The 57,671-nt window shown below is 33.6% G+C and carries 45 protein-coding genes and 1 pseudogene (1 of these 46 running past the window's edge); 30 read left to right on the plus strand and 16 right to left on the minus strand.

What is annotated here, in order from left to right; all coding sequences use genetic code 11:
- Positions 1–885: 885 nt before the first annotated feature.
- Both E0F76_RS14630 and E0F76_RS19375 read left to right on the plus strand, forming a co-directional pair.
- Entirely contained in the window at positions 886–1,584 is a 699-nt protein-coding gene (locus tag E0F76_RS14630) for a DUF1826 domain-containing protein (RefSeq protein ID WP_132007685.1), read from the plus strand.
- A gap of 103 nt (positions 1,585–1,687) precedes the next feature.
- Entirely contained in the window at positions 1,688–1,849 is a 162-nt protein-coding gene (locus tag E0F76_RS19375; RefSeq protein WP_165932713.1) for a hypothetical protein, read from the plus strand.
- A gap of 4 nt (positions 1,850–1,853) precedes the next feature.
- On the opposite strand, the gene E0F76_RS14635 is transcribed toward E0F76_RS19375, so the two are convergent.
- The 3 genes from E0F76_RS14635 to dinB form a co-directional block, all read right to left on the minus strand.
- Positions 1,854–2,495 (minus strand): SOS response-associated peptidase, encoded by a 642-nt coding sequence (locus E0F76_RS14635; RefSeq protein ID WP_132007688.1) that lies wholly within the window; start codon positions 2,493–2,495, stop codon positions 1,854–1,856.
- A gap of 53 nt (positions 2,496–2,548) precedes the next feature.
- Entirely contained in the window at positions 2,549–5,602 is a 3,054-nt protein-coding gene (locus tag E0F76_RS14640; RefSeq protein WP_132007691.1) for a DNA polymerase III subunit alpha, read from the minus strand.
- A gap of 341 nt (positions 5,603–5,943) precedes the next feature.
- A complete protein-coding gene (gene dinB, locus E0F76_RS14645; protein WP_132007694.1) occupies positions 5,944–7,125 on the minus strand; it encodes a DNA polymerase IV in 1,182 nt (393 codons plus the stop codon).
- Between the two features lie 84 nt (positions 7,126–7,209).
- Between dinB and E0F76_RS14650 the strand changes: the two genes are divergently transcribed.
- On the plus strand, positions 7,210–7,980 hold the full coding sequence (locus E0F76_RS14650) for an XRE family transcriptional regulator (protein ID WP_132007697.1): 771 nt from the start codon (positions 7,210–7,212) through the stop codon (positions 7,978–7,980).
- 430 nt (positions 7,981–8,410) lie between these two features.
- Here E0F76_RS14650 and E0F76_RS14655 read toward each other — a convergent pair whose 3' ends face one another.
- Complete coding sequence (locus E0F76_RS14655; protein ID WP_246022076.1) at positions 8,411–8,578, minus strand: hypothetical protein; 168 nt, start codon at positions 8,576–8,578, stop codon at positions 8,411–8,413.
- Positions 8,579–8,737: 159 nt separating this feature from the next.
- Positions 8,738–8,953, minus strand: a complete 216-nt coding sequence (locus E0F76_RS20050; protein WP_132007912.1) for an integrase core domain-containing protein — start codon at positions 8,951–8,953, stop codon at positions 8,738–8,740.
- Between the two features lie 98 nt (positions 8,954–9,051).
- Here E0F76_RS20050 and E0F76_RS14665 point away from each other — a divergent pair, with 98 nt between their 5' ends.
- From E0F76_RS14665 to E0F76_RS14685, 5 genes are all read left to right on the plus strand, one after another.
- Positions 9,052–10,032, plus strand: coding sequence for a FecR family protein (locus E0F76_RS14665; protein WP_246022077.1), 981 nt, complete (start codon positions 9,052–9,054; stop codon positions 10,030–10,032).
- On the plus strand, positions 10,022–10,621 hold the full coding sequence (locus E0F76_RS14670; RefSeq protein ID WP_132007703.1) for a sigma-70 family RNA polymerase sigma factor: 600 nt from the start codon (positions 10,022–10,024) through the stop codon (positions 10,619–10,621). Before E0F76_RS14665 ends, E0F76_RS14670 begins: the two co-directional genes overlap by 11 nt.
- A gap of 87 nt (positions 10,622–10,708) precedes the next feature.
- Entirely contained in the window at positions 10,709–14,101 is a 3,393-nt protein-coding gene (locus E0F76_RS14675; protein WP_132007706.1) for a SusC/RagA family TonB-linked outer membrane protein, read from the plus strand.
- A gap of 94 nt (positions 14,102–14,195) precedes the next feature.
- Entirely contained in the window at positions 14,196–15,692 is a 1,497-nt protein-coding gene (locus E0F76_RS14680; protein WP_132007709.1) for a RagB/SusD family nutrient uptake outer membrane protein, read from the plus strand.
- Between the two features lie 20 nt (positions 15,693–15,712).
- Entirely contained in the window at positions 15,713–16,582 is an 870-nt protein-coding gene (locus E0F76_RS14685) for a metallophosphoesterase (RefSeq protein ID WP_220398930.1), read from the plus strand.
- A 53-nt stretch (positions 16,583–16,635) separates the two neighbouring features.
- Here E0F76_RS14685 and E0F76_RS14690 read toward each other — a convergent pair whose 3' ends face one another.
- On the minus strand, positions 16,636–16,815 hold the full coding sequence (locus E0F76_RS14690) for a hypothetical protein (RefSeq protein WP_132007713.1): 180 nt from the start codon (positions 16,813–16,815) through the stop codon (positions 16,636–16,638).
- 721 nt (positions 16,816–17,536) lie between these two features.
- Between E0F76_RS14690 and E0F76_RS14695 the strand changes: the two genes are divergently transcribed.
- From E0F76_RS14695 to E0F76_RS14735, 9 genes are all read left to right on the plus strand, one after another.
- Positions 17,537–20,347, plus strand: a complete 2,811-nt coding sequence (locus E0F76_RS14695; RefSeq protein ID WP_165932715.1) for a bifunctional YncE family protein/alkaline phosphatase family protein — start codon at positions 17,537–17,539, stop codon at positions 20,345–20,347.
- Positions 20,348–20,699: 352 nt separating this feature from the next.
- Positions 20,700–23,783 carry a SusC/RagA family TonB-linked outer membrane protein gene (locus E0F76_RS14700; RefSeq protein ID WP_132007716.1) on the plus strand — a complete coding sequence of 1,028 codons (3,084 nt, stop codon included), beginning with the start codon at positions 20,700–20,702 and terminating at the stop codon, positions 23,781–23,783.
- An 11-nt stretch (positions 23,784–23,794) separates the two neighbouring features.
- Positions 23,795–25,297, plus strand: coding sequence for a SusD/RagB family nutrient-binding outer membrane lipoprotein (locus tag E0F76_RS14705; protein WP_132007719.1), 1,503 nt, complete (start codon positions 23,795–23,797; stop codon positions 25,295–25,297).
- Positions 25,298–25,301: 4 nt separating this feature from the next.
- Positions 25,302–26,945, plus strand: coding sequence for an alkaline phosphatase family protein (locus E0F76_RS14710; RefSeq protein ID WP_132007722.1), 1,644 nt, complete (start codon positions 25,302–25,304; stop codon positions 26,943–26,945).
- Between the two features lie 15 nt (positions 26,946–26,960).
- On the plus strand, positions 26,961–28,325 hold the full coding sequence (gene pbfA / locus E0F76_RS14715; protein WP_132007725.1) for a (R)-1-hydroxy-2-aminoethylphosphonate ammonia-lyase: 1,365 nt from the start codon (positions 26,961–26,963) through the stop codon (positions 28,323–28,325).
- 5 nt (positions 28,326–28,330) lie between these two features.
- The gene (locus E0F76_RS14720; RefSeq protein ID WP_132007728.1) at positions 28,331–29,431 is read left to right on the plus strand and encodes an alkaline phosphatase family protein; all 1,101 of its coding nucleotides are present in this window, start codon (positions 28,331–28,333) and stop codon (positions 29,429–29,431) included.
- The gene (locus tag E0F76_RS14725; RefSeq protein ID WP_132007731.1) at positions 29,431–30,735 is read left to right on the plus strand and encodes a DUF5690 family protein; all 1,305 of its coding nucleotides are present in this window, start codon (positions 29,431–29,433) and stop codon (positions 30,733–30,735) included. The genes E0F76_RS14720 and E0F76_RS14725 overlap by 1 nt, the downstream gene beginning before the upstream one ends.
- Positions 30,719–31,882, plus strand: coding sequence for a TIGR03364 family FAD-dependent oxidoreductase (locus E0F76_RS14730; protein ID WP_132007734.1), 1,164 nt, complete (start codon positions 30,719–30,721; stop codon positions 31,880–31,882). The genes E0F76_RS14725 and E0F76_RS14730 overlap by 17 nt, the downstream gene beginning before the upstream one ends.
- Entirely contained in the window at positions 31,879–32,562 is a 684-nt protein-coding gene (locus E0F76_RS14735; protein ID WP_132007737.1) for a phosphonatase-like hydrolase, read from the plus strand. Before E0F76_RS14730 ends, E0F76_RS14735 begins: the two co-directional genes overlap by 4 nt.
- A gap of 77 nt (positions 32,563–32,639) precedes the next feature.
- Here the strand turns inward: E0F76_RS14735 and E0F76_RS14740 are convergent, their stop codons facing one another.
- Together E0F76_RS14740 and E0F76_RS14750 are read right to left on the minus strand one after the other, a co-directional pair.
- Complete coding sequence (locus E0F76_RS14740; RefSeq protein WP_132007739.1) at positions 32,640–33,206, minus strand: helix-turn-helix domain-containing protein; 567 nt, start codon at positions 33,204–33,206, stop codon at positions 32,640–32,642.
- 512 nt (positions 33,207–33,718) lie between these two features.
- Positions 33,719–33,945, minus strand: a pseudogene (locus tag E0F76_RS14750) (helix-turn-helix domain-containing protein).
- Positions 33,946–34,337: 392 nt separating this feature from the next.
- Here E0F76_RS14750 and E0F76_RS14755 point away from each other — a divergent pair.
- Positions 34,338–34,697, plus strand: a complete 360-nt coding sequence (locus E0F76_RS14755) for a hypothetical protein (RefSeq protein WP_132007741.1) — start codon at positions 34,338–34,340, stop codon at positions 34,695–34,697.
- Between the two features lie 90 nt (positions 34,698–34,787).
- On the plus strand, positions 34,788–34,919 hold the full coding sequence (locus E0F76_RS19900) for a hypothetical protein (RefSeq protein ID WP_281275287.1): 132 nt from the start codon (positions 34,788–34,790) through the stop codon (positions 34,917–34,919).
- A 165-nt stretch (positions 34,920–35,084) separates the two neighbouring features.
- Here E0F76_RS19900 and E0F76_RS19905 read toward each other — a convergent pair whose 3' ends face one another.
- Both E0F76_RS19905 and E0F76_RS14760 read right to left on the minus strand, forming a co-directional pair.
- Positions 35,085–35,210: a hypothetical protein gene (locus tag E0F76_RS19905; RefSeq protein ID WP_281275288.1), complete on the minus strand. Its 126-nt coding sequence runs from the start codon at positions 35,208–35,210 to the stop codon at positions 35,085–35,087.
- Between the two features lie 514 nt (positions 35,211–35,724).
- Positions 35,725–37,977, minus strand: a complete 2,253-nt coding sequence (locus E0F76_RS14760) for an FUSC family protein (RefSeq protein ID WP_132007743.1) — start codon at positions 37,975–37,977, stop codon at positions 35,725–35,727.
- A gap of 388 nt (positions 37,978–38,365) precedes the next feature.
- Between E0F76_RS14760 and E0F76_RS14765 the strand changes: the two genes are divergently transcribed.
- From E0F76_RS14765 to E0F76_RS14780, 4 genes are all read left to right on the plus strand, one after another.
- Entirely contained in the window at positions 38,366–39,040 is a 675-nt protein-coding gene (locus tag E0F76_RS14765; protein WP_132007746.1) for an NAD(P)H-dependent oxidoreductase, read from the plus strand.
- A gap of 339 nt (positions 39,041–39,379) precedes the next feature.
- Positions 39,380–39,820, plus strand: coding sequence for a TlpA family protein disulfide reductase (locus tag E0F76_RS14770; protein ID WP_132007749.1), 441 nt, complete (start codon positions 39,380–39,382; stop codon positions 39,818–39,820).
- 203 nt (positions 39,821–40,023) lie between these two features.
- The gene (locus E0F76_RS14775; RefSeq protein WP_132007752.1) at positions 40,024–41,118 is read left to right on the plus strand and encodes an alkene reductase; all 1,095 of its coding nucleotides are present in this window, start codon (positions 40,024–40,026) and stop codon (positions 41,116–41,118) included.
- A 49-nt stretch (positions 41,119–41,167) separates the two neighbouring features.
- Positions 41,168–42,223 (plus strand): NAD(P)-dependent alcohol dehydrogenase, encoded by a 1,056-nt coding sequence (locus E0F76_RS14780; protein ID WP_132007755.1) that lies wholly within the window; start codon positions 41,168–41,170, stop codon positions 42,221–42,223.
- 832 nt (positions 42,224–43,055) lie between these two features.
- Here E0F76_RS14780 and E0F76_RS14790 read toward each other — a convergent pair.
- A complete protein-coding gene (locus tag E0F76_RS14790) occupies positions 43,056–43,259 on the minus strand; it encodes a hypothetical protein (protein WP_132007758.1) in 204 nt (67 codons plus the stop codon).
- A 308-nt stretch (positions 43,260–43,567) separates the two neighbouring features.
- Between E0F76_RS14790 and E0F76_RS14795 the strand changes: the two genes are divergently transcribed.
- Genes E0F76_RS14795 through E0F76_RS19745 form a run of 3 tightly spaced genes read left to right on the plus strand, consistent with a single transcriptional unit; the run spans position 43,568 to position 45,048 of the window.
- The gene (locus E0F76_RS14795) at positions 43,568–44,323 is read left to right on the plus strand and encodes a hypothetical protein (protein ID WP_132007761.1); all 756 of its coding nucleotides are present in this window, start codon (positions 43,568–43,570) and stop codon (positions 44,321–44,323) included.
- A 1-nt stretch (position 44,324) separates the two neighbouring features.
- A complete protein-coding gene (locus E0F76_RS14800) occupies positions 44,325–44,720 on the plus strand; it encodes a DUF5675 family protein (protein WP_132007764.1) in 396 nt (131 codons plus the stop codon).
- A 10-nt stretch (positions 44,721–44,730) separates the two neighbouring features.
- Positions 44,731–45,048 carry a hypothetical protein gene (locus E0F76_RS19745; protein WP_246022078.1) on the plus strand — a complete coding sequence of 106 codons (318 nt, stop codon included), beginning with the start codon at positions 44,731–44,733 and terminating at the stop codon, positions 45,046–45,048.
- A 246-nt stretch (positions 45,049–45,294) separates the two neighbouring features.
- Here E0F76_RS19745 and E0F76_RS14815 read toward each other — a convergent pair whose 3' ends face one another.
- Positions 45,295–45,714 carry a DUF6943 family protein gene (locus E0F76_RS14815; protein WP_132007770.1) on the minus strand — a complete coding sequence of 140 codons (420 nt, stop codon included), beginning with the start codon at positions 45,712–45,714 and terminating at the stop codon, positions 45,295–45,297.
- 2,047 nt (positions 45,715–47,761) lie between these two features.
- Here E0F76_RS14815 and E0F76_RS14820 point away from each other — a divergent pair.
- The gene (locus tag E0F76_RS14820; protein ID WP_132007773.1) at positions 47,762–51,292 is read left to right on the plus strand and encodes a PAS domain-containing protein; all 3,531 of its coding nucleotides are present in this window, start codon (positions 47,762–47,764) and stop codon (positions 51,290–51,292) included.
- A gap of 7 nt (positions 51,293–51,299) precedes the next feature.
- On the plus strand, positions 51,300–51,677 hold the full coding sequence (locus E0F76_RS14825; RefSeq protein WP_132007776.1) for a response regulator: 378 nt from the start codon (positions 51,300–51,302) through the stop codon (positions 51,675–51,677).
- A gap of 93 nt (positions 51,678–51,770) precedes the next feature.
- Here E0F76_RS14825 and E0F76_RS14830 read toward each other — a convergent pair whose 3' ends face one another.
- Together E0F76_RS14830 and E0F76_RS14835 are read right to left on the minus strand one after the other, a co-directional pair.
- Complete coding sequence (locus E0F76_RS14830; protein ID WP_132007779.1) at positions 51,771–52,208, minus strand: hypothetical protein; 438 nt, start codon at positions 52,206–52,208, stop codon at positions 51,771–51,773.
- Positions 52,209–53,009: 801 nt separating this feature from the next.
- Complete coding sequence (locus tag E0F76_RS14835) at positions 53,010–53,771, minus strand: response regulator (protein ID WP_132007782.1); 762 nt, start codon at positions 53,769–53,771, stop codon at positions 53,010–53,012.
- A gap of 458 nt (positions 53,772–54,229) precedes the next feature.
- Here E0F76_RS14835 and E0F76_RS14840 point away from each other — a divergent pair, with 458 nt between their 5' ends.
- Together E0F76_RS14840 and E0F76_RS14845 are read left to right on the plus strand one after the other, a co-directional pair.
- A complete protein-coding gene (locus E0F76_RS14840; RefSeq protein ID WP_132007785.1) occupies positions 54,230–55,303 on the plus strand; it encodes an ATP-binding response regulator in 1,074 nt (357 codons plus the stop codon).
- A gap of 281 nt (positions 55,304–55,584) precedes the next feature.
- Positions 55,585–55,872, plus strand: coding sequence for a helix-turn-helix domain-containing protein (locus tag E0F76_RS14845; protein WP_132007788.1), 288 nt, complete (start codon positions 55,585–55,587; stop codon positions 55,870–55,872).
- A 214-nt stretch (positions 55,873–56,086) separates the two neighbouring features.
- Here E0F76_RS14845 and E0F76_RS14850 read toward each other — a convergent pair whose 3' ends face one another.
- Together E0F76_RS14850 and E0F76_RS14855 are read right to left on the minus strand one after the other, a co-directional pair.
- The gene (locus E0F76_RS14850; protein WP_132007791.1) at positions 56,087–56,548 is read right to left on the minus strand and encodes a UpxY family transcription antiterminator; all 462 of its coding nucleotides are present in this window, start codon (positions 56,546–56,548) and stop codon (positions 56,087–56,089) included.
- Positions 56,549–56,612: 64 nt separating this feature from the next.
- On the minus strand, positions 56,613–57,671 hold the 3' portion of the coding sequence (locus E0F76_RS14855; protein WP_132007794.1) for a nucleotide sugar dehydrogenase. The gene runs 333 nt beyond the window's last position; only the last 1,059 of its 1,392 coding nucleotides appear in the window; the start codon falls outside the window, past its right edge — the gene reads right to left on this strand; it ends in the stop codon at positions 56,613–56,615.

Below are 57,671 nucleotides of genomic sequence, written 5' to 3' on the forward strand. Positions count from 1 at the left end.
CGATGCCAGCACAATTTTTAATAATTTTTTCTAAACTACTCATCGCTCAATGAATTAATGAAATAGAAATAGGCTCAAAATATACTAAGTGAAAAGATATTACTACCATGGGGGAAATTCATTAGAATAGAACTCACCAATATTGCTTAATATAATATTTTGAAACAAAACTCGAACTCAGGTAATTAACACTAATTGATTTACTGCTACACTGCCTAATTCTAATTCAGATTATACACAAAGATAACGTCATTTTATATTGCTTTTTTTTGAAAAAAAATTACACCTCGAACTGACGATATATTTACTATTTTAGAAGTTCCAGGTCTTGGAGTTTTCTTCCTAGTTCATCGTCTGCTGTTAGTTTTAGGAAATCGTCTTGTAGCCCTAGTACTCTTAATACATTGAAATAAGCTCCCCTTGCCACGCTAGAATTTCCGAACTCGATTTGTAGCGTTGACCTAGAGATATCTGCTCGTTCAGCTACTTTTACCATATTGAACTTTCCCCTTTTATGAGCCATCTTTATGTTTTCTCCCATTTGTTCTAGTACTTTGTCATTCTTTGGAAAAACGGTTTGTTTTTAGTTGTCATTCTCAACAATGTTCGTTATTATGTACAAAAACAGCAATTAGGTTTGGAATAACGGACATTTTTTCTTTTTTAATTATTTTATAATAATACTATTTAAAAAGGTTTATGGTAAAAACCGATGTCGTAAAATCCTTTTTTTTTGTTTCCAATTTGAATAGGTACGGATTATAAATTAGCGAGAACTGGTATCAGGTAAAAGACTAAAGTATATAGCGATAAAAAAATGCTGCAACTATAAATTATTCCATAATTTTGTAGTGTATTAATTAACTAGCTTCTTGAAATCATACTATGAGCAATCCTTTTTCTGACAGCGACCAAATTGGAATAGCACGCACTTTTTCTGAACTTATAAATACGGATTTTAATGGAGAAATGAATGCCTTATGCTGGTGCCGAGATTTGGATGGTGATTTTGCAGCTATTGTCAGTCAACTGCAATTAAAAGAAAATATAACGGAAGTTGATCCTAAAGACCTTTTGGCACTCCAACTATCAGAAAAGGGGAATATAGCAAGGGAAATTATCTTAAATGATTTGCAATTATTAACCGATTTCGGAGCTTCCCCTTCACTTAATTTGCTCAAATGTTACGAACGCGATGATGAATTTGATTTCATCTCCACTGATGTGTATTCGTTTCATGTTGATCGTTCGCCCATTGCAACGGATACTTTTTTATGTACCTATCACGGAGTGGCAAGTGATATTATTGCTAATGATCAAGCGGAACAAAAAATGCTGATTCCTGAAATTCGAAAAAAGCTTAAAGAACTGCACAACGGCCCATCGGAGGAATTTGAAAACTTTTTAGCGGAAAATTATTTTGATTTGCATTATCAGGCGAAACCCAATGCTGCGCCAATTAATTTAGGATTAGGACATCTTTGGCGCCTAGCGGTGGATCATCCAAAACAACAGGTGCTTCCTTGTATTCACAGAGCTCCAATTGAAAAGGAAGGGGAATATCGTTTGTTGTTGATTTGCTAAAAAAGTTAGTTCCAGTTTTGAACAATAGTCAGGAAGGAGAATTTTAATTTATGGAATCGTCTTTTGGCTTTGTAATTTCAAAAAAGTAAAAAATAATGAAAGATTGAAATGGGTTGTTAGTCATGGGATAGAAATAGTTTTTTATGCTACAACTGCTAAGGTTGGGCTGTTTAATGATGAGAAATTATTAAATCGTGCGACTTTAGATAAATCTTGTACTTGTTTTTGCGGAGTTTTTGAAAAGGTGGGAGGTATAGCAAAATAAATCGTCAGAATAGCGATATTGTGCCAGGTTCTATTTTAGTTGCCACTAAATTGACTTCATAAGGATATGCAAATTCATTGACAGAAGCATGATCTAGCCATTTACTTTCATCTTCGGGTTTTAAGATTATTGGCATTCTTTTTTTGATGTTGTGGATTTCTGCCATAAGTGTATTGGCTTTTGTAGTGACAATCGTATAAGTCCCTCGTATTTCTCCTGTAGTTTTATCTGTCCAATGGGAGTACAATCCTGCATAAGTATACAAATCGTGATTGCCAATACCTATTTCATATTTAGTTTTGTTCTTTCCCTTTGTATCATGCCATTGCCATTCGTAAAAACCATTTGCTATTACCAAACATCGTTTGTTTATACTGTCTTTAAAAGATGGTTTTTCGTCTAATGTTTCGATTCGTGCATTTAAAGTCATTTTTTGAATGCTTTCATCTTTGGCCCATGAAGGTATTAAACCCCAATTGTAATGTATAATTTCAGTTGGGTTTTCATCAATAATGATAGGTGTTTCAGGAAACTCGAAGCCATTAAAATGTTTCGAAGGTTTGAATTTATCCAAATCTTTTATTTTTGCTTTAAAACGGGATTCTACTTCTTTAGGGAATTTAGTTTGTTCAGAATGAAAGCACATACTTATTAATTTTAAATTAGTAGTTACTATCAAAGTTAAAGATTATTATTGATTTAATAGCGCATTTTATGCCTTGGCAGGTTAATTTCATGCTCTTGCGGATAGGGTGCTCGATGCGTGCTACTGACATCTTCTTTGATTTGTTGTTGTGTTCGATATTGATCCTTAGCATCCATATACCGAGGGTCAGGGACAAAGGGCATCTTAGCCATTTTGGCTATTGTAACCGTTGGGAAATGATAATCCACTTCTACAAAACCTAATAACAGATAACATCCTCCACCTTGAAAAGGATATTGTAGTAGGTTATCAGGAAAATGGACTGTGTCAAAATAGGTTCCTTCGTTATCAATCCAAGTGCCGAAATACATATTCCCTTTTTTGGTTGGGACTTGCTTTCGCGAAATGAGGTAGGCCAACATCTTCACCTGCTTTTTATGATGAATCACTAAATCTTTGGCCATCACCTCACCACGGTATTTGGTTTGAAGCAAATCAAAAACAGTACATGAAACAGGAAAACTCAGCAGCTCGATTTCATCAAAGGCATCTTCATATATTGAGCGTTCTAAATTAGGCAGAGTATATTCTTTAAGGGGTTCTTGCATTAACATTAAATTCTTATTCTCAGGTTTTAAATTATTCAGCAATAAACTCGCTATGACTAAAAGCTGGTTTTTGGTTTTGGCTGTAAATTGAAATGCTCCTATGAATATCAAAATTTTAATACTTTCGATTCCCATCGGGATGCGATTGATAAAATCTTCTAACGAAAGAAAATCTCCATTTTTCTCTCGATCGGATTCTATAAACAACGCCATTTTGCTATCCAAACTTAGTAAATGCATAAAGCCCAGATAGACATCTGTTCCATAAACATTTGTTTCATAATTGCTTTTGTTTACACAGGGATTGTGAACTGTGGCGCCAGCCATTCTTGCTTCGTGAACGTAGACTTCTGTCCGGTAAAATCCTCCTTGATTGTTGATTACCGCCACCATAAACTCTACTGGATAATAGACTTTTAAATACAAACTTTGGTAGCTTTCTACTGCATAAGATGCCGAATGCGCCTTGCAAAACGAATAGCCTGCAAAAGATTCTATTTGGCGGTAAATTTCCTCACTTAGAGTAGGAGGGTGCCCTTTTTGAGCGCATGAGGCAAAGAAATTGTCTTTCACTTTTTGCAAGGCTTCTAGTGATCGTCCTTTTCCAGACATGGCACGACGCAGAATATCCCCATCGGCAGCAGCTAATCCACCATAATGCAAGGCTATTTTGATAACATCTTCTTGATAGACCATAATGCCATAAGTTTCGCCTAATTGCTCTTTGAATACGTCATGAAAGTATTCAAATTGCGAGGGATTGTTATGACGAAAAATGTATTCTTTCATCATTCCTGATTTGGCCACACCAGGACGAATAATAGACGAAGCAGCTACTAATGTTTTATAGTTATCACATTTGAGTCTTCGTAGTAATCCACGCATAGCAGGGCTTTCGATATAAAAACAACCTATTGTTTTGCCTTGTGCCAAATAACTATTGGCTACAGCCTCATTTTTAGAAATAGAAGTATCTCTTATATTAACCCGAATGCCTCTGTTTTTCTCAATTAATTTCACGCTATCGTCAATGTGTCCAATTCCTCTTTGGCTTAAAATATCGAATTTTTCAAAGCCAATATCTTCGGCAACATGCATATCAAAAAGGACGATAGGGAAACCTTTGGGAGGCATTTCCAGTGGTGTGTAATTGGTAATGGGTTCTTCGGATATTAGGATACCACAGGAATGCATACTTCGTTGATTGGGGTATTTTTCGAGCATCATTCCGTAGTCTTGCACCAATTTTACAATGCTGTTCGTTTCATGCAGTTTCATCGGATTTTTAGCCAATAGGTCTAATTCTTCTTTTGGCAATCCAAATACTTTGCCCACTTCTCTGAAAATAGAACGGTATTTGAATTCGACATTGGTACCACAAAAAGCAACATATTCTTTGCCATAGCGATTGAAGATGTATTCTAAAATAACATCTCGTTCTTTCCAACTCCAATCAATGTCAAAATCAGGGGGGCTTTTTCTGTTTTCGTTCAAAAAGCGTTCAAAATACAAATCCAATTCTAGCGGACATATATCGGTAATTCCAAGGCAATAGGCAATGATACTATTGGCACCACTACCTCGCCCGATGTGCATAAATCCTCTACTGTTGCTATATCGGATAATATCCCAGGTGATTAAAAAATAGCCGCTAAATTCTAATTGATCAATGACTTTAAGTTCTTTTTCAACCTGTGCTTTGGCTTGCTGATTTTTTTTGCCATAGCGCCATAACAATCCTTGTTGTGCTAGTGAGGTCAGTAAAGCGATATCAGTCTGGCGATTGTTAGTGTAAAACTTTTTGTTTTTTGGGGTAGTAAAATCAAAGGTGAAATTGCATTCGTTGATTAACTTTTCTGTGTTTTGAATAATTTCGGGATATTCGGCATAGTGTGAAATAAGAAATTCTAAAGGTTGTAACACTTCCGACGTTTTACAATAATCGGCCTCTGTCAATTTTGACAAAAGAACATTGGAATCAATTGCTCTTAGTATTTTATGCAAATTAAATTCTTTTTTGGTTCTAAAAGTTACTGGTTGCAGCACCACCATTTTGGCTATTTTCCTTTTAAGTTCCAAAGTAAAAAGTTTGGAAACTTCCTCTGGACGAAGACCGATAAATTCATTTTCGCGAAGTATTTCAGGAGCGTTTTCTAAGGTATAGATAATGAATACCGAATCGAATTCGGGAGCATAAATAGGCAAGGCTTCCTTACTGAAATTATAGGAAGTAAGGAATCGATTCATTTCAGCAAGTCCATTGGCATTTTTAGCCAAACCGATGTAATGCATTTGATTTTCCGAACGGAATTCCATTCCCACCAAGGGTTTGATGCCAACAGTTTCACAACCTTTTATAAAATCATAAATTCCTGTTACGGTATTAATATCGGTTAATGCCATCGCTTTTACTCCACAAGTTACAGCTTGGCCAATAAGGTCATTAAGGGGGATGGTGCCGTAACGCAAGGAATGAAAAGAATGACAGTTGAGGTACATGGGAATTGTTTAATTGTTTAGAAAAAGTTTAAAAGTTTAAGGGTTTAGTTGTTTTTTAACCACAAATTACACAAATTGTTTTATTCTAAAATTAATTTCACTAATTACATCAAGTCCTTTATTTGTTTAACTTTAAGAGGAATACCATAATTATTTTATATAGTGACAAAGGGATCATCAAAGGCATTTAACGCCTTTTAAAAAAATTAGTGTAACTATTTACCTCAAATAATTTGTGTCAATTTGTGTAATTTGTGGCAAAATAGCAACTGTCTTCAAATTGCAGATTTTCAATCTGTTTTCCAAAACGATTAACAGTCAATCCATAGTGATTCTTTAAATCACAACTTCCTTTTTAAAATTTCGTCTTTGTTGTTTGGTTTAAAAGAAGCTCCTGCACAGCGCATCACGGCATCAAAGCCATACCTACTTTTTATTTTATCCATAGCAGCATAGAGTGACAACATTTCCTCTGTATCTTCGAAAAGATTGATTTGGTATGTTCCTCTCACCAAGCCACTAAAACGAATTCCGATTAATCTCAAACGCATCCGCCGTTGAAAGAGTTTGTCGAATAACTGAACCACGCTTGTGGTCAGAATGTGATCCGCTGAGGTATACGCAATTTTGCACTGTTTCGTTTCGGTGTCGAAATTCGCATATCGAATTTTAACCACTATTGTTGAGGTCAGCCATTGTTCCGATCGCAGTTGAAAAGCCAGTTTTTCTACCATTCCAATGAGAATTGTTTTTAGTTTCACCAAATCGATTGTGTCTTGAGAAAAAGTATGTTCGGTAGATATTGATTTTCTCTCGGTATAAGGTTCCACAGGATTGTTATCAATGCCATTGGCTTTTTTCCAAATCTCGACCCCATTTTTACCAATCATTTGTTGCAATACCTCAGCGGGCATTTCAGAAAGGGTTTGGATGGTTCGAATCCCTATTCTTGACAAAAGCCGAAACGTGACATCACCAACCATAGGTATTTTCTGTATCGATAAAGGGTTTAAAAATGGCTTTACTAAGTGCTCTGGTATTTCGAGATTTTGTTTTTGCTTGCCTTCTCCAGTACCAATTTTTGAAACGGTTTTGTTAATCGATAAAGCAAAGGTTAGGGGGAGTCCTGTTTCTTTAGTAATTTTTTGTGCTAGTTCATCGGTCCATTTGTAACTGCCATAAAATTTATCCATGCCCGTAATGTCGAGGTAAAATTCATCGATGCTGGCTTTTTCGACTATGGGTGCTTTTTCCTGTATGATTTCGGTAATCGTATGGGAATATTTGGAATACAATTCCATATCGCCTTTCATCACTTTGGCTTGAGGGCAAAGCTTTAACGCCATATTGATAGGCATAGCAGAACGAACACCAAAACGTCGTGCTTCATAGGAACAGGAAGCCACCACGCCACGATCACCACCACCAATAATCAACGGAATGCCTTCCAACTGAGAGTTCGTGATTCTTTCGCAGGAAACGAAAAATGTATTCATGTCGAGATGTACAATTGCCCTTGTCATTTTCATTGTTTTGAAACTACAAAATTAGTGCAGACAGTAACTTTTTTTGTTATATTTGTAGTTACAAATTGTAACAAAATAACTATGTCCTTATTTTCAGACAATATCAGAGCCTTACGGGTTAGGAATAAAATTTCCCAAGAAAAATTAGCGGAGCAGTTGCAAATTACTAGAGGTCGTTATGTGAAGTATGAAGACGGTACTTCTGAAGCTCCTTATGATATTCTAAAAAGGATGGCACTTTATTTCCATATCAGTATTGATTTATTGCTTTCTGTCGATGTTCGGAAAATTAATATTGAGGATTTAATTAAGTTGGAAAACAATAGACTTCTATTGCCTATTCAAATTGATAGCAGTGGCGAAAATATTATTGAAGTAGTCACTCAAAAAGTGAAGGCGGGTTATTTAAGCGGTTATGCTGATCCCGAATACATCGAAAGTTTACAACAGATTTCCTTGCCTTTTTTAGGCTCTGGTAAGCATAGAGGATTTCCTGTAGAAGGCGATTCGATGCCTCCACATGAGGAAGGTTCTATTATTGTGGGACGTTATGTAGAAAATCTTGGCGAAGTGCAAGATGGAAAAACCTATATTTTGATTACCAAAAATCATGGAATGGTGTACAAACGACTGAATAAAAACAAAAAGAATACTTTGGTTTTGGAATCTGACAACTCGTTTTATCCCCATTTTGAAGTCAAATTTTCTGAAATTCTAGAAATCTGGGAATACCAATGTAATATTGGAAGAACGGATACCAAACAACCTCTAACCGAAATGGAAAGCTTGAAAGGAATTTTACTGGAATTGAAAAGAGAGGTTTTGGAAATTAAGGGACAAAGGGTGCAATAGTCTTATTGATAAAAGGGAATTTTAAAAGAGTTTGGGTTTCGTTTTATAAAAATCATTGTATTAAATTCTATTACTACAGCATTGTGGGGATAATGTGGGGATATATTGTAAATAAAAAAAAACATAACGCCTTTTTTTACAAGGGTTAGGGTAGTTTTCCTGCAGAGAAAGAGGGATTGATCTTCTATGAAAGACACCAATACAACCAATACTTTACAAAGGATTTTATTTAAGTGACTCCTCTTTATTTGGATACAATTATCTTAATTTCAAAGTAGTTAAAGATAAGGATAATTTCTTGAATATTAAAGCATCATAACTAAAAAATGAACTGGTTATTGAATGTCATGTTTTACTACAATGGTTTAAAAATGGATTGGGTTTTTGACAACATTTTAACCAAAAATCAAGTGGGTTACTTGTTCATATTTTAATCCTTATATAAACAAAACTCTTCGATCGTTAAGAATTCTTTTTCGAGCTTGTTGAGGTCTTTTTTTACTTTTTGCATCAATCTGGTACTTTGACGATAACTCTTTCCGGTTATTGACTGTATTTCTTTTGGATAGATACAAACTCTTTGTTTCTCTATTTTCATACACTATCTATGCCTTTGACTAGGATTTGATTAGCTTTTGACCCGTTCTAAAATAATACAGGTTATTAAATTAATCCTGCTTTAGCTATACAAATATAATTATTGATCCTAAACTTACTATACACTTGCTATTTCATCGTTAAAGTTTTTATTATAGTTCTACCATCTTTTCTTCAAGTTGTATGATTGTAGATGAGCTTGATTTGGGGTTAGATAATCACAACTGGAATGTGGACTTATTTCATAATAGACTTTAATACTTCTCTTTATCTGGTTATAGGTATGTTCAAAATCTAACTGACTACTATGAAGATTCAACGGTGTTTTAATGATCCCGTTTACACGTTCCGCCAATGCATTTTTTAAGGATTTAATTCCTTAACAATCCGTTAACAATATCGTGCCAATTTGATGGTATTGAAAATTGGGGGTATTCCTCTTATTTTGACTCTTATTAGTAAAGGGAAATATTTATGTTGAATTTGAACAGAAAAGAAAAAAAATGTGTAAAATATCTCGTCAATGAAATGTCAAAAGCAGAGCGTTCTGTATTTGAAATTGAACTGTCTTTAGATGATGAACTTCGTGCTGTTTTTGAAAATTATAAAATGATCTGGGTCAGTTATCCCGAATCAAAATTACCAATCCAAGGTAATTCTTTTAATCAAATTAAAAATCAGTATAGAAAACGGAATCGCTCCACAAAGGCCACTTCATTTCTTTTCAGAAAACAGGCGGTTTTTTCTGTTGTATTCATTTTACTTATTTGTTTCGGTTTTTATTTTACCAAAACTACAAGCCACAGATATTTTAATCATAAAATTGCTAAAGTTGGTGAACGCCTTACCGTTTTATTGCCAGACAGTAGTACTGTTGTTTTAAATTCAGGTAGTAATGTTAAGTATTTTAGTGATTTTGGAAATAAAAGGGAAGTTTGGTTGGTTGGAGAAGCCTTTTTTAAAGTAACTCACAATGAAAAATTTCCTTTTATAGTTCATACAGATGCTTACGATGTTAAAGTATTGGGAACAGAATTTAATGTCAATAATAATTCCATTAATAAAATTGTTTCCCTGGAAAAAGGAAAGGTAAAGGTATTGTTTAAAGAGAGTAATGACGAAATCAATCTATTACCAAGTGAAGAGTTGGTCTGGAATTCAAAGACTAAGGTGGTTACCAAAAGAAATTTTGATATTAGTGAAATTTCAGCCTGGAAAGATAATATTCTGCTTTTAGATGATATAAAGCTTGAAGATGCTTTACTTAAAATAAATCAATTCTACGGGGTGCATTTTGTTATCAATGATAATGATATTGCAAATCAGCATATTAAGGGTGCTTTTAAAGATCAAAAAATTGATGAATTTATAACTTCATTAGAGTTTATATCTAATGTGAGTATAATTAAAACCAAGACAAACACCTTTGAAATAAGAAAGTATCATGAAAATTAACCAAATAAAAATCGGTTTTAGCGACGATGTTTCAGATGACTATTTATTTCAGCAAATACGAAATGGCCAGCAAGAGGCGATGGAACTATTCTTCAATAGATATTACACCCGATTGTGTCGTTTTGGACTAGGTTATGAATCGGATTATTGCCTTGTGGAGGAAAAAGTAGCTGATGTTTTTATTGAATTGTGGAATAACAGAAATACTCTTGATAAAATTAGAAACCCTAAATCATATATATATGTAGTAGTAAAAAACAGTTTGAAAAAAGTGCAGAAATTTGAGTTGTTTCATCAACAAATTGATGAAACAAAAGCCATCGATAGTATAAGTACCCCTAGTATAGAGGAAGAGATTATTGACAATGAGCAAAAGGAATTTAATAAGAATATGATTCGCGAAATATTAGATATTATTCCAAAAAAGTCACGTCAAGTCTTCGAACTCAGCAGGATCGACGGGTTAAAGTACAAAGAGATCTCGGAAATTCTAAACATCACTCCCAAAACGGTTGAAAATCATATTGGACTTGCGCTTAAATACATTAGTAAGGCTTTGTTGATAAGACAACAAAGAAGAGTAATTTAAAAAAAATATTAAATAGTGGCAGAAACCATCTTTCCTAAACTCTGTTTCGGATGTTAAAAATTTGAAAATAAATAATCATAAATAATAATGAGAAAAAAAATTATAGTAACCTTATCCTTGTTGCTTCAGTTAACTATTTCGACTAGTTATTCCAATACTTCCAAAAACCTTGAAGTATCCAGAAATATACTTCAAAGCAGAGAAATTAATTTAAACTTAAAAGATGTTTCCATAAAGAAAATCTTTATTCTGATAGAGCAACAAATAAATACCAAGTTTATTTATATGTCAGATCAAAAATTTCTTGAAAATAAAATAACCATTGCCGTCAATACTCAAGATTTAAATCAAGTTTTGGAGGTTTTGAAAACGAAGACCAATCTCGATTTTAAAATCACTAAAAATGGAATTTTGGTAAAAGAACTTAACAATACACAACAAAAAAATGCTCAAGATACGAGAAAAATTATAGGTACAGTTTTAGATGAGACCAATTCTCCTATTCCCGGAGCTTCTGTTTTTATAAAAGATACTGCTATCGAAACCCAAACAGACTTGGAAGGAGGCTTTACCTTAAAGGCGCCTTCAGCAGAGTCTGTATTAATTGTATCTTTCATTGGATTTGAAACAAAAGAACAAATTGTAGGTGATAAAACGACACTTACAATCCAGCTGAAAGAAATCACCAATAATCTACAAGAAGTAGTTGTAATTGGTTACGGAACGCAGCGTAAAAAGGACCTAACAGGTGCGGTTGGCAGTATTAAGAGCCGTGAATTAATGGAACGACCAGCTATTAATGTGGAGCAATCTCTGGCAGGAAAAATAGCAGGGGTAAACGTTTCAACTAATTCAGGACGTCCGGGTGGTAGAACCTCTATTTCTATCCGTGGTTTCAGTTCTATAAATGCCACGAATGATCCATTATATGTGGTTGATGGTATAATATGGACAGAGGGTATCAGTAATCTAAACCCAAATGATGTGGAGTCTATAGACGTACTAAAAGACGCTTCATCAACGGCTATTTATGGTACAAGAGGTTCTAATGGTGTGATCATAGTTACAACCAAGAGGGGAACTAAACAAAGTAGCGAAATTAGATATGACACTTATTTCTCTATAAATCAACTGCCAGCTTCAAGAAACCTAAACGTACTTAATTCTAAAGAATGGCTTTCCCTTGAAGAAGAAGTATATAAGAATGCAAGTAAGTTTGATCCCATAGGTTTTAAAGCAGGCAAATACATCGATCCTGTTGAAAAAAGAAAAGCCTATCTAGCGGGTAATACTTTAGGAAACCGCGAGCTTTTTACCCTAGACACAAATGGGATTCCTCAACCTATATATGATATCGATTGGAGCAAGCAGGTATTCAGGACTTCTTATAGCCAAAACCATAACTTATCCTTTAGCGGTGGGAATGCTAAAACCAATTATGGATTCTATTTGGGCTATGCCGATGATAATGGAATTATTAAAGAAAGTTTTCAGAAAAAATATAATGTGAGAGCGGTAATTGACCAGCAAATGAAAGACTGGCTAAAAGTAGGCGTTACCTTAAGTTATGTAAGGAAAAATGAGGGTGGAGTAGATGACAGTGATGGTTCTTATAATGTGATCCGTAATGTTGTGGAAATGGTTCCTTTTATTCCTTATAAGTATGCAGATGGAACTTATGGCTATGGTGGTGACTATGCAGGTCTTGAAAAATTGGATAACCCCTTGTCTCAGGTTTACGAAAACAATATTCTTTTCAATTCTAACGCCTTTAATGGAAGCAGCTATGCTAATTTTAAAATTTTTAAAGGACTTGAATTTACGTCTACATTCGGTTCAAACATTTCCAATGACATTAATACGAACTTCTCCAGTTCCAAACTTCAGGGCGGAACACGCAAAAATACAGCGCAGATTTCAAGTAATGAATCAAGATTTTGGCAGTTATCCAACAGGTTTAATTATAGCAGAAAATTTAATAATAATCATACAATAAATGCACTATTAGGTACTGAAAAACAAAGATTTAATGTATTGAGTTGGACTGCTGCTACCTCTTCAATGCCTGATGATTACTATTCCTTTTTTAATTTAGGGGCAGGTGCAACCCCTGTGACACCATCCTCATCCACTAACTCTTACCAGATGGAGTCCTATTTTGGCCGTGTCAATTACAATTTAAAAGATAAATACTTATTTACGCTAACCGGCCGCTTTGATGGTTCTTCGAGGTTTGGAAAAAATAATCAATTCGCCTTTTTTCCATCAGCAGCAGCTGCCTGGCGCTTATCTGAAGAAGACTTCCTTAAAAATAATCCGACTATTTCAAATTTAAAATTAAGGGCTAGTTACGGAATAACCGGAAATTCTGAAATTGGTTCCTACCGTTCTTTGGCTAATTTAAGTACTAATGCTTACATTTTTGGCAATACCATGGCATCGGGATCTGCAATTGGCAGGTTAGCAAACCCAGACCTACAATGGGAAAAAACAGCCCAATATGACGCAGGTCTTGAGTTGGGCTTATTTAATGACCGCATTAACTTAGTTGCAGATGTTTATTATAAAAAAACAAGTGATTTATTACTTGATGCCCCAATTCCGGCATCAAGCGGATATAGCACGGTTACTAAAAACATAGGGAATATGGAAAACAAAGGGCTTGATTTTACGATCAACACCATTAATATCCAAAGTAAGGATTTTTCATGGTCAACCTCCTTTAATATCTCTTTTATGAAAAATAAAATTACAGCGTTAGGTGCAAACAACGAAGATATAACTTATGGATTTAAAGGAGGGCAAATACTTAGAGTAGGTCAATCTGTAGGATCAATATTCGGTTATGTGCGTGATGGTATTTATAGTACAGATGAAGCAGAGCAGGCTAAAGCTTATGGTAAACTTGCTGGTGATGTTAAAATCAGGGATTTCAATCAGGATGGAATAATTAATGCAAAGGACCGTGTAATTATTGGTAAGGGGATTCCTGATTTTTATGGCACTTTTGCCAATACCTTTAGTTATAAGAGATTTGATTTAATTATTGAACTGCAGTATTCACAAGGAAATGACATTTTTAACAATACGAGGAACTCAAGTGAAGGAAGGTTCGGCATTGCAAACAATTATTCAACAGTGCTAGATTCATGGAGTCCAACTAATCAGGATGCCGTACTGGAACAGGTAAGGCCTACAGGCTACAGTTATTATATGGATACCCGTAAACTGTCTGACGGATCATTCATTCGTGGGAAAAATATTTCTTTAGGTTATACATTGACACCTTCATTAACTAAAAAACTAGGATTGAGTAGTTTAAGAGTATATGCTTCAGCTCAGAACTTCTTTTTAATAACGAAATATTTTGGGTATGATCCAGAACTAAATAACTATAACACAGCATTCTCACAAGGGATAACGTACACTAATTATCCAAAACCAAAAACCTATATGTATGGGTTATCAGTAAGTTTTTAATCATAAAAATTAAATCTGAATAAGCTTACCGTTTATAAACACTAATGGATAAGCTTATTCAAGATTCATAACCTTTAAAAATAATTATATAATAATGAAAAAAACAGTAAAAAACTTCCCAGCATTATTACTGCTCTTGATTTTTAGCACAGGCTGCAGTAATAATTTCCTTTCTGAAAACAATAAATCTGCAATTACTCAGGAAAATTATTTCACTACGGCTGCACAAGCTCAGGCTGCTGTAGCAGGGATATACCCTATGCTGCAATCCTTTACCAAGGAAATTGAGTATAGAGGTGATGCGCCCTGGTCCTTATTAGAAATGCCGGTGGGGCATATTGATTTGGGGGGATCGCAATATAAAGATGGATCAATAAAGCACACTAATTCTGCAAATGAGACGGTTTATAATATCATTTGGACAGACTTTTATAATGGGATAGCTAATTCTAACCTAGCTATACAAAGGATCCCGGCGATTAATATGAATGAAGCTACAAAAAAAAGGCTTCTTGGAGAAGTGTATTTTTTACGTGCTCTATATTATTCCTATTTAGTGAAACTATATGGAGATATTCCGCTAATTACGGAGCCAATTAATTTTTCTAGTCCAGACCTTTATCCGGAAAGATCTTCCAAAGAAAAAGTATATGAACTAATTATTAATGATTTAAAAGAAGCTGAAAAGTCTGGTTTACCTAATGTTGATGAAACTGGTAGAGCTTCTTTGGGTGCAGTAAAATCTCTATTGTCAGGTGTTTATTTAACAATGGCCGGATATCCTTTAAATAAAGGTACGGAGTTTTACCAGTTAGCAGCAACTAAAGCAAAAGAGGTGCTAGACGGTAATTATTACAAATTGTTTGATAATTATGCCTATCTTCATGATAGAGCACATAAAAATAAACAAGAACTGATATTTCAGGTCCAGTATCTGGGAAGTGTAAAGACAAATAGGATAACAGAATTTATTTCGCCAAAGGGCATATCTAAATTAACCAGCGATCTTGGAACTGTTGTACCAATTAAAGAATTTGTGTCTTCTTATGAACTTAATGATAAACGTACGCAAGAAAAACAATTTTACTTTACGGAAAGTTTTGCCAAGGGTAGTTCCTCCAAGATTATTAAATTTACACCTTCCTTGTATAAATTCTGGCTCGAAGAGGCTGCCGGCCAAAATGGAGACGGATATTCTGACCAGAACTGGACACTTTTACGTTTACCTGAAGTAATGCTAATTTACGCGGAAGCTTTAAACGAAGTAGAAGGACCTGCTAATGCTTACACTCAAATCAATATGATCAGGCAACGGGCTAATCTAGCTCCGCTTTCTGGCTTAACAAAAGATGAATTTCGGGAAGCAGTTTGGAGAGAGCGTTATCACGAGCTTGCTTTCGAGAATAAAGCTTATTTTGACATTCAGCGAACACACAAGGTCTATAATCTTAAAACAGGCCGTTTTGAAGATGCCTTTTCTTATAGTAATGAAAGTGGAGTTAAATTTAATGAACAGTATTTGTTATGGCCTGTGCCGCAAAGTGAAATTGATACTAACCCAAAGCTTTTACCTCAAAATATCGGTTGGTAAAACAATTTAATTTTAATCAAATGAAGTATTTTAATCAAACAAAACCCTTGATTGTGTTTTTGTTTATACTAATTACCTGTATGGGCTGCGTAACTGGGCATCAGGTTAAGAAGCCGTTTTTTTTCATTCAGATGACTGATCCTCAGTTCGGGTTCTTTAATTCAAACAAGGAATTTGCAAAAGAAACTGAGAATTTTGAGAAAGCAATTGCAGTGGCAAACCGCCTGCATCCTGCATTTGTAATTGTTACGGGTGATTTAATCAACAAGTCCGGTGACACTTTACAACTTGCCGAATATAAGCGGATCGTGGCTAAGCTTGATCCATCCATTTCCATTTATCATGTTGCTGGCAACCACGATATCGGCAATGATCCTCAAGAGAAAGATTTAGTAGCTTATCGCAAACAGCTTGGGCCGGATTATTATACAATTAAGTATAACGGGATGTTAGGTATAGTTCTTAATTCTTTATATTTCAAAAGCCCGTCTGGAGTTCTAAAACAGGCTAATGCGCAGGACAAGTGGTTGCGTCAGGTGCTTCAAAAAGCAAAAAAGGATAAATCAAAGCCTATTTTAGTGTTTCAGCATCATTCTTGGTTTTTAAACGATCCGGAAGAAAAAGACGATTATTTTAATATCGATAAGAAAATCCGGGATAAATACCTCCCTCTATTTAGTGCTGCTGGTGTTAGCCATATATTCGCAGGGCATTACCACCGAAATGCTTTTGGAAAATACGGTCTAATGGAAATGGTTACCACTGGGCCTGTAGGGCGTCCTCTGGGTACAGACCCCTCTGGATTCCGGATAGTAACAGTAGATGGAAATGTGGTTAGCCATAAGTACTATGATTTGGATTCTATTCCAGATTCCATAAGTTTACCTTAATAAACAAATTACAGCCCATTATTTCAGAATTATTTAAGTTTGAGATAATGGGCTTATTTATTAAAATGATCATCTATCATTATTTTTTCGTAAAAGAAAAAAACATAGTATTTGGTACTGAATACTAATTTTTTATCCGAACCCACAATAGTTGTTTCACCTGTATCTAAGGAAAGTATACTACCTGTAATTAAAGAGATAAATGGCGCATCACCATCCATTTTGTTACTCATTAGTACAGAATAATGTATGGTTTGTGTTGCATTAGACCAGTATTTAAGATCATGGATTCTAAGTTATTTTCCCAATTTAACGTGCTGTGAAATATAATGAGAAAATGGTGGCAGAATGTAGGACACCTTCTCTTTTAGTTCCAATAAATAGTCCCAATTGATAGGTAATTCATATTTCATACATCTTAAAAATAGTTTTATAAAATTATAAAAGGCAACCTGTTCCAATTTCAAGCTGGTGTATTGGCAGAACTCTTCTATACTCACCAATTCGCTTTGGAGCTTATTAAGTCTATACGGATTGTTTACATCTGTTACTTTGACGATAACTCATGCCGGTTATGCGTTGTATGTCTTTAGGGTAGATACATAATCTCTTATTATTTGTTCTCCTACTCTATTTATTGCTTTGCTCTGGCTTTGATTCAATAAAGAGTATTTTTATCATAGCTAATTTAGAAAAGATACATTTAAACCTATAAATACATTAAAAAATGTTTATATAACAGTTTAGTAACACTAGGTTGATATTTTAAATGGCTCTGTAATATTTAAATCATATAATTTTGTCGCTATTGATATAAAGTCTAAAAAAAATGATTTTAATCTTTAATAATGAAGTTATATTTTGAACTTTTCCTAATCCAATGTTATTTTTAACCAATTTGAAGACCAAGTACTTTGTGTCAAAAACAATAAAAAATACTATTATACAAAAATCATGAAAACAATTGTTCTATCATTATTTCTACTTCTTTTTTTTGCGGGATGTAGCGGTGTTAAAAAAGAGATGTCAATTAAACCAGTGTGGATTATAGCTGCGCCTAGCGGAAACCAGATAACAAAAATTGATAAAAAAGGTAAAACAGTAATTCCGAATGGTCGCTTTATTACACCTGCTGGAAAAAATATTATAACGGCACCACATCCTTATGGATTAACCTTAAGTCCAAACGGAAATATTGCTGTAACTGCTAATTCAGGAACAAATCCTTTATCGATTACCATTATTCGGGATATTATGTCGGATAATCCAGTAGTACAGCAAGTTCCTCCCGGTCCGGGAACAGATAAAGGCGTATTAGCTTCTGTATTTATGGGATTGGCGATAGCTCCTGATAATAAGACTGTTTATGTTGCAGGTGGGCAAGAGAATAAAGTATATTTATTTGATTTGATTACGGGTGTTAAAAAAGACTCTATTGATTGCTCTTTCAAAGCTGAAAATCTTGATTATTCTCATGGTTATATTGGAGACATGAAGTTGTCAAAAGACGGAAAAAGACTGTATGCTGTGGATCAAATTGGCTTTAGGATGGTCATTATGGATACCGAGACTAAAAAGTTGATACATTCTGTTCCAGTTGGGCGTTATCCGTTTGGGATCTGTTTATCACCTGATGAGAAAAAAGTATATGTCGCTAATGTTGGGATGTTTGAATACGCATATATAAAAGAAAGTAACGAAAAAGACGCCAAGGTAAAATCAATAAACTATCCTGCTTTTGCCTATGGTTCAGAGGAAATGAAAACGGGTATTCAAAATGACACTATAGCCATTAAGGGGTTAGGGGAACTTAATGCAATTGATGCCTTTTCTATATTTGCAATTAATATTGTAGATTCATTACAGCCAAAAGTTGTTGCGAAAATTAAGACGGGGAATTTGGTTGGCGCATTAGTGGAAGATATTCCTGCGGTAGGTGGTTCGAGTCCTAACTCAATTGTAGCGACAGATGACTATGTTTTTGTAAGTAATGGTACCAATGATAATATATCGGTAATCTCTATTGCAAAGGATTCTGTAGTGAATACCATTCCGCTGAAATTGGATAATCGTGTAAAACAATTTAGAGGTGTGATCCCTTTTGGCTTGGCTTTGAGTCCAAATAAAAAACGGTTGTATGTAGCAGAATCTGGAATAAATGCAGTAGCAGTTATTAATGTGGTAGATCAAAAAGTTTTAGGGCATATACCTACAGCTTGGTTTCCATCCAAAATTGAAGTAAGTCAGGATGGAAAAAAACTTATCATTGCCAATGCAAAAGGATTTGGAAGCGGTCCTAATGGAGGTTCAACTTTTCACTTGGGTACTGAAGGAAGTTATATAGGATCTTTGATGAAGGGAACCGTTCAAGTTGTTGCTATTCCTAAAGACGAACAATTAAAATCCATGACAGAACAAGTTGTTTCTAATAACTTTCAATTTACAAATGCATCAAGCCCAATTTTTAAAAATAGAGCCCGTAATCCTATGCCCTTGTATCCTGGAGAAAAAGAAAGTCCAATAAAACACATCGTATTTATATCAAAAGAAAATAGAACTTATGATGAAATTTTTGGTCAGATTAAGAAAGGGGATGGTGATCCAACAATAGCTCGATATGGTGAAAAGGTTTCTTTTTCAAATCGAAAGAAAACAGAATTTATATCAAATACTACCGTTATGCCAAATCATTTGGCTTTAGCCAGACAATTTAGTATTTCAGACAATTTTTACGTAGATGCTGATGTTTCTGCAGATGGTCATCGTTGGTTAACCAATACGTATCCTAACGAATGGTGTGAAACTGCTACTGCTGCTAGTTATGGGGGAAATAGAAATTTTAAAGAAGATTCAAAAGCGCCAGGAGTTTTTGCTATGAATGGCGCTGCAGGTGCTATTTATCCAGAAGATTATAATGAAGCGGGTTCTATGTGGGATCATTTGGCTCGTCATCATATTGATTTTTATAATTTTGGTTTTAGCATCATGTTTGAACCAGCTTTGTATAAGTCTGAATTTAAATATACGGGAATCCAACAATTTGTTAATTTTCCAATGCCAGAACCCTTATTTAAAAGGACATCTAAAATGTATCCAACCTACAATACAGCCATACCCGATCAATTTCGAATTGATCAATTCATCAAAGAATTTGATGAGAAATGGATAAATGGGAAAGAAATTATGCCACCGTTTTCGACAGTTATTATTCCAAATGACCATGGTGCAGCTGATCTTCCTGAAGCCGGATATCCTTTTAGAGAAAGCTACATGGCCGATAATGATTTGGCTGTTGGTCGAATTGTTGAATACTTGTCACATACGCCTTATTGGAAAAATATGTTAATTGTGATTACCGAAGATGATGCACAAAATGGAGTCGATCATATCGATGCACATAGAAGCATTCTGATGCTGATTTCTCCTTGGGTAAAAAGAGATTATGTAGGTCATCAACATTATAGTTTTGGAAGTATATTTAAATCGTTTTGGAATATTCTCGACATGCCTTATTTAAATCAATATGACGCTGGAGCAACTGATTTGAGTGATCTTTTTACAACTACACCAAATTATAAACCGTACTATGCTTTAGAAGTAGATCCTAAAGTCTTTGATCCTCAAAAAGCACTAGATCCATTTGACGAAAAATTTAATTGGAAAGCACTTAAAGATGCTCCTGAAATTGATGATGTTGAGGATATGTTAAGGGATAGTAAAGAACAAGATGCTTATCGATTAGAGAATAGAGAAAAAGAAGAATAAGTTTTTAATTGTAATGTCTAATTATCGATACAAATAGCCATAGCGAATCACCCGAACTGATAAAAATTCTATTCAAATACTAATCACGCCTATAGGAGTTAGTAATAAGTTATAATATGACACTAGCCAAACAAAATTATTCCGCTCAAGGAAAATTTTGTTTGGCTTTTTAATTTTTAAATTGGAGATAACAAAATTCTAAGGAGCCTCTTTAACTGCATTATTTAACGTTAAATTGATAATACAATAATGCTTTGTTAAAGATTTCTTAAAACCATAAAGTTGACTAATAGTAAATATTTAATCAATTTTGCCCTGTAAAATTTACTAATAGTAACTATTTAATTATCTAATGAAAAACTTTAAAACTGTAATGAATTTATTATTGATGTTGACGACATCTTTAATTTTTGCACAAACAACCCTATTCAAGGGGAACGTGGTTGATGAACAAAAGCTATCACTACCAGGAGCAACTGTCCTTGTAAAAGGAAAAACTACTAGTGTAGTAACGGACATTGATGGTAATTTTGAAATACAAATACCAAAGGGTAATGAGATTATAACAATCTCTTACATCGGATTTAATTCAGTTGATTTTAATACTTCAAAATTGAAAACTGCTGTTATAGTGCTTAAATCAAATTCTGAAAATTTAGAAGAAGTTGTTATAACTGCTTTAGGGATTAAAAAAGAGAAAAAAAGATTGGGCTATTCTGTACAAGAAGTAAAAGGAGATTTAACAAAATCTAGAGATCCAAACGTGATGAACTCATTGTCTGGTAAAGTTTCAGGTTTAATAGTGGCTTCTTCAGCAGAATTTTTCACTGCACCAAAATTATATTTACGTGGAAAACAACCTTTAATAGTTGTAGACGGTGTGCCTTTGGGAACAGATACATATAATATTAGCCCAGATGATATTGAGAGTATAAATGTATTAAAAGGAGCCAATGCTGCAGCCTTATATGGATCTGATGGAGGAAATGGAGCCGTTCAAATTACTACTAAAAGAGGGACAAAAGACAGTCGTGGTTTTGTGGTCGAGTTTAATCAAAACACGATATTTCAAGGAGGATTCAATGCGGTTCCAAAAACACAAAATAGTTATGGTCCTGGATCCTATGGGAATTATGCCTTTAAAGATGGTAAAGGTGGCGGAATCAATGATGCCGATTATGATCAATGGGGACCTAAATTTGACGGGCAGTTAATTACACAATATGATAGTCCGCTAGATGCTAATGGAAATTTAATACCAAAACCATGGTTAGCAAGAGGAGCCAACAATTTTAATAATTTTATGGAAACGGGGATTTTAGAAACAAGTAATCTTGCTATAGCCTCTCAATTTGATAAGGGAAATGTTCGTTTCTCTATGTCGCATACTTATCAAAAAGGGATTAATCCTAATACAAAATTGAATATTTATAATTTTAATTTAAGTAGTAAATACAACTTTAGCGAAAAAACATCTATAGATGCAAGTGCTAATTTTAATTTTCAAACATCTCCTAATAATCCTAATGTAGCTTATGGTCCAAATAGTTACATCTACAATATGCTTATTTGGGGAGGAGCAGATTATGATGTTAGAGATCTTAGAAATTATTGGCAAGAAGGTAAAGAAGGTATTCAACAAAAGAATTTTGAATACACACGTTACAACAATCCATATTTTATGGCATATGAATGGTTGAAAGGTGTTCAAACAAATGGCTATACAGGACAAGTAACCTTAAAACATGAAATAACTGATAATTTTGATGCTAGTGTAAGAACTAATGCAGCCTTGGAGAATGAGTTCAGAAACGAAAAATTCCCTTATTCTATGACTACTTATGGTAGGGAAAAAGCGCAAGGAGATTATAAAGAATGGTACAATTATAAATTAAAAAGTTATACTGATTTTATGTTGAATTATGATAATACGTTTGGTGATTTTGAAATAAGATCAACTTTAGGGGCGAATATCAATATTCAGAAAAACAGAAATTTATATGCTACCACAGACTATTTAATAGTACCAGGGCTTTATACCTTAAGTAATACACAAACTCCGGTTCAACCTTCAAGCTATAGAAGTCACTATGAAACGTATGGATATTATGCCTCTACTGATTTCTCTTATAAGTCGTTCTTATTCTTGGGTGCAACTGGTAGAATAGATAAAGATTCCAGGTTGCCAGAAAAAAATAATAGTTTCTTTTACCCTTCAGTTTCTTTAAGTGCCGTTTTAAGTGAGGTACTAAATATACCAAGTGTAGATTTCTTAAAAGTCAGAGGTTCATTTGCAAAAGTAGGAAGTTCATTAGACATCTATAGTAACTTAAATACCTATGCTTTAAATAGCCCTTTTGCTGTAAATGGAGCAACATATAATCCAGCTTATGTAAACTCTGTTTTGTCTAATGAAAATTTAAAACCAGCTTTTAACTCTTCTACTGAGTTTGGTCTAGAAACACAATTATTTCATAATAAATTAGGTTTTGATCTTACGTATTATGAAAACAAAAATGGTCCTCAAATCTTTGATTTAAAATATTCAGTTGCTTCTGGATATGACGGTAAAAAACAAAATGGGATTACTACAAAAACCAAAGGTTGGGAATTAGCAGTAACAGCAACACCCGTAAAGACCAAAGATTTTAGGTGGAACGTTAGATTAAATTGGTCTGCTTATAAAGAGTATTTAGAAGAGGTATATGGCGACATAACAAATAATGGCCAAATTAAAATTGGAGATCGAGTAGATGCTTATTACATCACAGATTTTATGCGAACTCAAGAGGGTCAATTAATTGTTGGGTCTGATGGTAAACCTCTAAAAAATGCTTACCAAACAAGAATTGGATATGCAGCGCCTAAATGGTCTGCTGGTTTAGCAAATAATATTATTTACAAGAATTTCTCATTGGATTTCTCATTAGATGGTAGATATGGAGGGAAAATCGAAGATTATGTTGCTCGAAAAATGTGGCAAAGTGGGAGACAAGTAGGAACTGATACCCCAGAAAGAGCTAATGATGTACAAGGTATAAAATCATATGTAGCAGATGCAGTTGTGGTTACAGGTGGAGTGTTAACTACAGATGGACAAGGGAATGTACTTTCTGATACACGAACTTTTGCGCCAAATGCCACAAAGATATTCTATCAAGATTACTCAAAATCATATAATGGTCAATCAGCAGCAAACATCATAGACAAAACATTTTTTAAATTAAGAGAAGTTAATCTAACCTATACATTTCCTAAGAAAGTATTGACTAAAACATTCATTAACAATGCTTCTATATCTTTAATAGGAAGGAATCTAATTTACTTCGCAAAACATAAAGATATAGATCTAGATCAGTTTAATGATGAGAAAGGATCACCATTGCAAACGCCAACTGTAAAAAGTTACGGCTTAAATATTAACCTTAAGTTCTAAATAAATAAAAGATGAAAACATATAATTTTAAAAAAGGATTAACACTGCTAATGGCTTCAGTACTCCTCTTTTCTTGTACTCCGTTTGATAGTTTAACTGACGATCCTAATAAGGCTACAAGTGTGCCACCGTCAATGTTGTTATCTGAAGTGCTAAACAATGTTGGTGATGGAGGTCCTTGGAGTAGCGCTCAAAGAGATAATCAATTTTGGGTAATTTCATTTGATTATTATGGAAATCAAGATTATAATTGGGGAGCTATAAATAGTTATAAATACAATACCTTGGCAAATGTCGTAGCCATGGAGAAAGAAGCCCAAGGACTAGATAATCAAGATAAATACGAGGCTTTAGGTAAATTTTTCAAAGCTTATTTTTATGATTATATGACTAAAAGAGTGGGTGATATTCCGCTAAGTGAATCATTAAAAGCCGATGCCAGTCCTGCAATAACAAAACCAAAATACGATTCTCAAAAAGAGGTTTATTTGGCTATTTTGGATTTGTTAGAAGCAGCAAACGATCAAATTACAAAAGCAAAAGCAAAAGTGGGTAATTCTGCAATTTTAGGAGATTTTTTCTTTAATGGCGATTTAGATAAATGGCAAAGAACGATTAACTCTTTTCATTTAAGAGTGTTGATTAATTTAAGTAAAAAAAATACTGAATTAGGTATTGCGAGTAAATTTAATACGATTATTTCTAATCCTGCCAAATATCCTTTATTAAGAGGAATAGAGGATAATATGGTTCGCCATTTTGCTGATGAACAAGGGAATAGATATAGTTTGAATCCTAGTAATTATGGATTCAATAGAAATAGAAACATTATGGGAGCGACCTATTTAAATTTGCTTAAAAATAATAATGACCCAAGAATTTATATTGTAGCAGATCCAGCTCCGTTTTATTTTAAAGCAAATGATCCTAAAAATTTGAATGCCTATGTGGCTGCTAATACGGGAGATGACCAAGGACAAATGCAAACAGATTCAGATGCAGGTAAATATAGTTACCCTAATGAATCCAGATATTACAGTAATTTTAAGGGAGAACCCTACATTCAAATTGGTTACTCTGAACAAGAATTTACTATTGCTGAAGCAATAAATAGAGGATGGGTTAATGGTGGCAATGCTGAAATTCATTATTTAAATGCAATTAAAGCTTCAATGGCATTTTATGCCGTAGCGCAGGATGATATAGATAGTTTTCTTTTAAAACCAAATGTTACGTATAAAGGAAATACTACAGCTGGATTGAATCAGATTTTAACGCAAAAATACATTGCATTCTTTAACAACTCGGGTCGTGAATCCTATTTTAATTATAGAAGAACAGGGATTCCGGCATTTAATGTTGGTCCAGCCAATAACAATGGCGGAAAAATTCCCAACCGTTGGAAATATCCTGTAAGCGAATTTGAAAATAACTCTTCACATGTGAAAGCAGCATTGAGCTCTCAATTTGGAGGCTCTGATGATATCAATGCAGCAATGTGGATGATTAAATAACAATATGAAAAGCACAAAATATTTTATCATGGCCATAGGGATGTTCTCCCTATGGTCTTGTGTTTCAGCAAAAGCACAAAATACTCCACAAATTAAGCATGTGGTGGTCATTGGTTTTGATGGATTGAGTCCAAATGGATTAGATAATGCCAATACACCTAATTTTGATAAGTTAATAAGTGAAGGAGCTTCAACGATGCACGCCAGATCTGTTTTACCTACAAGTTCCAGTACTAATTGGGCTTCTATGATTATGGGAGCGGGACCAGAACAACACGGAATAACCTCTAACAGTTGGGAGAAAAACAATTTTGTTTTACCTCCTGTGGTACAAAGCGAAGACTTTCTATTTCCTACTATTTTTAATTTGGTTCATACCAAAATAAAAAATGCTGAAATAGGAGCCATTTATCATTGGGATGGTTTTGGAAGACTCTTTGAAAAGAGTGCTGTAGATTATGATATTAGTCCAAAAACGGAGGATGATACTGCTCTATTAGCGAGTGCGTACTTAAAATCAAAACAGCCTACGTTTACCTTTATTCATTTTGATCATGTAGATCATGCAGGACATGAATATGGGCATGGAACTCCCGAATATTATAAATCGGTAGAAAAAGCAGATGTGTTACTGGGGCAAGTAATGGAAGCAATTGCTTTGTCAGGAATGGGAAATGAAACCTTAGTGATTGTTAGTTCTGATCATGGAGGAATAGGAAAAGGGCATGGCGGTGCATCTTTACAAGAAATTGAAATTCCTTTTATTCTATGGGGAAAATCGATTAAGAAAAACTTTAAAATAATAGACCCCGTTTATCAGTACGACAATGCTGCAACAGTAGCTTTTGCTTTAGGTTTAAAATTGCCTATGGCTTGTATTGGAAAACCTGTTAAAAATGCATTTATAGGTTTGAATGAATCCAATGAATATCCTATCGCAAAAAGGCTTAAAGAACCAGTTATTTTTCCAAAAGCAGTGTTGGCTAAAAAGGCAGGTGGATTATTTAATGATGAAGCCACAGTAGTGATAGAAAATGCAATTGAAGAAGGAGTTATTAAATATACACTAGATGGGTCAATGCCTTCGAATTCGTCAAATAGTTATACAGGACCATTTCGAGTATCTAAAAATGCAGTGGTAAAAAGTGCGGTTTTTACAGATTCAAAAATAAGCAGTATGGTCAGTGATGCTTTTTTTAGAGTAAAAGCGTCTACTTTGAAAATGCCTGTTTCTTATGAAGTGTTTTATTTATCTAATTTACAGAGCATTCCCTTTTTAGAAAGTTTAACTCCAAATGCCAAAGGAAATTGTTTTGAGATAACTTCAGACGAGATTAAAGAATCGATAAAAGACAACACTGTAGTCCGATTTAAAACTAATATCACTATTGATAAAGAAGATACCTATAGTTTTTCTACGCGTTCAGATGATGGTAGTATTCTGAAAATTAATAATGAAATGATTGTAAATAATGATGGAGATCATGGTGTAGAAGAAAAAGCAGGTAAAATTCATTTAAAACCTGGGGTTTATCCTTTAGAAATTGTTTGGTTCAACGGAGGCGGAAGCGGCTGGTTAGACGTTTTTTACCAAAGTAGCACAGTACCAAAACAGATTCTTCCAACGACTATTTTAGTAGCACAATAGCTTTAAAAAATTAAAATGCAGCAAGAAAATTCTATAAATAAGGTCACCGAAGGCGATATCAATCTGACCGAGGCACGTATCGATTGGTTAGCCACAGCGGTTGATGAAAAGACAAAAGCACTTTTAGATAAAGATGCCCGATATTTTTTTCATCAGGCTTTGTCAACGCCTTGTCTGGATGTTTTAAATGATTGCAGTGATGCGAGTATTACCTCCATTTCAGGTAAAAAATACTATGATTTTCATGGAAACAACCTTCATCAAATAGGATATTCGAATCCTACACTGATTGAAAATATTACCGCTCAGTTACAAAGTTTGTCTTTTTCTCCAAGAAGATTCACAAACGAACCCGCCATTAATTTTGCTGAGAAATTAGCCAGTTTATGCCCCGGAAGTTTAAATAGAATCCTCTTAACGCCAAACGGAAGTTCCGCGGTGGGAATCGCCTTGAAATTAGCGCGGGCCATAACTAAAAAGTTTAAAGTTGTTTCCTTTTGGGACTCTTTTCATGGCGCTTCTTTGGATGCAATCAGTGTTGGTGGTGAGTCGGCTTTTAGAGAATATATGGGACCATTATTGCCAGGGGTCGAACGAATTCCTCCTCCGATAACTTATCGTGGTATTTTCGAAAACAATGAAAATAAATGTTTAGAATACCTCGAATATGTTTTTGAAAAAGAGTGTGATATCGGTGCTTTTATAGTGGAAACTATTAGAAATACCGATGTGCAAATTCCATCGAAACATTTTTGGAAAGAGGCGAGAAAACTCTGTAATAAATATGGTGTTTTATTAATCTTAGATGAAATACCAATTGCTTTGGGCAGAACTGGAAAAATGTTCGCTTTTGAACATTATGATATCGAACCTGACATTTTGTGTTTAGGCAAAGGTTTAGGTGGAGGCATATTTCCACAGGCGGCCATAGTTACCCGAGATGAATATAATGTTTTTGGCTCAATTTCTCTGGGACATTATACCCACGAAAAAAGTCCTATAGGTTCAATCGCCGGTCTGAGTACCATTCAATTCATTGAAGAAAATAATTTACTAGCAAAAGTACAAGAGGATGCTATTTATATGCAATCCGAGTTAATGAGGTTACAAGAAAAATGCTTACTTATTGGAAATGTTCGCGGGATCGGGCTTTTGTGGGGCATAGAATTAGTAAAAGACAGAGTCACAAAAGAAAAAGCGATTGATGAGGCCGAAAAAGTAATGTATGCTTGTTTAAAGCGTGGTCTTAGTTTTAAAGTTTCGGCGGGAAATGTATTACAATTGTCTCCAGCATTAACGATTTGTAGGGAAGATTTAGAGGAAGCATTACAGATTTTAGAAGAAAGTCTAACGATAGTACAATTTCAAAATATAAAATAAATAAAATGAAAAAATCAATTTTATTGATTAGCCTATTTACAGTATTCTTTTTAGGAGCTCAGGCACAGCAAAAAACGGAAACTAAAAAACCGAAAATTATATTAATCACCTTAGATGGTTTCCGATGGCAAGAATTATTTACTGGAGCCGATGCTAATCTAATTGCTAATAAGGAATATGTTGAAGATACGTTAGAGTTGAAGAAACATTTTTGGAGAGCAACTCCAGAAGATCGAAGGAAAGTATTGATGCCATTTTTTTGGAATGAAGCGGTTATGATGGGACAAATTCACGGTAACAGAAATTTGGGAAGCAATGTTAATTTAACAAATAGCCTGTGGTTTTCGTATCCTGGATATAACGAAATATTATCAGGAGTGGCGGACGATAAACGAATCAAGAGTAATGATAAAATTAATAATCCTAATACAACAGTTTTAGAAAAAATTAATAATAGACCTCAATATAGTGGCAAAGTAGCTGCTTTTGGTAGCTGGGATGTATTTCCTTATATTATAAATGAAGAACGTTCAGGAATTCCTGTAAATGCAGGTTTTGAAACCGCAAAATCAAATAATCTTTCAGATAGAGAAGTGTTTTTAAATGAGCTGCAGTCTAAAGTTCCATCGCCTTGGCGATCGGTAAGATTAGATGCCTTTACGTCAAATTACGCCTTGGAATACATGAAAAAAGAGCATCCTGAATTGGTCTATATTTCTTATGGAGAAACGGATGATTTTGCACATGATGGGAAGTACGATGCGTATTTAAAATCGGCACATACCGCAGATGCTTTGATAAAAGAGTTGTGGAGCTTTACTCAAGAGGACCCTTTTTATAAAGACAACACGGTTTTTATTCTTTCTACTGATCATGGTCGCGGTACTCAGCCATTAAACACATGGAAAAGTCACGGATCGGATATCGGTGGCGCAGACCAAGTTTGGTTAGCTGTTTTTGGGAATGGTGTAGAAAAATTAGGAGAAATAGCATCAAAGGAGCAATTATATAGTAATCAAATCGCTCCAACTATACTACATATTTTGGATGATTCTGTTCAGGATAGTGAAATGAAAGGAAAAGCGATAAAAGTATTTACAAACTAATGCAAAAGTTAGCGAAAAAATCAAATATTCCTTTTGTACTAAATGCTTCACTAGCTTCGTTTGGGGCTTACTTTTGTATGTATGCCTTCAGAAAACCCTTCAGTGTAGCCACATTTGAAGGTATGGAAGTGTTTCATATTGATTATAAAATTATTTTAATCATCGCCCAAGTAATAGGTTATGCGCTTTCTAAATTTATTGGGATTAAAGTGGTTTCCGAATTAAAAGCAAACCAACGCGTGTATTATTTGTTGGGATTAATTCTCATCGCCGAGCTGGCTTTGGTTTTATTTGCTTTGGTACCAAAACCATATAATGTTATCTTCATGTTCCTGAATGGGGTTCCTTTGGGAATGATTTGGGGGATTGTTTTTTCGTATCTTGAAGGACGTAAATTCACCGAAATATTAGGGGTTTCTTTAAGCACTAGCTTTATAGTTTCTAGTGGTGTAGTGAAATCAGTTGGTCTTTTTGTGATGACTTCTTGGGGTTTTTCGCAGTTTTGGATGCCTGCCATTACAGGGGCTTTATTTGTCGTGCCTTTATTGTTTTTTACTTGGTTATTAGAACGAATTCCAAAACCGACCCAAGAAGATATCGAACTGCGTTCCGAGCGCATTCCCATGACAGGAAAAGATAGGAAAAGATTATTATTGCAGTTTTTATTTCCAATAACTATTTGGGTTTTGTTTTACACTTTGCTGACGTCTTTTAGAGATTTTAGAGACAATTTTTCCCGTGAATTATGGGATACAATTGGGTACAAAGGGGATGTATCAGTATATTCCAGTTCAGAAACATTGGTTGCTTGCATCGTATTATTGGTTTTGGGTTTTGCATTTTATTTTAAGGATAATATGAAAGCGTTATTATTTTACCAATTTTTGCTTTTGGTTGGATCCTTTTCATTAGGTTTTTCAACCTATTTATTTCACACAGGATATCTGAACCCATATACTTGGATGGTCATTTCAGGCTTTGGATTATACATTTGTTATGTGCCTTTTAACTGTTTGCTTTTTGATCGTTTTATTGGTGCTTTCCGGATCAAAGGCAATGCCGGATTTTTGATTTACCTTGCTGATGCCTTTGGTTATCTGGGAAGTGTTATTGTTTTATTGTATAAAAATTTTGGACAATCAAGTTTGTCTTGGCTTGAATTTTTCATGTACAGCGCGTATTCGGTGGCAGGAATTGGGTTCCTTTTAACCATCAGTTCCATTCTTTATTTAAATGGAAAATTTAAAATGCATAAAGAGAGTAGTATAAATTATAAATTAGTATTAGATGAAACCAATGTATGATCTTATAGTTGTTGGCAGCGGTGTTTTAGGTAGTTTTCATGCTTATCATGCCTTAAAAAAAGGCCTTCGGGTGGCTCTTATAGAAAAAGATAAAATGCCAAAAGGAGCAACTATTCAAAATTTTGGACAAGTAGTTCCTTCGGGAATGGACACAAAATGGCAAGCCTATGGAAGAGAAAGTTTAGCGATTTATAAAGAAATTCAAAGTCAATTTGATATTTCAATTCGGCAAAATGGATCTGTATATTTAGCTTCAAATGAGGAAGAAGTACAGCTAATAGAAGAGTTGTCTCACATCAATCAATCCAATAATTACCAATCTCATTTGTTGACTAAGCAGCAATGTTTATATAAATATTCGTGTTTACGTTCTGATTATGTAAAAGCAGGATTGTTTTTTCCGGAAGAAGTTACCGTGGAACCGCGAACGATGATTTACAGGCTGCAAGAGTTTATGATTCAGAATATGGGGCTAAAACTAATTACGAATACCAGTATTATTAATTGTGAATCGACGCCAAACGGAGTCTCTCTTTCGAGTGCTGCTAATGAGGATTTTTTAGCCAGTAAAGTGATTATTTGTAACGGTAGTGAATTTAAAAACTTATATCCAAAACTCTTTAACGAAAGTGATTTAGAAGTTTCTAAGTTGCAAATGATGCAGACGAAGCCACAAAAAAATTATGTTCTTCCGGGATCAATACTTACAGGTTTGTCCATTAGAAGATACGAGGCGTTTTATGAATGTCCGTCCTTTAAATCAATCAAGGCAAAAGAAGATCCCCATTCATTAGAGAAAAAATGGGGTGTCCATATTTTATTCAAACAAGCGGCTGATGGTTCTGTCATTTTGGGTGATTCTCATCATTATGCTGAGGCTAAGAATATAGATGATTTGGGTTTTGATTTGGACATGGATATTGATAATTTCATGATACAAGAAGCCAAAAAAATCATCGATTTACCTAATTATGAGATTCAAAATAGATGGTATGGCACCTATTCGCAATGCAAGACCAAAGATATTTTTGAGCATACAATAGACGATAATATTCATATTATAACAGGAATAGGAGGAAAGGGAATGACGGGTAGTGCTGGATTTTCAAAAGAAAATATTAATAAAATTTTTAATAGAAAAGAATGAAAAAAAGAATAGAATTAGTGGTCTTTGACATGGCTGGAACAACAATAGATGAAGATAATGTGGTATATAAAACAGTACAAAAAGTAATTAATAACCAAGGCTATAGTGTTACTTTAGCTGAGGTTTTAAAATATGCAGCTGGAAAAGAAAAGCATCAAGCGATAAAAGATGTTTTAAAAGAGTGTACTGCTTTAATTTCGGTAGATAGTATAGCAGAAAAGGCATTTTCTAATTTCAAAACAGCCTTAGAAATAGCTTATAATACTTTAGAAATAAAGACTTTTGAAGGGACAGAACAACTTTTTAAAGATTTAAGAAAAAGTCAAATAAAAGTGGTTTTAAATACAGGATATAATCGCAAAATCGCCAATTTATTGTTAGAAAAACTAGGGTGGATAGTTGGTGAAACTATTGATGGATTAGTAACAGCAGATGATGTTGTAAATGGACGACCGGAGGGAGATATGATATTATTGGCTATGAAAGAACAAGGTGTAACTGATCCAGAAAAGGTTTTAAAAGTGGGAGACTCTGCAATAGATATTGAAGAAGGCAAAAATGCCAATTGCGGTATTACTGTTGGTGTTCTTTCCGGGGCACAAACCAGAGAACAGATTCAAAATGCCAATCCTAGTTATATTTTAGACAGTATAACTGAATTGAGGGCCATACTCTTATAATTTGTTTCATTTGTTTTTTGTTTAACTCTCCTTTTTGATTAACTAATTAGGAGAGTTTTTTTATGCTTTTTCGAGAATTATATAAAAAAGTAAAGTACTAACATTTTTGCGAATGTTTTACTTCTATTGATTGGGACGTGTGGTATTCTTCCGTCAAAAAAAATAGAGTCACCTTCTTTTAATAATACTTCTTCATCGCCAATAGTATAGATACATTCTCCAGAAAGCATGTATTTGAATTCATACGCATCTGTTTCTACTTTTTCTCTCTGAGAATTGGGTTGTACTTCAAGCAACACAGCTTCAAAACCTAAAGAAGAAAGTTGTTTTCCGAAAATATATTTATAGGCAAAGCCTTTGGCATCATCTTCTTTTTCGATAATTGCATTATCTTGACTGCGAGAGATGATATAATTATTTTCAGGAGTATTGGACATATCCTCAAAAAAATCACATACTTCAACTTCCAAAGCATTAATTATACTCAGTAAAACAGGTAGAGATGGAATGGTTCTACCATTTTCAATTCTTGATATTAGTCCATTACTTACTTTTGCATCAGAGGCAACAGTACTAATTGTTTTTTTATTTTTTTTTCGAATGTCTTTAATTCTTTTCCCTATACCTAGTAAATAATCATTCATGGATTCTTTGGATTTAATACGAATATCTATATTTCGATTGAGATAAAAAAGAAAGGCTTGCTTTTTTATATGTAAAATAAGAGTTTATTTGTGTCATTTTATTATGTATTTTAATTTTTATACAGAACAAATAATTTTGAATAACTTTTCCTTGAAAATTTGATAGCTAAAAAAATAATTTCTATCCAATTATGAGCGGTTCTACCTGATCCATTTTTAGACTTGTGTATTGGCAGAATTCTCCCACAGACACAAACTCATTATGTAGCTTGTTGAGCTCTTTTCTTATGTTTTGCAACATCTAATGCTTTGACGATAACTCTTTCCAGTTATGCGTTGCATATCCTTTGGGAAGATGAATAATCTCTTGGTTTCCGTTCTCATACTTTATCTATTACTTTGATCATGCTTTGATTGGTTCTATAGTGCTATTTTTCAGAATGTGGTGTAGTAAAATTAATCAAAAAAAGGATTCATTTATTCAGATTGAAACAATGATTGGAATTTTTTATTTATTCGATATGATTGTCTGTTTTTAAAAATTCCCTTGTGTTGGCAGGCGCCAAGGTATGTAAAACATTTATGGTACTTGGTTTACCTTTCCGAGATTAAGGTTTTATTTACCTTGTTCTATTTTACGAACAACAGTCAGTGCCACACCTGCGTGTTCCGCAAAGGCGTCCTGTGTGAGGTTTATCTCATTCCTTTTCTCTTTTACAAAATCGGAGATTGTCCTCATAGCTATATGCTTTTGCAACGATTATAAACAAATACAGTTGATTATATGTAATAGCATATAATTCATGCGAATCAAGGGTTGAAAAAAAGTTAAAAAAAGAAAGATATATCTTTTAAATAGTTGGTTTAATCACCTGATAATCAGTGTATTTATTGTGTATTCAGCGCACATTAAAATATAAGATTAATCAGCCTAGAGCACTAAAATTAATAAAAATCTACTCCATAATCTGCGACAGATTTGAAAAAGTTTTAAAATATATTTGCGAACGTTTTAGTAATAACCTTAAACAAGATTAAACAGACCAAGAGATTATGGCTATTTATCTATTTGTAGTTCAAGAAGAGCAATGTTTTGGCGTCAAACTAATTCACAAATAGGCATGTGACTATTTGCTAGATTGGTTTGCAAAACTCGTTTCATATGCTGGTTTTTCTAATCATCTTAATCAATTGTCGGAAGCTTTTAGAAGTTTTACAACTTCGTCATTTGAAGATTTTCTACCTCCTGGCAGTTTTCCTAATCAAAGTTTACTGGATTCAATGCCGATAATTACTTGTTCAGGAAAGCGAAACGGAAAAGTAGCCAAAAATTTGACCGACAAAGGATATTGTTCTACCAAAAGCTTGTATTATTATGGTGCGAAATTACAAACATTGGCTTTTAGGCGTTTAGATAAAATCCCCTTTCCTGAAGAAATTCAAATAACTCCTGCCACAGTAAATGATTTAACCGTTTTTAAAGAAGCTTAGTCAGAGAAAACTAACAGAATTTTATATGGAGATAAAACATACAATAATCTAGATTTTTTTACTGAATTAGAGCAAGAAAAAAAATCAATTATGATGACGCCAATCAAAGGAATCAAAGGGCAATGTCAGCAAAACAAAATAGAAATAAAACTGCAAATGACTTGTTTTCAACAGCAGTATCAAGAGTTAAGTAACCCACAGAATCCTTATTTAATTGGCTAATTCAAAAAACGGACATTCAAAAAGCAAGTAAAGCAATATCTACCAAATTGCTGTTGATTCATATCTTCGGTAAAATCGCTTCTGCTTTTATAAACTTAATATTTTAACCCTTGATTTGCATTATTATCAATTTAGCAGCAATGGGGTTGCATGTTTAATATTAGGTTACCAAATTGAATTGGCAAAAGCTAGATGGGCTTTCGCCACTTTAACATCAACTGTTTCCTCTGTCATTTCTTCGAATGACTTCACTGTCTTGTTTGTGTTTGGATTAACTGTTTGTATGGACATATTGATTCGTATTTAATTACATAGTATACGGAAATATTCCGCAACCGTTTTGAAATCATTTCCAAAAGAATACATCAATTTGATTGCTCTAAATGGATCCGCTACAATTTATTTGTATGACTTTAATGCGATTTTAGTGAAGGTACAAACTTAACCTGGTAATGCTATTGCACAATTACGGGCAATGGTTGCATAATTCCCACAACAAGAAAATTGGGGGTGGTAAAAATTAATACGACGTAGGGTTTACTTGAGAAAATGGTTTGTGCTTTTCTCATTTCTAGCAATCTGTTTGTGACTGGAAATTCTCTTCACTTGATGCGAAATTTTGGTATTTGCTGGTTTATTTTCCAATCCAGTTTCAACAAAAAAAATAGAGTCAAATTGTATTCCATTAACTTTCTTGCTATTCCTTGTCTAAAAAAGAACAGTTCTGCGATTAAAGTTCTGATGCATATACATATAATGAATAGCATGTTGGGAATATTGCCTAAACATCGATAAAAAATTACTACTAGGTTTCTACAATAGTCGAACGATATCGTTCTGTGGCTTTTTGTAGGTTTTCTGAAAGGGATTTTAACCAGGTCATGTGATTGGCAATCAAATATGCTTCCTGAAGACCATGAAGCGTTTCGGTATCTAATTCAGTGTGGCCTAATCTGATATTTTCATCTCGCAAATTTGATAATTGCTGGTATTTACCCAACAACTTTTCCTCTGCATCTTCAGCAGTTTCTTTAGCAACTTTTTTCTTTATTTGAGTATCGTCAAAACTATCGAATGACATCTGTAGGGTATTGGCGATTTTTTTAATGAGTACATTAAATTCTATAGAAGCAGGAGTGGTTTGATGATTACTGATAAAATTACCGATGGAAGCGATGGCAGAAACCATCGTCTGGCTAAGCGTCACAATTTCATAAATCAGTTGAAATTCTTTCTGTTTCGATTTTGGGTCTTGGGTTAGTCGCTGAAAGGAAGTATTTAAATTACTCATGGCAAGAAAAGCTTCTTTCCTCGCCAAACTATAGGAGAGTTTGTGTTTAGAGGGATCTTGATACAACTCTTGTGTTGCTAAAAGATATTCTTTGTTCATTTTTAAAGCGTTCAGAAGTACCTGTTTTAGATTGTTGACTTCCCAACTGGGCAAAAGTAAATAATTGGCAACGACAGCAATCGTGGCTCCAATGATGGTGTCGATGACGCGATATTGAATCACTACAAAGGCATTAGGATTGATGAAGGAATACACAAAGATGATACTAATGGTGATCAATGAGGCGGCAAACTTATAATTCTGCTGAATCAATGCAAATGCGAATACCAACGAAACAAATGCCAATACCGCATAAACCACTACATTTTGAGTAAGCAGCACTATACCAATAGCAATAGCCGCACCAATGAGTGTGCCGATGATACGATCTTTCGATCGCTCTTTGGTTAGACCATAGCTAGGTCGCATAATAACAATGACGGTCAGCAAAATCCAATAGGTGTTTTGGATGTCAAAAAGAAAGCCTAACAGATAGGCAAATACTATAGCAATGGTAAGGCGCAATGAATGTCTAAAGATGGTGGAATCCAAACTGAAATTTTGAACAAGGACATGCAGTCTGTATTCCTGGAGCGTTAAAAACTGACTCGAATCTTCTCTTTTTAAGGATACTTTCGAAGTCTCTTTGACGTTGGCCATTACACGTCTAATAACTCTGATTTCCTGTAGCAGTAGCTCCTGGTAATCGTATAGATTTTTCAATACTAAAGCACCTTCACGCGCTTCAGGTAATTTGACGGTATCGAGGTAATTTTTGATAGATAGGTTGGCTTCTGCTAATGCACTTAATAGACTATCTTTATTTGGTATTTTATCCTTTTGAATCAATAATTCAGACAAACGGATGAGGTGGTTGCCCATGATTTTGCTCAGGTTTTTGGAAGCTTTTAGAAATTCTTTATGCTCGCCAAAAATGGCATCGATCATTTTATAATCCAAATGTTTTGCTTCTATTAATTCGAAGATATTAATAGAAGAGAGTAAGATTAATAGTTGCTTTTCTTCATAATGCGAACGTCCGGAACGTTTACGTGCGGTAAGCAGTGTTTCTCGCAGTGTTTCCTGCTTTTCGTTGATTAGATGTTGCAGGACTAAGCTTTGTTTAAGGTGTTCGTCACGCTTGGTTTTCTTTGTTAATAATTTGGTTCGTATTTTTAGGTATTCACCAATAAGAAGAAGCGTATCTGACAATAGCTGATTCTGATCTTTTACAGGCGCAAGTTTTTGAAAAATAAAGGATACGACTAAATACCAAAGACCTCCAACTCCCATTAAGGCAACCTGAAACAAAATGTCATACGCTGTTTCTTTTTGAATGGCAATTGCTATTATCATTGCCAACAAGCCAGAAAATGACACTAAAGACGCTCTAAAACCATATACCGAAAGCAGCGACACAGCAAACGTTATAATCGCAAGTGCCACCAATAAAAGGGGTAGGAAAGGTTTTGAAAATAGGATTATAGCTGTTATAAGCATTGTTAATCCAATACTGACTAAAATGGCATTGACTTTACGTTTGGTGCTGCCCGGAATGTCGCCTGGCGCGTTTAAAAAAGTACCGACAACAACAGCTGGAGCATATTGAAAATACCCTAAAAGATGCAGCACGGTGAGGGGTACAGCAATCCCAAATCCAATCCGAATTCCTCGGTCAAAGCTGGAGCTCTTTAAAAATAATTCTAATTGTTTGAGTTTTTCTTTCAAGCGCGTTTATAATTTTAATCTAAAGGTAGAATAATTGTGGAGAAGTATGGTCTTGTTAGCTTATTTTAGTTGGTACATTTAAAAGAATCGCAGAATGTGAAATAGTTGTATAAAGCCTTTTTGAAGTAGACTGATTTTTCACATTATTGCCAATATCCGGCTCGGCTTGGTCGTCTTTTTTGAGGGAGTTCACTTTTCTCTTTGTACTATAAAAAAAGGAATAGAAAGTCAACTATTATGTTTCAGAGCTATTTAAAAAACCTAAGAGTAAAACCGGAAAAGGTACGTAGTTATAAAAATATTAAATCTGTCTTACTTGATATAGGTCAAGGAGGTTTCTGCTGTAGTATTGTAAATTTGTAGACATTAAAAATTTATAAAATAGAATATGAGCACACCTAACATAGCAAAAGAAGACATTATCAATGCATTTCAATTTAGACATGCCACTAAAGAGTTTGACGCTACTAAAATTATTTCAGATGAAAACATGGAATTTATTTTAGAAACCGCACATTTATCGCCAAGTTCTTTTGGTTTTGAACCTTGGCATTTTATTGTTGTACAAGACAAAGAGTTACGTGAATTGATAAAACCAGTAGCTTGGGGAGCGCCTGCAAAATTAGATACTGCAAGCCATTTTGTATTGGGTTTGTCTATGAAAGCACCGATGGTGAAACACGATTCCGATTATATCATGTCGATGATGAAAGATGTCAAACAATGGCCAGCAGATACCATAGAAATGTATTCTAAATTTTACAGAGAATTTCAAGAGAATGACTTTGATTTAGATACGGATAAAAAATTATTCGACTGGGCCTCAAAACAAACCTACATTGCTTTGGGAAATATGATGACATCAGCCGCTTTAGTAGGTATTGATAGTTGTCCTATTGAAGGTTTTCATCAAGAAAAAGCAGAAGCTTTATTGAGACAAAAGTTTGGTGTGGATACAGACAAATACGGTTTGTCCTTTATGGTTGCTTTTGGTTACAGAAAAGCAGATCCAGCAAACCCTAAATCAAGAAGAAATACAGAAGATATTATTACTTGGATGTAATTTCTAAATGTTTCAATTTAGTCAAAAAAATAATTAATGGTTCCAAAGTGTCTAAACTTTGAAACCATTTTTAGTATAAGTAACAAAAAAGGAAAGCGACAGGATATAAAGAAAATCTTCCGATAGAAGCTATTAAATCATAACTTTGTTATCCGCTGGCGATAATTATTCAAAACACTGGAATAGCCGTTTTTAATGAAACTTTTCTTCTTGACGGAACAATTTTCTATCGAAAATTACTTGAAACGACTAAAAATTATCAGAAAAAATAATTACACTCAACGGGCAATTTCGATTCATCAATTTTGCATTAACAAGCTTAAATCAAAAACGCAATAAATGAATAAAGAAAATACAGCTGTGGATTCAATTTTGGTTCAGGATTTTAATGGCAACCAAATTGATCTTATAAAAGAGTACCAAGGGAAACCTATTTTGGTCATAATCTATAACAACCAATGTTTGGGATGTACTGGACGCGCGATTCCTTTGGCATACCAATTAAAGAAAGAAAATGTAGGGGTACAAGTAGTGGGTATTCACAGCAACTTCACTAATACAAAAGTTACCGAAAATGATATTAAGAGCATTTTTACAATAGAAGAACTTCCTTTTCCTATTTTTCTGGATGAAGGACATTTGGTTTATGACCAATTTGATTCAGAAGGAACTCCGCAATGGCTTTTAATTACAAAAGACGGAATATTATCTCGCTCCATATTTGGCTCTCAAGAAGGGGCGCAAAATCGATTGTTTTATGCACTTGAGCAACTCGATTAAAAACACTTTCAGAAATAGTGCCCTTTGTCCTTGAACAACCTGTTCATTTTAAGCTGTAATCAGTACAAACTATTTAAGAGTCACTCCAGAAAATTTAAGTAGAGTTAGGAAAATAGTTAAATTAATCCTAATTGATCTAGGTCAATGATATTTGTATTTCGATAATGTAAATTTGTACGAATTAATAATTTATAAAAAATAACATGAGCAAACAACATTTATTAACACCATATAACAAAAACATTAACCTTAATAACAGAGTTGTTATGGCACCTATGACACGTGGCAGAGCAGACAATGAAGGCAACGTTGCAAGTGATGAGCTACATGGCTTGTATTACGAGCAACGTGCATCAGCAGGTTTAATTATTACAGAAGGCTCGCAAGTGTCTCGTGATGCGGTAGGTTATATCAATACAGCTGGTATCTACACTGATGAGCAAGTAGAAGGTTGGAAAAAAGTAACCAAACGTGTACATGATAAAGGCGGGAAAATCTTTATTCAATTGTGGCATGTAGGCCGTATGTCTCATCCCGATTTTCATAATGGAGCATTACCATTATCCTCTTCAGCTATAAATCCAAACGATAAATCATTTACTCCAGAAGGGTTTAAAGATACTGTTACGCCAAAGGAAATGACCATTGAAGATATTAAAACTACAGTGCAAGATTTTCAACATTCAGCTGCAAATGCAGTAAAAGCTGGTTTTGATGGAGTAGAAATACATTCCTCTAATGGCTATTTGTTTCAGCAGTTCTTTAACGGAACGTCTAATCACAGAACGGATGAGTATGGTGGAAGTATTGAAAACAAAGCTCGTATCTTTTTTGAAGTTCTAGACGCGATCAAAGAAGTCATTCCGGAGGAAAAAATTGGAGCCCGTTTTAATCCATCATTAAATGGTCCATTCGGAATGACTATGGATGAAGAGACAATCCCAACGTTTGAATACATTATTAAAAAATTGAATGATTATAATTTAGCATACGTGCATCTTTCTGAACCTTTTACAGACGTTTCAGAAATACCCTATGCTGTGACTCAAATTGCTAAACATTTCCGACCTTTATATAACGGAACATTAATGATTAACTCGGCATTTGATCAGGAAAAAGGAAATAAAGTAATTGAAGAAGGTTATGCAGATTTAGTAGCTTATGGTAAGCCATACGTATCAAATCCAGATTTAGTAGAGCGTTTTGAAAACAACTTAGATTTGGCAGAGTGGGATCAAAGTACGTTTTATGCAGGAGGAGCAGAAGGGTACACTGATTATCCAGAAGCTTCTAAATAAATAGTGATACAGAAATCGAATTAATTGTAACTTTAAAAACAACATAACAATGGCGACTACAACAGTAAAAGCATATGGTGCAACAGCATCAACAGAAGATTTAAAACCTTTAGATATCGAAAGAAGAGCTGTAGGAACAGACGACATAAAAATTGATATCACTTATAGTGGTGTTTGTCATAGTGACATACATACAGCAAGAAACGAATGGAATGGATCAACCTATCCTGTAGTACCTGGACATGAAATCATTGGTCGAGTAGTTGAGGTAGGAAATGGTGTTACTAGCCATAAAGTAGGTGATTTAGTAGGAGTGGGTTGTATGGTAGACTCTTGCCAAACATGTTCTTCTTGCAAGCAAGATTTAGAGCAGTTTTGCGAAAATGGAGCAACATTTACTTATAACAGTCCGGATAAGCATCTTGAAGGTAAACAAACTTACGGAGGTTACTCAACGTCAATAGTTGTTGATGAAAAATTTGTACTACGTATTCCAGAAAATTTAGACGAAGCTGCAACTGCACCTCTATTGTGCGCAGGAGTTACTACATGGTCACCACTACGTCATTGGAACGTAAAAAAAGGAGATAAAGTAGGAGTAGTTGGTTTAGGAGGATTAGGCCATATGGGTGTTAAATTTGCCAACGCATTAGGGGCACATGTTGTTATGATTACAACATCTCCAGAAAAAGGAAAAGATGCTAAACGTTTAGGTGCTCATGAAGTTTTAATTTCTAAAGATGAAGACGGCATGAAAAAACACCTAAATAGTTTCGATTTCATTTTAAATACTATTCCTGTAGGGCATGAGATGGATCCTTATTTAGGGTTACTAAAAATTGATGCAACAATGGTTTTAGTGGGTGCAGTAGAACCTTTAAAGCCATTTCATGGTGGAAATATCATTATGGGACGTAAGCGTATTGCTGGTTCTTTAATTGGAGGAATTAAAGAAACACAAGAGATGCTAGATTTCTGTGGCGAACATAATATTACTAGTGATATTGAACTTATCAATATGCAAGATATTAACACAGCTTATGATCGTGTTACAAGCAATGATGTTAAATACAGATTTGTAATTGACATGAAATCGCTTAAATAAAAACAATTTTTTTACAGGGTATTAAAAAAACAGCATCTAAAGTAATTTTAGATGCTGTTTTTATTTTTAGTAAACTACCGGGTTCAATTAAGTTCCATTTCTTTTCCCAAAAATGGCTCAGATATACAGCCTATATATTTAGGTTGTGACAGCGCTTACGCTTCTGCCATTTGGCTCCTTATTTGCTTTATGGTAAGGGTACTTCCATCATGGCTCCAATCAGAAGGGCCAAATGCGTACATGAACTTGTCATACCAATTCTTTGATTTTTTCATGTCTTTCCAAAATTTTTTATATTCGTGGGTTAAAATAACAAACAGGTTATAAGAGTTATTAAAATCTAGAAAAAAGAAATATTATTTATTATTAAATTCTAATGTTTTATTGGAATCGTATTCAAATAATTCTTGATAGATATCTAAAAGTTGATTGGTTTTTAATTCAGTTGTAGAGGATTATGTTTGATTGTAAACAAGTTTTAGTTTGATTGTGGACTAAATGAGGGCTAGAACTAAAAACAAAAAACCCTAACACCTTTATTTATAAGGGTTAGGGTGATTTTCCTGCGGAGAAAGAGGGTCTAATTTATTTCAGAAAAGTGGCGTAAAATAAGGCTTCGCAAAGCTTTTGTTTTAAGTGACTCCTCGACTGACTCCTTTTTATTTGGATACAAATATCTTAAAATTCAAAGTACTCAAAGATAAGGAAAAATACTTAAATAGTAAAGGAACTACGGCAAAAAAAGGACAGGTTATTGGCCTAGTTACTAGTCTAGTTAATGGTCATGTTGGTATGTTAAAGCAGCTTTTCTAAATATCTTTAGACAAAGATTTTAACCAAAAATCAAGTGTGCAACTTGTTCCTGTTTTAGTCCAGTATACAAACAAAAATCTTCGATCGTTAAGAACTCATTTTCGAGCTTGTGGAGGTCGGTTTTTACTTTTTGCATCAATCTGGTACTTTGACGATAACTCTTTCCGGTTATGCGCTGTATGTCTTTTGGATAGATACAAACTCTTTGTTTTTCTATTTTCATACACTATCTATGCCTTTGACTAGGATTTGATTAGCTTGAACCATCTAAATGAGTAGTTCAGGGTTATACAAATATACTGTTTTTTGAAATATAAATTTCTAAAGCAAGTTACATTGGTTTTTAATCTTTTTATATAGGCTTTTATGTCTATTTAAGCCATTTATGTCGTTTTGAGACATACGGAACTGTTCTTGCTTTTTTATTCTGTTTAAATGACTAAAATTTGTTTAGAAATCATTCGAGATGTAGTTGCAACGAGTTTTCGGAATGAAAATGAAACGGAATTTATAATTTAAATTTTAGAAATTATGGCAAGGCAAAAAGGCATAATTAAGTTGAAAGGTACTATCGGAGATATTACTTTTTACAAAACAAAAGACGGGCATTTGGCACGCGAAAAAGGTGGTATCGATGCCAGCAGAATCAAAAGTGATCCTGCGTTCCAGAGAACCCGTGAAAACGGGGCCGAATTTGGTAGAGCTGGAACGGCTGGAAAGGTTTTGAGAACGGCATTTAGAACCTTACTCATCAATTCTGCCGACGGTAGAATGGTGAGTCGATTGACTCAAGCGATGGTTAAAGTAATCCAGGCTGATGTGACCAGTGAGAGAGGTTTGCGAAATGTTATTGATGGTGAATCGGAATTGCTTTCTGGCTTTGAATTCAACCTCAGAGGTAAACTGGGTACCAGTTTATTTACTCCTTATGTGGGGGTTATTGATCGTGCTAGTGGAGTAATCTCTGTGGATTTGGATCCTTTTGTACCTGCTAATATGATTGCAGCCCCTGGAGGAACAACACATTTTAAAATCATTTCTGCAGGAGCTGAAATTGATTTTGAAGCGGAAACTTTCATAGAGGCACATTCTGAAACCGCAATCCTTCCATGGAATCAAACTGCAACTGTGGCGATTAACCATGTTAATACCGTTACAGCAGCAAGTACAAAACCCTTGTTTTTGGCTTTAGGATTGGAGTTCTACCAAGAAGTGAATGGTAGTATGTATTCGTTGAAAAACGGATCTTACAACCCATTGGCCTTGGTTGCTGTGAGCGGATTGTAGGATGGTTTTAGTGCTGTCCAGAACTTATTTCCCTGATGGAACCAATGGTAAACTCGAATGTGAGGGCAAATTGATCAGTTATACGATTGAATTGCCTTGGAAGAATAACGAAACGAGGGTTTCCTGTATTCCGGAGGGGAAATATTTTATAAGAAAACGATTTAGTCCAAAACTCCAATGGCATTTGGAGGTGATAGATGTAAAAAATAGAAGTTTGATTTTGTTTCATCGTGCCAATAATGCGCCATTAGAACTCAAAGGCTTTATTGCTCCGGTAGCGAAATTTTCTGGACCAGGTTTAGGTCTGATGTCAAGAAAGGCTTTTGCCAAATTGAAAGATCTGGTGTATAAAGGTTTGATTGATATTGAAAGAGTTACGTTAATTGTTCAATCGTAAAACGATAATTATGAATATTATAAAACGAGCAAAAGCTCCGACCCCAAAATTTTTTAAAGTGCTTCGAAATATTGGGTTGGCATTGGCGGCCATAGGAGGAACGATCCTGGCAGCACCGGTACGTTTGCCAGTAGGGGTAACGACTGTTGGAGGGTATTTGGCTGTTGCTGGAGGAATTGCTTCTGCGGTGAGCCAATTGACGACAGGTGAAGAGGTTAGTGCTGATATCAGTGGAACCTCAGCTTATCAGGAAGGGCTTCGGCCCTTCGCCAAGCTCGGGGCGGGCTCAGCTCAGCCTGACACTGTTAGCGAAGATGACAGCGGGTAATCATACCCTTATGGGTACGGTAGGAGGTACGTTTTTGAGTGTTTTGCCGAATTTACATTCGGAGGATGTTTTGAAAACTATTATTTTGGCCACAGTTGGTGCCATTGTTAGTTTTATCATATCTTTGTTACTCAAGAACCTCATCAAGAAGCACAAAAAATAGTCTAATTCTAGTTGTGGTGACCTTTGGATTAGACAAAATGAAAGCCAAGTCGTATTTTTTTTCGACCTGGCTTTTATGGTTTTCTACCTCAACTGATTTTGGAGTAATGCCCATTTCAATTTTTCAATTTGTTCCATGGTTTTTGAATAGTGCTGCTGGAGTGATTCTAATTGTCGAATGCGATGGACAAATTCAATATGTTTTTGATGCTGTTTGTAGGCCCTGAGCACCTCATCCCGGAAACAGCTCTTGAAATCAATAATTCTAATAAAAGGAATTACGGAGCCTATTTGGTGTTGGTGCCAAAAATTGGCTTTCCAAAGGGTGTAAGCAATCCAATACAAGTTTTCGGACTCGGTTTCTTCTTTTACAGTGATTAAAAAGCAGTTCGGACAACTTTTCTTTAGTGGTTTTCCTGCATTTTTCCCTTTACTTAAAATAAAAAAATGGGGTTGGTCAATGGCTCTCTGAGCTTGGTGGGTAACTACATTGTGATAAGTCATAATTCTGGATTTAAAATTATGCTGTCGCTACGCTCCGCCTATATATTTTTAAAAGAAAAAAGAAAAAAAAGAAAGTCGTCCTGTCGGCGAAGGTTTCAAATAAAGTCAAGTTTTTTTGAAAAAATACTACCCAACTGTGGATGTAAATTGCGGTCGTGATTTCATAGTCAGAATATGAATTGAAAAAGTGAGGGTGGAGATTTTATCAAAAACCCGTAGGGCTTGAACTTTACTATTTGAAACTGGAGCGGATCTTCACTTTCTTTTTATTTATTTTTTTCAAGAAGAGTCGTTCTTGTTTAGACTTCTACAGGGATGGTTCATGTGGAAACGGCCATCAAACACCCCCAAGCACCGCAAGGAGCAAAAAATGTGGTGCCCCGTTTTTCAGGGGCAAGGAACATTTTTTTGCGGATGAGGAGCGTCGTGGCGGGGTTGCGGCAATCGAACAGCCACGCTAGATGCGGGAGTTGAGCGCCCTTCGACTGCGCTCAGGATGACAATAATTAGTGATTACAACAAAACTATCGTTAAGACACATAAAGGGAGCGAAACGAAGCGGATAGCAGCGTGTAACGGCAGGGAAAAAATAAAAGCCAGCCGTAGGCGTACCTTGATTTAGGGTAAAACGCCCCTCGACTGCGCTCGGGATGACAGAATCGTTAGGATCATTGAAGTGAACTCATAATTGAATTTATTATATAAAATAAACTAGGAGCAGGCGAGGGAAGTGGTGCCAACCCTGATGGCTGTGCGAAGGAGCCACCGCTGAAAAAACGGAGGGCGGCAGTCAAAATACGGCTGGAATGCAGTGAAATGAAAGAGAGCGCTTGTAGCGTAATGAAAAGGAGCGGAAAGCAAACGAATGAATGAAACGGAATGAAGCGGTATTGTGGCTGCATAAGCCCGACCGAACTCAGGAAGAGACCGTGTGTAGATGAGGAACGAACAGCGGAAAAATAAGGTTGTCTCGCCTTTTGCGGGACTGCCTTATTTTTTTGTGCTGTGAAGTGTCTGTGGAACGGAGGGAAGCCTAGCTATTGAATTGAAATACTAAACATCTTACGTAACCAAATAATATTATGGAAATATAAGGTGACCGACTGGAACAGCCGAGCGGAACAAAGGAAACGACCGGAGAGAGACCGATTGTTGGCCCGTGATGTTAGTAACGAAAATGTCAATTGAATTTATGTATTACCTGATATACTTTTTCTTTTAGCCAAATTAAAGCATTATAAAAAGAAGCTTAAAAGAAAAATTACGGGCACATGTTGCTAAGCAAAAGTGTTTTTTTTGAGCTTGATGAAGGTGTGGCAAATAAGATATAAAATATCGTTTTAATACCAAACGAAATAGGATGTTCATGTTTCAATAGGCAGGATACCTTTAAACTTGTATTTAAATAGAGCAAAAGGATAAGGATTGAAAAAAATATTTGTTTCTCTTAACAACACTTATGGAAATTTTATCAAGGTTTTATATTTTAATTTTATTTCTATATCATTTTTTAAACCAATAAAAAAATTATTCGATTTTAGTTAGGTTCTGAACTTTATCAAACATTCGTATTTATAGAATTTAATTTATAATGAATATACTATGTTTTATTCTAAAAGAGTGAATGCACAATTTTTCAAATAGTTAAAAATTATATCTTTCATCAGGACAGATAAAAAAACTACTGAACTATTGTAATTATCAGTACATTTTTTTAACACATTGGTTAGAATCCATGAAATAATGTATTTTGGACTAAATTTAGTTACAAGATAGATAAACAATAGTTGGTTTATAAATGGCTGTGTTTTTTTGTAATTAAACGGTTGGTATTCTTTAAATTGAAGATTTAAATGGATTAAAAAGAGCTGTGTAGTAACTGTTTTTGCTTTGCTTAATTTTGGAATTGTTTTTTATTTTTTTTATAAACTTTTATTCACTACAAAATTCTTTATTTTTACTCTATTTTACTACAAACACAAAACATAATTACAATCTTTTGTATCTAATTATCATAAAATAACTTATGCCATTACTATAATAAAAAATGAAAAAAAAATTTGATATCATAAATTTGCAAAAGGATTTTAATTCTATTTTATCTTTTTTATCTGAACTTTGTGAAGTTCCCCACTTATTCATATCTCTTGTTGGTGTTGAAGGGCAAATAATTAAAGCGGACATAGGTTTTGATTTTTTGACCATTCCTGGGAATATAGTAGCAATTAGCGAAGAAATTATACAACACAATAAAATTACTATTGTTAATAATAGCTTCATAGAGGAGTCGAAAGGTTTTAATTCTACCGATTTTTCTTATGATTTTTTTGCAGGGTTTCCAATATGCATAGATGAAAATATAGTTGTTGGAACACTTTGTATTATGGATAACCTGCCTAAAGAACTTTCTTCCATACAATTAAAATCGTTACACCAGGCCGTATTGCAAATTCAATCTTTATTAAAATTGCACGTTCAAAACAAGAAAATAAAAGCAAAAGTCCTACAAAGGAAAAATCAAGTTCAACAAATTATTAATAACTCAAATATAATTTTTTATGAAGCTAGTTTGGATGGAATAATTACAAAAGCTTCTAAAACTTGGACCCTACTTCTTGGACATGATTTGGACAAAGTTATAGGTAAAAAGTTCGCTGAATTTATTCATCCCGAAGACATAGAAAAATGCGAGTCTATTTTAAAGGCTTTAAGTCAAGGATACCAAGATAATGAAGAAACTCTGTACAGAATCTTACACCATGATGAATATTATGTATGGCATTCGTCCTATTTGAAATTTATCAAAAATGATGGAATAGAGTTTTATACAGGAAATTGTAGAGATATTACAGTACATATTGAAACACAACAAAAGCTTAAACAACAAAAAGAATTTTACGAAAAAATATTAGACAGAGTCCCAACAGATATTGCTGTTTTTGACCGCAATTATAAATATACCTACTTGAATCCTGCCGCAATTAAAGACGATGAATCGCGGAAATTTATTATAGGAAAAGATGATTTTGAATATGCAGAACATACCGGACGCGACAACGAATTTGCAAAAAACCGCCGTGCTAAATTTATGGAGGCTATAGAAAACAAAGGAGTTATTGAATGGGAAGATGCAATGCAGCATAAAAATGGAGAAACGACCTGTCACATCCGAAAATTTGCGCCTGTTTTTTTTGAAGATGGCTCTCTTGAAATGATGGTAGGTTCTGGGGTTGACATAACAGAGAGTAAAAAAATTCAAGATGAAATATTTAAAAGTAGACAGCTAACCAAGAGCATTATTCAGAATGTGGCTGTAGGAATTTCTATTCATAGTACAGAATACGAAATATTAGAAATCAACAAAGCATCGTGTGAAATGTTTGGATTTACCCGGGATCAACTTCTTGGTAAAACTCCTTTTGACAAGCATTGGAAAGTAATTCATGCAGATTGTTCAGAGTTCTTTCCTGAAGAGTACCCAGTAACTCAAGCCGTAAAACAATTGAAACCATTAAATAATATTATTATGGGTGTACATCGCCACATATATAATGATTTGATATGGTTATTGGTGGATGCAGTTCCTGTATTTGATGACTTTGGAAAATTCCTCTATGTAGTATGTTCCTATAGTGATATAACGTCACGGAAAATTGCGGAAGATTACTTACGAATCAGCAACGAACGTTTTGTGTATTCTAATAAAGCTACTTCTGAGGCAATATGGGATTGGGATTTTGTGACAGGCACTATATATATTGGAGAGGGTTTTTCAACTCTCTTTGGTCATAAATTTGATAATAATTACTTAGTTGCAGATAGAAATAAAACTTTTATTCATCCCGACGACAGAAAAAAAGTTTTCCAAAGTAGGGATAAAGCTTTAGAAAGCGAAATTGACGAATGGCATTCGGAGTACCGTTATCTAAAATCGGATGGTGATTATGCGTACGTAAAAGATGATGCCGTAATCATACGGAATGGCGAGGGGAAGGCTGTACGTGCGATAGGCACGGTGCAAGACATTACAAAAGAAAAAAGGCTAAAAGATGAATTAAAACAAAGCGAAGAGCAATTTAAAGGTGCTTTTGAACACTCGGCCGTAGGAATGGCCATTGTAAATATGGAAGGTTATTGGATAGAAGCTAATAATCGATTATGTGAAATATTAGGTTATTCTAAAGAAGAGTTTAAAATATTGACATTTGAAGAAATTACCTATTCTGAAGATTTAGAAGAGGATTTGGAAAATAAAAAAAAATTAGTTTCCGGAGAAGCGACTCATTTCAATATGGAAAAAAGATATATCCATAAAAACAAATCTTTAGTTTGGGTGCATTTATCTGTTTCTGTCGTAAGAAATAGTGCTGGTAAAATTCAACATTATATTCCACAAATTATTGATATCTCGGAAAGAAAAAGGATTGAAGAACAAAATAAATTGTTGACCGATGAAATTAACAGGAACAAAACCGTTCAGCTGAATGAAGCTAAAAACATGTACCGTCTTTTGGCGGATAATACAGACGATTTGGTTTGTTTACATAATATTAATGGCTTCTATAGTTATGTTTCACCATCAATTTATAAGCTTTTAGGTTATACACCCGAAGAATTATTAGGGAGGGTACCCAGCGAGTTTGTTCATCCCCAAGATAATAAAATCCTTAAAAATAGGCTAAAGGATATTATCAGCGAAAAAAAAAATATTTCATTTCAAGTTAGATTTAGAAATAAAGAAGGTAGCTATATTTGGTTTGAGAGTAAAGCAATTTTAATCAAAGAAAATGGCGTGCCATCAAGTTTTCGTTCCAGTAGCAGGGACATTACCCAAGAAAAAGAAGCCGAAAAAATCATTAAAGACACCTTAATTCAAGAGCAAGAATTAAATGAATTACGTACCAACTTAGTCTCTACTATTTCTCATGAATTTAGAACACCTATGACTACTATTCGGACGAGTGCCGAATTGATATCTATGTATTTAGAAGGTCATAATTTTGTAAATTCTATTAATATTGAAAAACGAGTAAATACCATAACCGAGCAAATTGATCGAATAGTTGAATTGATGAACGCCGTGTTGACAATTTCTAAGGAAGAATCAGGTAAAACAAATTTTAATCCAATTTTATTTGATTTAAAACAATTATGCCTTGATGTAATTGATTCGAGTTGTGATAATTATGATAAGAACAGAAAAGTACAAACCTCATTTGAAGGTAATTATTTTTATATATTTGCTGATAAGAACTTAATGGAATACTGTATTTTTAATATATTAAATAATGCTTTTAAATATTCAAGAGGATTAGGGGATATAATTTTTAGGGTTTTTGCCAGTCATGACACCATTGTTATTGAAATAATTGATTTTGGAATTGGAATTCCTGAACAAGATCAATCAAAATTATTTAACACTTTTTTTAGAGCCAGCAATACTAATGGTTTTCAAGGTACCGGTTTAGGACTTTACATTGTCAAGACCTTTGCCCAAAAAAATTCAGGAACTGTTCACATAGAGAGTCAATTAGGAAAAGGGACCAAAGTAACACTGAAATTTCCGTTAAAAAAATAATATATTTATGGCAAAAATATTGATTATTGATGATGAAGTAAAACTTAGGGAAAACATTTGCGAACTGCTTTTATTTGTTGGGTATGATGTTCTTGAAGCCCGAGACGGGATAGAAGGATTAGAGAAACTTGTTCAATTTAGACCGGATCTTATTATATGTGACATTATGATGCCATTACTTGATGGTTACGGCTTTATGGAAAAACAGCAGCTTTCTGATTATTCAAATATACCCGTTATATTCCTTTCTGCTAAACTTGATCAGAAAGATATAGAAAAAGGACTTGCTTTAGGGGTTAAAGAATTTTTCACTAAACCTTTTGTTTTCAAAGAATTAAAACAAAGTATAGAAAATTATTTATTATCTTATAAAAAGAGCCAATAAACAATTTAAATTTAAGTTTTTTTATTTCAAATATATTTATAAAAATAAATTCTCTATTTATTATATACAGTCTCTGAGTTTCTTACAATTAAATTATTTTTCACTCATTTTAGATATATCGCTATTTTTAAATTTTGTGGCAAAACTCTCAGCGTGGACACTATTCCTTTTTGAAATACTTATTTCTAAAAAGCTAAATTTACCTTTATTAATTAAAAGCTTATAAGTATAATTTTTTACTAAAAAAGTAATTACGATATAAATAAGGGTTATGTACAAAAAACTAAATGCAAAACTCATATTTATAGGGCTTAAAACCAATATATAAAATAAACTTGAAAATACTAACACTAAAATTGAGAATGTATAATCTCTATTTTTTATTACTCTCACATTCGAAATTTGGCTTAAAGAGATACTAATTCTGTGGTCGTTATTTTTAATAAATACTTTAGATTCAGAAAGTATTAGAAGTGAATTTTCCTCAACTATTTTTTCGATTTTACTTGGAATTGTAATGCTTTCATTCATGCTTTATAATTAGAATTAGAACTGAGAACTAAAAGCAGCTTACCCTACTAAAAATAGTTTAGTAATCTTTTCCCCAAAAGAAATTCGTTCAGGTAAGCCGCAAATAGTAAAAACCCTAAATTGTCAGGCTAAAATATATACTCTTAACAGGAAAAACTCTATTTTAATTTATAGTTTGAAAAAAAATACTTATAATTTATATTTCGGGTTATGTTTTTTTTTAATGAAGAGTGCTTCTGATTATTTGAATGTAACTATTTAAAATTTCTCACTTGTAGAGACGTTAGTTTTTGAATTTTCACATTAAAAATAATACTTTTAACATTAGTCACAGGTATAGTTAAAACGTTGTGCCTTAGTGCATTTATTTTTAGCTTCTCAAAATGTACTAATTTTGTTTTATGAAAATTAAAAGTACAAATCGTCACGAAGTTTTTCGATCTACGGTTCATATAGTTTGGTCTATAAATTGCCGACATGCCGTTTTAAAATGAGATATAGAGATGAGATGTAGAACTATTTTGATACAAATATGCGAAGGAAAAGTCCTTCGTGTTTTGAAAGATGTCACTTAAATAGGTCACATTCACATTGAATTTCTCCTTTTGACAATTGGTTTTTGGAATACTGAAAGTATCACTGTTGAAAAGGTATATGAATAATTGGAGCATGATAGAGAACAAGATGTCTCCAGTAATAATAGCTTTAAAATCAAAGACTAGTAATCGCACTGACTTTGTAGTTTGCTTAATAAACTATCGACTTTCAGTTTATAGTGGTTTGTTTTGTATAGTTATTATTTTATGTTTGAATGGATTTTATGAATTCACTGGGAGTTAATTTAAGATATGATTTAAAACTTGTTGAAAAATAAGAAAAGGAACTAAATCCCGTTTCGTCAACCAAGTATTGGATATTTTTTTCTCCTAATTGAATAAGTTTAACAGCAAAATCCAACCTAAATTCTCTAATATACTGACTTGTGTTTTTATTGGTCAGTTTTCTTACTCTTTTGTCCAATGTAGATTTACTAATAAAAAGAATATCCGAAAGTCCATCCATGTCGACTTTTGATTTTATGTTATTAATTAAAATTTCATTTAAAGAGGAAATAAAGTCTTTTTCGGATAACTTTATTGTAATTTTTGAATATGGATCAGGGCTGAATTTTTTTTCAATATTTTTTTTAAGATCGGCAAGGTTTTTAATTTTATAAATCAGTTCTTTTACTTTAAAAGGTTTCAAGATAAAATCATTCACGCCATTTTTTAACTGCGTAAATTTAACTTCATGGTCCATATTTGCAGTAATCATTATAAAAGGAGTCATATGAAATTTACTATTTCTACGAATTTTTAAAAACAATTCTCCGCCATTTATATGAGGCATCATCAAGTCACTAATGATGATATCGGGAACATTTTTATTTAAATAAACAAGTCCTTCAACACTATCTTTGAACCAATTTACTTCAAAACCACTCAACTCCAATAACTCTGAAATCGAGCTTCCTAGTGCTATGTCATCTTCAATTAATAGTATTTTTGTTTTTAGATGTATCATGATACAAAATTAGCTATTTACACTTTAACTTATAGCTGTTATATTTTAGATTATCAGTATATGTTTGTGTTTAAAGTTTAAATTAAAATACTTTTAGATATACTTTGTTATAAAAGGGTTCCATTACAAGATTGATTTATTAAAAAGCTTTCAGTGTAGTTTTATTTTACTACTGATTTTATTTTTTAATCGTAGAGCTGATAACTGAAAATCAGTACACAAAAAATCTTTTAAAATAATGGTTTCTATTTTAAATAATTAATTTAAAAAACGGAAATTCTTCTGTTGAGTTTTTATTATTCTTAATAAGCTATTGAAAGAAGTAAATATAGATTATGCAGTAAATTTTTATAAGAGACATCGGTTTAGATCATGAAATTGATTCGTACTAAATTTTAAATGATACAAATAGCATTTTAAGCCAAAGATAGTTATGGAGCTATAATAAAATTAATACTATGAAAAATAAAATACTATTTGTTGATGATGATCTAAATGTTAGAGAAACGATAACGGAACTTCTTGTTTATAAAGACTATGATGTTAGAACTGCTTCAAATGGACAAGTAGCATTAGAGGTATTAGAATATTGGATTCCAGATTTAATACTTTGCGATATTATTATGCCTATAATGGATGGTAATGTATTGCATGATATAATTAAGGATAATCATTCGTTAAGTTCAATTCCTTTCATTTTCTTAAGTGCTAAAAGTGAAAATTTTTTAATGCGTAAATGCTTGCTTGATGGCGCAGATGATTTTTTATCCAAACCATTTGAAATAGATGAATTATTAAAGGTTATCAAAACAAAAATTGAACGATTTGAAAAAATAAAGATGGCACATAATAATTTGTTTTCTGGCAATAAAAAATCATTTCTGCATGAAATAAATACACCTCTTAATGGAATATTAGGATTTACAAATGTTTTAATAAATAATGAAGTAAATTTAGAAGATAGCGAAATTCAAGAGGTTTATGAATGCCTAAAAATATCTGCGGAAAGATTGAACAGAACTATGCAAAATATAATTATTTATCAAAACTTAAAAAATAATAAACTTGAATTCAGAGTTACATCAAATTCAGAAATATTAAAAATATTTCTGAATGTAAAAGAAAAACTTCTTCATAATTACAAAAATCAAAAAACAAGGATCAGTTTTGAAGTTGATACAGCAAGTATAAAAATAAATGAAAATTATTTGCATTTTATACTTTTTGAATTAATCGATAATGCATTCAAATTTTCTGGTAATGGTAAAAAGATTGTTATAAGGGGTAAGTGTCATAGTGATGAATATTATGAATTGATTATTAAGGATTTTGGAATTGGATTTAGTGAAGACGAGTTAAAAAAAATTGGAGCGGGTCAACAATTTAATAGAGAGCAAAACGAACAGCAAGGATTGGGGTTGGGGCTTTTTCTATGTAAATTTATTATAAAACATACAAAAGGTGTCTTTTCTATTGTTTCTAATATAAATAAGGGTACGTCTATAAAATTATTTCTTCCAGTTAATAATTAACTGGTTCATAAATATTGGCTTAATGCAATATCTTAAAAAATTTGTAAGTTAAAGCTTGTGTTGTAGACTGATCATGCGGGTGAAGTTAGGACTTCCATATAACAAGTTTGAATTGATATGTGCAATTATTTTTCATCTATAATTTTTAAAATATTTATTATTTTAACTTAATCTTACTTTTTTTTAAGTAATACGTATTATTTTAGTTTTTATGTAGGCTATTTTTTTACTTTGAATAAATTGTTTAGTGATTTTGATAATATTAATTAAATTTTTACAATATGAATATAATTATTTCTAAAAATATTAGGACAATAAGGGAAATGAAAAATTTATCAAGGGAATATATGGCTGATGAATTAGGTATGACTGCAAGTGGTTATGGTAAAATTGAAAGAGGAGAAATTGAATTGACGATTAACAAAATTTCAAATATAGCTGCTATTTTTGAAATTTCGATTTCCGATTTATTATTTTTTGAAATATCCTCTTTTTTTAATAATAGTAGAGATAAAAGATTAGGGATAAATTCTAATTTAAACTCTTTAAAGACAAAGACAGTACACTAAACATAAATCAGATAATTTTCGGAAAGAAATATAAAAAAATTGGTTTTATACTGTCGGTGTTCTTTCATGAATAAAAATTTTTATTGAAACGAATTTCAATAAAATTTTGGAAGTATAGTATTTTTATAATATTTTGCAGTTTTTGTATTAGTTATTTTTGATTATTAAAGCAATTTTTATAAAATATAAAAAAAATAAATTAGCTTATTTTTAATTAATGATTCACTTTTAAAATGCAACCTAAAGATTCTAAAATTAAAACATAATAATTCTTAGTTACATCTTTGACAACCCCATATTGTTCACTAAATGGTCCGGAATTTAATTTTATTTTTTGACCTATTTGATATTCTACTACTGATATATCTGAAGTTTCATCTGCATTAAGCCATTCTTTAATTGTATTAATTTCTTTATCTTTTACAATAGCGTGTTTTCCTAGCCAAAACAAATATCTGATTACGCCTGGTGAGATAAATACCTTATTTCTATCTTTTTCTTCTAATTGTACGAATATATAATTATTGAACAAAGGCACTTCCACCTTCTTCTTCCTGTCGGCCCATTGATGTGTTTTTATAATCGTCGGGCAGTAACAATTTAATCCAAATTTATTTAATTGTTCAGCTATTCTTTTTTCCCATTTTGGTTTTGTGTATATAACGTACCAATTCATTTTTCTAATTTATTTTTATTAATTACATTTGAGTAAGCTGACTGCTCTGAGCTTCGGTTTTTTATTATGAGCCGATCGCTTGATAAATAAATCCTATCTTTTGTAGATCTAATTTATTAAGCAAGTTTCTGCCATCAAAAATGAAAGCAGGTTTTTCCATTGATTCATAAATTTTTAGCCAGTCATAGTAAATAAATTCATCCCATTCTGTAAGGATTGCGATTGCATGGGAGCCTTCACATGCATCATATGGATTATTACAAGTGGTTATTTTAGAAGCATTAGCTTTATACGATCTAGTTTCTAAATAATCTAAATCAGCTAAAATCTTTTTTCGATTCACTTTAGGATCATAAACCGAGATATTTGCCTGTTCGTTAAGTAGATCATCTGCGACATAAATTGCGGCTGATTCTCTGGTGTCATTCGTGTCTTTTTTGAATGCCCAACCTAGTAACGTGATTTTCTTGTCGGCAACTGTATTATAAAGTGTTTGCACAATCCTATTTGCAAATCTTTTTTTCTGATGGTCATTCATTATAATTACTTGTTCCCAATAATCTGCCACTTCATGTAAAGCATAGGATTTAGCAATATAAACCAAGTTTAAAATGTCTTTTTGAAAACAAGAACCACCAAATCCTACAGAGGCTTTAAGGAAATTTGAGCCAATTCGACTATCCATTCCTATTGCTCCAGCTACTTCGTGGATATCAGCACCTGTTTTTTCACAAAGTTCTGATAATGCATTGATTGAAGATATTCTTTGAGCCAAAAATGCATTAGCTGTTAATTTTGACAATTCTGATGACCATACGTTTGTTGTCAGTATTTTAATGGTTGGTATCCAATTGGCATATATCTCAACTAACGACTTTATCGCTTTTTGACCTTCGGGAGTGGTATCACCACCAATTAATATTCGATCTGGATTCAACAAATCGGAAACTGCTGTTCCTTCTGCTAGAAATTCTGGATTGGATAAGATTTGGAATTGCACTCCATTTCCTGTATTGTCGAGAATGTTCTTTATCGCCTCAGCAGTCCTTACTGGAAGTGTTGATTTTTCTACTACTATTTTATTGTCTTTGGCTACTCTTGCAATTTGTCTAGCGCATAATTC

This window comes from Flavobacterium cellulosilyticum (assembly GCF_004349355.1).
GTDB classification, from domain to species: Bacteria; Bacteroidota; Bacteroidia; order Flavobacteriales; family Flavobacteriaceae; genus Flavobacterium; species Flavobacterium cellulosilyticum.

Bases quoted from the DNA above. Each gene is read 5' to 3' on its own strand.
- E0F76_RS14695 (WP_165932715.1), top strand. From the start codon at position 17,537: ATGAAAACAATTGTTCTATCATTATTTCTACTTCTTTTTTTTGCGGGA.
- E0F76_RS14815 (WP_132007770.1), bottom strand. From the start codon at position 45,714: ATGACTTATCACAATGTAGTTACCCACCAAGCTCAGAGAGCCATTGAC.
- E0F76_RS14770 (WP_132007749.1), top strand. From the start codon at position 39,380: ATGAATAAAGAAAATACAGCTGTGGATTCAATTTTGGTTCAGGATTTT.
- pbfA (WP_132007725.1), top strand. From the start codon at position 26,961: ATGCAGCAAGAAAATTCTATAAATAAGGTCACCGAAGGCGATATCAAT.
- E0F76_RS14735 (WP_132007737.1), top strand. From the start codon at position 31,879: ATGAAAAAAAGAATAGAATTAGTGGTCTTTGACATGGCTGGAACAACA.
- E0F76_RS14800 (WP_132007764.1), top strand. From the start codon at position 44,325: ATGGTTTTAGTGCTGTCCAGAACTTATTTCCCTGATGGAACCAATGGT.
- E0F76_RS19900 (WP_281275287.1), top strand. From the start codon at position 34,788: ATGATGACGCCAATCAAAGGAATCAAAGGGCAATGTCAGCAAAACAAA.
- E0F76_RS14720 (WP_132007728.1), top strand. From the start codon at position 28,331: ATGAAAAAATCAATTTTATTGATTAGCCTATTTACAGTATTCTTTTTA.
- E0F76_RS19905 (WP_281275288.1), bottom strand. From the start codon at position 35,210: ATGTCCATACAAACAGTTAATCCAAACACAAACAAGACAGTGAAGTCA.
- E0F76_RS14630 (WP_132007685.1), top strand. From the start codon at position 886: ATGAGCAATCCTTTTTCTGACAGCGACCAAATTGGAATAGCACGCACT.
- E0F76_RS14850 (WP_132007791.1), bottom strand. From the start codon at position 56,548: ATGAATTGGTACGTTATATACACAAAACCAAAATGGGAAAAAAGAATA.
- E0F76_RS14835 (WP_132007782.1), bottom strand. From the start codon at position 53,771: ATGATACATCTAAAAACAAAAATACTATTAATTGAAGATGACATAGCA.
- E0F76_RS14710 (WP_132007722.1), top strand. From the start codon at position 25,302: ATGAAAAGCACAAAATATTTTATCATGGCCATAGGGATGTTCTCCCTA.
- E0F76_RS14680 (WP_132007709.1), top strand. From the start codon at position 14,196: ATGAAAAAAACAGTAAAAAACTTCCCAGCATTATTACTGCTCTTGATT.
- E0F76_RS14635 (WP_132007688.1), bottom strand. From the start codon at position 2,495: ATGTGCTTTCATTCTGAACAAACTAAATTCCCTAAAGAAGTAGAATCC.
- E0F76_RS14780 (WP_132007755.1), top strand. From the start codon at position 41,168: ATGGCGACTACAACAGTAAAAGCATATGGTGCAACAGCATCAACAGAA.
- E0F76_RS14650 (WP_132007697.1), top strand. From the start codon at position 7,210: ATGTCCTTATTTTCAGACAATATCAGAGCCTTACGGGTTAGGAATAAA.
- E0F76_RS14665 (WP_246022077.1), top strand. From the start codon at position 9,052: ATGTTGAATTTGAACAGAAAAGAAAAAAAATGTGTAAAATATCTCGTC.
- E0F76_RS14700 (WP_132007716.1), top strand. From the start codon at position 20,700: ATGAAAAACTTTAAAACTGTAATGAATTTATTATTGATGTTGACGACA.
- E0F76_RS14670 (WP_132007703.1), top strand. From the start codon at position 10,022: ATGAAAATTAACCAAATAAAAATCGGTTTTAGCGACGATGTTTCAGAT.
- E0F76_RS14765 (WP_132007746.1), top strand. From the start codon at position 38,366: ATGAGCACACCTAACATAGCAAAAGAAGACATTATCAATGCATTTCAA.
- E0F76_RS14740 (WP_132007739.1), bottom strand. From the start codon at position 33,206: ATGAATGATTATTTACTAGGTATAGGGAAAAGAATTAAAGACATTCGA.
- E0F76_RS14830 (WP_132007779.1), bottom strand. From the start codon at position 52,208: ATGAATGAAAGCATTACAATTCCAAGTAAAATCGAAAAAATAGTTGAG.
- E0F76_RS14640 (WP_132007691.1), bottom strand. From the start codon at position 5,602: ATGTACCTCAACTGTCATTCTTTTCATTCCTTGCGTTACGGCACCATC.
- E0F76_RS14730 (WP_132007734.1), top strand. From the start codon at position 30,719: ATGAAACCAATGTATGATCTTATAGTTGTTGGCAGCGGTGTTTTAGGT.
- dinB (WP_132007694.1), bottom strand. From the start codon at position 7,125: ATGACAAGGGCAATTGTACATCTCGACATGAATACATTTTTCGTTTCC.
- E0F76_RS14795 (WP_132007761.1), top strand. From the start codon at position 43,568: ATGGCAAGGCAAAAAGGCATAATTAAGTTGAAAGGTACTATCGGAGAT.
- E0F76_RS14840 (WP_132007785.1), top strand. From the start codon at position 54,230: ATGAAAAATAAAATACTATTTGTTGATGATGATCTAAATGTTAGAGAA.
- E0F76_RS14685 (WP_220398930.1), top strand. From the start codon at position 15,713: ATGAAGTATTTTAATCAAACAAAACCCTTGATTGTGTTTTTGTTTATA.
- E0F76_RS14825 (WP_132007776.1), top strand. From the start codon at position 51,300: ATGGCAAAAATATTGATTATTGATGATGAAGTAAAACTTAGGGAAAAC.
- E0F76_RS14790 (WP_132007758.1), bottom strand. From the start codon at position 43,259: ATGAAAATAGAAAAACAAAGAGTTTGTATCTATCCAAAAGACATACAG.
- E0F76_RS14820 (WP_132007773.1), top strand. From the start codon at position 47,762: ATGAAAAAAAAATTTGATATCATAAATTTGCAAAAGGATTTTAATTCT.
- E0F76_RS14845 (WP_132007788.1), top strand. From the start codon at position 55,585: ATGAATATAATTATTTCTAAAAATATTAGGACAATAAGGGAAATGAAA.
- E0F76_RS14675 (WP_132007706.1), top strand. From the start codon at position 10,709: ATGAGAAAAAAAATTATAGTAACCTTATCCTTGTTGCTTCAGTTAACT.
- E0F76_RS14725 (WP_132007731.1), top strand. From the start codon at position 29,431: ATGCAAAAGTTAGCGAAAAAATCAAATATTCCTTTTGTACTAAATGCT.
- E0F76_RS14690 (WP_132007713.1), bottom strand. From the start codon at position 16,815: ATGAGTAACAAAATGGATGGTGATGCGCCATTTATCTCTTTAATTACA.
- E0F76_RS14775 (WP_132007752.1), top strand. From the start codon at position 40,024: ATGAGCAAACAACATTTATTAACACCATATAACAAAAACATTAACCTT.
- E0F76_RS14705 (WP_132007719.1), top strand. From the start codon at position 23,795: ATGAAAACATATAATTTTAAAAAAGGATTAACACTGCTAATGGCTTCA.
- E0F76_RS14655 (WP_246022076.1), bottom strand. From the start codon at position 8,578: ATGAAAATAGAGAAACAAAGAGTTTGTATCTATCCAAAAGAAATACAG.
- E0F76_RS19745 (WP_246022078.1), top strand. From the start codon at position 44,731: ATGAATATTATAAAACGAGCAAAAGCTCCGACCCCAAAATTTTTTAAA.